This window comes from Hydrogenophaga sp. FG152 (assembly GCF_057809615.1).
Window position 1 is genome coordinate 1 of the sequence record NZ_JBMDKH010000002.1, and the last position, 57671, is coordinate 57671.

General features: G+C 68.4%; 47 protein-coding genes, 1 pseudogene and 1 riboswitch (1 of these 49 running past the window's edge). Of the genes and pseudogenes, 31 read left to right on the forward strand and 17 right to left on the reverse strand.

The annotated features are described in order from the left end of the window. From ACODTB_RS02800 to ACODTB_RS02840, 9 genes and pseudogenes are all read left to right on the forward strand, one after another. On the forward strand, positions 1–906 hold a 906-nt coding region (locus ACODTB_RS02800; RefSeq protein ID WP_488929088.1), incomplete at its 5' end, for a pseudouridine synthase. Between the two features lies 1 nt (position 907). Beyond that, the gene (locus ACODTB_RS02805) at positions 908–2317 is read left to right on the forward strand and encodes an 8-oxoguanine deaminase (RefSeq protein ID WP_291121212.1); all 1410 of its coding nucleotides are present in this window, start codon (positions 908–910) and stop codon (positions 2315–2317) included. A 70-nt stretch (positions 2318–2387) separates the two neighbouring features. After that, positions 2388–3656, forward strand: a complete 1269-nt coding sequence (locus tag ACODTB_RS02810) for an esterase/lipase family protein (protein WP_291121210.1) — start codon at positions 2388–2390, stop codon at positions 3654–3656. Positions 3657–3738: 82 nt separating this feature from the next. Continuing rightward, positions 3739–5688 (forward strand): molecular chaperone HtpG, encoded by a 1950-nt coding sequence (gene htpG, locus ACODTB_RS02815; RefSeq protein WP_291121209.1) that lies wholly within the window; start codon positions 3739–3741, stop codon positions 5686–5688. 115 nt (positions 5689–5803) lie between these two features. Further along, the gene (locus ACODTB_RS02820; RefSeq protein WP_291121207.1) at positions 5804–7234 is read left to right on the forward strand and encodes a class I SAM-dependent methyltransferase; all 1431 of its coding nucleotides are present in this window, start codon (positions 5804–5806) and stop codon (positions 7232–7234) included. After that, positions 7227–8552, forward strand: a complete 1326-nt coding sequence (locus tag ACODTB_RS02825) for a sensor histidine kinase (protein ID WP_291121205.1) — start codon at positions 7227–7229, stop codon at positions 8550–8552. Before ACODTB_RS02820 ends, ACODTB_RS02825 begins: the two co-directional genes overlap by 8 nt. Continuing rightward, complete coding sequence (locus ACODTB_RS02830) at positions 8549–9730, forward strand: ATP-binding protein (protein ID WP_488929089.1); 1182 nt, start codon at positions 8549–8551, stop codon at positions 9728–9730. The genes ACODTB_RS02825 and ACODTB_RS02830 overlap by 4 nt, the downstream gene beginning before the upstream one ends. 25 nt (positions 9731–9755) lie before the next feature. Beyond that, positions 9756–10703, forward strand: coding sequence for a response regulator (locus ACODTB_RS02835; RefSeq protein ID WP_291121201.1), 948 nt, complete (start codon positions 9756–9758; stop codon positions 10701–10703). A gap of 94 nt (positions 10704–10797) precedes the next feature. After that, positions 10798–11133, forward strand: a pseudogene (locus ACODTB_RS02840) (hypothetical protein); the annotation flags it as partial. Between the two features lie 75 nt (positions 11134–11208). On the opposite strand, the gene ACODTB_RS02845 reads toward ACODTB_RS02840, so the two are convergent. Next, complete coding sequence (locus tag ACODTB_RS02845; protein ID WP_291121199.1) at positions 11209–12165, reverse strand: LysR family transcriptional regulator; 957 nt, start codon at positions 12163–12165, stop codon at positions 11209–11211. Positions 12166–12314: 149 nt separating this feature from the next. Here ACODTB_RS02845 and ACODTB_RS02850 point away from each other — a divergent pair, with 149 nt between their 5' ends. The 3 genes from ACODTB_RS02850 to ACODTB_RS02860 all read left to right on the forward strand — a co-directional run bounded on the left by ACODTB_RS02850 (position 12315) and on the right by ACODTB_RS02860 (position 16024). Then, positions 12315–13496: a M20 aminoacylase family protein gene (locus tag ACODTB_RS02850; RefSeq protein ID WP_291121197.1), complete on the forward strand. Its 1182-nt coding sequence runs from the start codon at positions 12315–12317 to the stop codon at positions 13494–13496. A gap of 17 nt (positions 13497–13513) precedes the next feature. Next, complete coding sequence (locus ACODTB_RS02855; RefSeq protein ID WP_291121195.1) at positions 13514–14506, forward strand: Bug family tripartite tricarboxylate transporter substrate binding protein; 993 nt, start codon at positions 13514–13516, stop codon at positions 14504–14506. A gap of 7 nt (positions 14507–14513) precedes the next feature. Continuing rightward, positions 14514–14608, forward strand: a riboswitch (glycine riboswitch). Positions 14609–14773: 165 nt separating this feature from the next. Continuing rightward, positions 14774–16024: a D-amino acid dehydrogenase gene (locus tag ACODTB_RS02860; protein ID WP_291121194.1), complete on the forward strand. Its 1251-nt coding sequence runs from the start codon at positions 14774–14776 to the stop codon at positions 16022–16024. A 148-nt stretch (positions 16025–16172) separates the two neighbouring features. Here ACODTB_RS02860 and ACODTB_RS02865 read toward each other — a convergent pair whose 3' ends face one another. The 3 genes from ACODTB_RS02865 to ACODTB_RS02875 form a co-directional block, all read right to left on the reverse strand. After that, on the reverse strand, positions 16173–16601 hold the full coding sequence (locus ACODTB_RS02865) for an organic hydroperoxide resistance protein (RefSeq protein ID WP_291121192.1): 429 nt from the start codon (positions 16599–16601) through the stop codon (positions 16173–16175). Between the two features lie 61 nt (positions 16602–16662). Beyond that, a complete protein-coding gene (locus ACODTB_RS02870) occupies positions 16663–17112 on the reverse strand; it encodes a MarR family winged helix-turn-helix transcriptional regulator (RefSeq protein WP_291121190.1) in 450 nt (149 codons plus the stop codon). A 479-nt stretch (positions 17113–17591) separates the two neighbouring features. After that, on the reverse strand, positions 17592–18635 hold the full coding sequence (locus ACODTB_RS02875) for a serine/threonine protein kinase (protein ID WP_291121188.1): 1044 nt from the start codon (positions 18633–18635) through the stop codon (positions 17592–17594). A 54-nt stretch (positions 18636–18689) separates the two neighbouring features. On the opposite strand from ACODTB_RS02875, the gene ACODTB_RS02880 reads away from it, so the two are divergent. From ACODTB_RS02880 to ACODTB_RS02895, 4 genes are all read left to right on the forward strand, one after another. After that, positions 18690–19565 (forward strand): class I SAM-dependent methyltransferase, encoded by an 876-nt coding sequence (locus ACODTB_RS02880; RefSeq protein WP_291121186.1) that lies wholly within the window; start codon positions 18690–18692, stop codon positions 19563–19565. 152 nt (positions 19566–19717) lie between these two features. Further along, positions 19718–20905 carry a cation:proton antiporter gene (locus ACODTB_RS02885; RefSeq protein WP_291121184.1) on the forward strand — a complete coding sequence of 396 codons (1188 nt, stop codon included), beginning with the start codon at positions 19718–19720 and terminating at the stop codon, positions 20903–20905. 3 nt (positions 20906–20908) lie between these two features. Further along, a complete protein-coding gene (locus tag ACODTB_RS02890; protein WP_291121182.1) occupies positions 20909–22036 on the forward strand; it encodes a YbdK family carboxylate-amine ligase in 1128 nt (375 codons plus the stop codon). A gap of 163 nt (positions 22037–22199) precedes the next feature. Beyond that, positions 22200–22460, forward strand: a complete 261-nt coding sequence (locus tag ACODTB_RS02895; protein ID WP_488929090.1) for a hypothetical protein — start codon at positions 22200–22202, stop codon at positions 22458–22460. 87 nt (positions 22461–22547) lie between these two features. Here the strand turns inward: ACODTB_RS02895 and ACODTB_RS02900 are convergent, their stop codons facing one another. Then, a complete protein-coding gene (locus tag ACODTB_RS02900; protein ID WP_291111016.1) occupies positions 22548–23483 on the reverse strand; it encodes an ABC transporter permease in 936 nt (311 codons plus the stop codon). 1 nt (position 23484) lies between these two features. After that, positions 23485–24420 carry an ATP-binding cassette domain-containing protein gene (locus tag ACODTB_RS02905; RefSeq protein ID WP_291111018.1) on the reverse strand — a complete coding sequence of 312 codons (936 nt, stop codon included), beginning with the start codon at positions 24418–24420 and terminating at the stop codon, positions 23485–23487. 101 nt (positions 24421–24521) lie between these two features. Between ACODTB_RS02905 and asd the strand changes: the two genes are divergently transcribed. The 5 genes from asd (at position 24522) to ACODTB_RS02930 (ending at position 28655) form a co-directional block, all read left to right on the forward strand. Further along, complete coding sequence (asd, locus tag ACODTB_RS02910) at positions 24522–25373, forward strand: archaetidylserine decarboxylase (RefSeq protein WP_291111019.1); 852 nt, start codon at positions 24522–24524, stop codon at positions 25371–25373. A 31-nt stretch (positions 25374–25404) separates the two neighbouring features. Further along, a complete protein-coding gene (gene purT / locus ACODTB_RS02915) occupies positions 25405–26607 on the forward strand; it encodes a formate-dependent phosphoribosylglycinamide formyltransferase (protein ID WP_291111020.1) in 1203 nt (400 codons plus the stop codon). A 119-nt stretch (positions 26608–26726) separates the two neighbouring features. Beyond that, complete coding sequence (locus tag ACODTB_RS02920) at positions 26727–27275, forward strand: DUF3455 domain-containing protein (protein WP_291111022.1); 549 nt, start codon at positions 26727–26729, stop codon at positions 27273–27275. A gap of 115 nt (positions 27276–27390) precedes the next feature. Then, positions 27391–27957: a sigma-70 family RNA polymerase sigma factor gene (locus ACODTB_RS02925; RefSeq protein WP_291111024.1), complete on the forward strand. Its 567-nt coding sequence runs from the start codon at positions 27391–27393 to the stop codon at positions 27955–27957. Next, positions 27954–28655: an anti-sigma factor gene (locus ACODTB_RS02930; protein ID WP_291111026.1), complete on the forward strand. Its 702-nt coding sequence runs from the start codon at positions 27954–27956 to the stop codon at positions 28653–28655. Before ACODTB_RS02925 ends, ACODTB_RS02930 begins: the two co-directional genes overlap by 4 nt. Here ACODTB_RS02930 and ACODTB_RS02935 read toward each other — a convergent pair. Next, positions 28642–30915 (reverse strand): xanthine dehydrogenase family protein molybdopterin-binding subunit, encoded by a 2274-nt coding sequence (locus ACODTB_RS02935; protein WP_291111028.1) that lies wholly within the window; start codon positions 30913–30915, stop codon positions 28642–28644. The two genes, ACODTB_RS02930 and ACODTB_RS02935, sit on opposite strands and share 14 nt — an antisense overlap. A gap of 209 nt (positions 30916–31124) precedes the next feature. Between ACODTB_RS02935 and ACODTB_RS02940 the strand changes: the two genes are divergently transcribed. After that, positions 31125–32348, forward strand: a complete 1224-nt coding sequence (locus tag ACODTB_RS02940) for a S1C family serine protease (protein WP_488929091.1) — start codon at positions 31125–31127, stop codon at positions 32346–32348. Positions 32349–32364: 16 nt separating this feature from the next. Here ACODTB_RS02940 and ACODTB_RS02945 read toward each other — a convergent pair whose 3' ends face one another. Further along, entirely contained in the window at positions 32365–33867 is a 1503-nt protein-coding gene (locus ACODTB_RS02945) for an AMP nucleosidase (protein WP_291111032.1), read from the reverse strand. 60 nt (positions 33868–33927) lie between these two features. Here ACODTB_RS02945 and ACODTB_RS02950 point away from each other — a divergent pair, with 60 nt between their 5' ends. Then, positions 33928–35208, forward strand: coding sequence for an MgtC/SapB family protein (locus tag ACODTB_RS02950; RefSeq protein ID WP_291111034.1), 1281 nt, complete (start codon positions 33928–33930; stop codon positions 35206–35208). Between the two features lie 6 nt (positions 35209–35214). Here the strand turns inward: ACODTB_RS02950 and gorA are convergent, their stop codons facing one another. Next, positions 35215–36618 (reverse strand): glutathione-disulfide reductase, encoded by a 1404-nt coding sequence (gorA, locus tag ACODTB_RS02955; RefSeq protein WP_291111036.1) that lies wholly within the window; start codon positions 36616–36618, stop codon positions 35215–35217. After that, a complete protein-coding gene (locus ACODTB_RS02960) occupies positions 36615–37520 on the reverse strand; it encodes a LysR family transcriptional regulator (RefSeq protein ID WP_291111038.1) in 906 nt (301 codons plus the stop codon). The genes gorA and ACODTB_RS02960 overlap by 4 nt, the downstream gene beginning before the upstream one ends. Positions 37521–37623: 103 nt before the next feature. On the opposite strand from ACODTB_RS02960, the gene ACODTB_RS02965 reads away from it, so the two are divergent. Both ACODTB_RS02965 and ACODTB_RS02970 read left to right on the forward strand, forming a co-directional pair. Beyond that, positions 37624–38247, forward strand: coding sequence for a glutathione S-transferase family protein (locus ACODTB_RS02965; RefSeq protein ID WP_291111040.1), 624 nt, complete (start codon positions 37624–37626; stop codon positions 38245–38247). Beyond that, on the forward strand, positions 38244–39191 hold the full coding sequence (locus ACODTB_RS02970) for a pyridoxamine 5'-phosphate oxidase family protein (RefSeq protein ID WP_291111042.1): 948 nt from the start codon (positions 38244–38246) through the stop codon (positions 39189–39191). The genes ACODTB_RS02965 and ACODTB_RS02970 overlap by 4 nt, the downstream gene beginning before the upstream one ends. 106 nt (positions 39192–39297) lie before the next feature. Here ACODTB_RS02970 and ACODTB_RS02975 read toward each other — a convergent pair whose 3' ends face one another. Continuing rightward, positions 39298–40149, reverse strand: coding sequence for a 3-hydroxybutyryl-CoA dehydrogenase (locus ACODTB_RS02975; protein ID WP_291111044.1), 852 nt, complete (start codon positions 40147–40149; stop codon positions 39298–39300). Between the two features lie 155 nt (positions 40150–40304). Between ACODTB_RS02975 and ACODTB_RS02980 the strand changes: the two genes are divergently transcribed. Together ACODTB_RS02980 and ACODTB_RS02985 are read left to right on the forward strand one after the other, a co-directional pair. Next, positions 40305–42023 carry a GMC family oxidoreductase gene (locus tag ACODTB_RS02980; protein ID WP_291111046.1) on the forward strand — a complete coding sequence of 573 codons (1719 nt, stop codon included), beginning with the start codon at positions 40305–40307 and terminating at the stop codon, positions 42021–42023. Between the two features lie 136 nt (positions 42024–42159). Then, positions 42160–42459, forward strand: a complete 300-nt coding sequence (locus ACODTB_RS02985; RefSeq protein ID WP_291111048.1) for an antibiotic biosynthesis monooxygenase family protein — start codon at positions 42160–42162, stop codon at positions 42457–42459. 51 nt (positions 42460–42510) lie between these two features. Here ACODTB_RS02985 and rocF read toward each other — a convergent pair whose 3' ends face one another. Further along, a complete protein-coding gene (gene rocF / locus ACODTB_RS02990) occupies positions 42511–43428 on the reverse strand; it encodes an arginase (RefSeq protein ID WP_291111050.1) in 918 nt (305 codons plus the stop codon). A gap of 351 nt (positions 43429–43779) precedes the next feature. Between rocF and ACODTB_RS02995 the strand changes: the two genes are divergently transcribed. The 4 genes from ACODTB_RS02995 to ACODTB_RS03010 all read left to right on the forward strand — a co-directional run bounded on the left by ACODTB_RS02995 (position 43780) and on the right by ACODTB_RS03010 (position 49712). Further along, positions 43780–45201 carry a right-handed parallel beta-helix repeat-containing protein gene (locus ACODTB_RS02995; protein WP_488929092.1) on the forward strand — a complete coding sequence of 474 codons (1422 nt, stop codon included), beginning with the start codon at positions 43780–43782 and terminating at the stop codon, positions 45199–45201. Between the two features lie 86 nt (positions 45202–45287). Continuing rightward, positions 45288–46883 carry a right-handed parallel beta-helix repeat-containing protein gene (locus ACODTB_RS03000; RefSeq protein ID WP_291111054.1) on the forward strand — a complete coding sequence of 532 codons (1596 nt, stop codon included), beginning with the start codon at positions 45288–45290 and terminating at the stop codon, positions 46881–46883. A gap of 328 nt (positions 46884–47211) precedes the next feature. Further along, entirely contained in the window at positions 47212–48531 is a 1320-nt protein-coding gene (locus ACODTB_RS03005) for a right-handed parallel beta-helix repeat-containing protein (protein WP_291111056.1), read from the forward strand. A 95-nt stretch (positions 48532–48626) separates the two neighbouring features. Beyond that, a complete protein-coding gene (locus ACODTB_RS03010; RefSeq protein WP_291111058.1) occupies positions 48627–49712 on the forward strand; it encodes a DUF6352 family protein in 1086 nt (361 codons plus the stop codon). A gap of 60 nt (positions 49713–49772) precedes the next feature. On the opposite strand, the gene icmF is transcribed toward ACODTB_RS03010, so the two are convergent. The 5 genes from icmF to ACODTB_RS03035 all read right to left on the reverse strand — a co-directional run. Continuing rightward, positions 49773–53066: a fused isobutyryl-CoA mutase/GTPase IcmF gene (gene icmF / locus ACODTB_RS03015; RefSeq protein WP_291111060.1), complete on the reverse strand. Its 3294-nt coding sequence runs from the start codon at positions 53064–53066 to the stop codon at positions 49773–49775. 34 nt (positions 53067–53100) lie between these two features. Beyond that, complete coding sequence (locus ACODTB_RS03020; protein ID WP_291111062.1) at positions 53101–53991, reverse strand: PPK2 family polyphosphate kinase; 891 nt, start codon at positions 53989–53991, stop codon at positions 53101–53103. Between the two features lie 141 nt (positions 53992–54132). Further along, a complete protein-coding gene (locus tag ACODTB_RS03025) occupies positions 54133–56100 on the reverse strand; it encodes a TRAP transporter large permease (protein ID WP_488929093.1) in 1968 nt (655 codons plus the stop codon). Beyond that, entirely contained in the window at positions 56097–56717 is a 621-nt protein-coding gene (locus tag ACODTB_RS03030) for a TRAP transporter small permease subunit (RefSeq protein WP_291111066.1), read from the reverse strand. Before ACODTB_RS03030 ends, ACODTB_RS03025 begins: the two co-directional genes overlap by 4 nt. A gap of 86 nt (positions 56718–56803) precedes the next feature. Beyond that, positions 56804–57671 carry the 3' portion of a TRAP transporter substrate-binding protein gene (locus ACODTB_RS03035; RefSeq protein WP_291111068.1) on the reverse strand. The gene runs 242 nt beyond the window's last position, so 868 of the gene's 1110 nt are visible here — the last part of the coding sequence; its start codon lies beyond the right edge, outside the window; the stop codon is at positions 56804–56806.

A 57671-nucleotide genomic window follows, 5' to 3' on the forward strand; every position in this document is an offset into this window, starting at 1 on the left:
GCCCCGCGCCGCGCCGAGGCCCCCCGGGCCGCCGCCGAGCGCCCACCGCGCGGCCCCGTGCCCGCGCCGCGCCCGCCGGCCCACCGGCCCGACCTCGCCCGGGTAGGCAACGTGCGCGGTGAAGTGCGCCTGAACAAGCGCATGGCCGACCTCGGCCTGTGCTCGCGCCGCGAGGCCGACGAATGGATCGCGCGCGGCTGGGTCAAGGTCAATGGCCAACCGGCGGTGATGGGCCAGCCGGTGCCGCCCGATGCGCAGGTCGAGGTCGCGCCGCAGGCGCGCCATCAGCAGAGCGGGCAGGTCACCATCCTGCTGCACAAGCCGGTGGGCTATGTGAGCGGTCAGCCCGAGGACGGCCACGAGGCCGCGGCCACGCTGATCGGCGCGCCCAGCCAATGGCGCGGCGATGCGCGCATGCCAGCCGATGGCCGGCGTTTCGCGCCCGAACACACGCGCAACCTCGCGCCGGCCGGCCGGCTCGACATCGACTCCACCGGCCTGCTCGTGCTCACGCAGGACGGCCGCGTGGCGCGCACCCTGATCGGCGAGAACAGTGGCGTGGAAAAGGAGTACCTGGTGCGCGTGCACTTCGCACCCAATGGGCCCCAAGGCGCGGGCCTGGTGACGCAGGACGTGCAGTCGGTGTTTCCCGCCCGGCAACTGGCCCTGCTGCGCCACGGCCTCAGTCTGGACGGTCAGGCCCTGCGACCCGCGCAGGTGGACTGGCAGAACCCCGAGCAACTGCGCTTTGTGCTCACCGAAGGCAAGAAGCGCCAGATCCGCCGCATGTGCGAACAGGTGGGCCTGCATGTGGTGGGCTTGAAGCGCATCCGCATCGGGCGGGTGCTGCTGGGCAACCTGCCGGTGGGGCAGTGGCGCTTCCTGGGCGCCGACGAGCGCTTCTGACATGGGCGCCGCCATCCGCCCGCTGATCCTTCGCCACGCCGACGTGGTGGTCACCATGGACGCCCAGCGGCGTGAGATCGCCGACGGGGCGGTGGTGGTGAACGGGCCGGCGATCGAGTGGGTGGGGCCCACGGCCGAGCTGCCGGCGCCCTGGCGCGAGGCGATCGCCAGTGGCGGCGCCGAAGCGATCGATCTGCAGGGCCACGTGCTGATGCCCGGGCTGGTGAACACCCACCACCACATGTACCAGAGCCTCACGCGCGTGGTGCCCGAGGCGCAGGACGCCGGGCTGTTCGGCTGGCTCAACAACCTCTACCTGCTGTGGGCGCGGCTCACGCCTGAGATGGTGCGCGTGTCCACGCAGACGGCCATGGCCGAGTTGATGCTCTCGGGCTGTACCACCACCAGCGACCACCTCTACCTGTTTCCCAACGGCTCGCGGCTGGACGATTCCATCGAGGCGGCCGAGGCCATGGGCATGCGCTTTCATGCCGCGCGCGGCAGCATGAGCGTGGGCCGCAGCGCCGGCGGCCTGCCGCCCGACTCGGTGGTGGAGAGCGAGGCCGCGATCCTGGCCGACAGCGAGCGCCTGATCGGCCGCTGGCACGACGCCTCGCGCCACAGCATGCGGCGCATCGTGCTGGCGCCGTGCTCGCCGTTCTCGGTCTCGCGCGACCTGATGCGCGAATCGGCCGTGCTGGCGCGCTCGCATGGCGTGTCACTGCACACGCACCTGGCGGAGAACGACAACGACGTGGCCTACTCGCGCGAGAAATTCGGCATGACGCCGGCCGAGTACGCCGAGGACCTGGGCTGGGTCGGCCGCGACGTGTGGCACGCCCACTGCGTCAAGCTCGACCCGGCGGGCATCGCGCTGTTCGGCCGCACCGGCACCGGCGTGGCGCATTGCCCGTGCTCGAACATGCGCCTGGGCTCGGGCATCGCCCCGGTGGGCGCGATGCGCCGCGCGGGCGTGCCGGTGGGCCTGGGGGTGGACGGCAGCGCCTCCAACGACGGCGCGCACATGCTGGGCGAGGTGCGCCAGGCGATGCTGCTGCAGCGCGTGGGCTTCGGCCCCGCCGCGCTCACCGCGCGCGAGGCGCTGGAGATCGCCACCCTGGGCGGCGCGCGCGTGCTGGGCCGCGACGACATCGGCGCGCTGGTGCCCGGCCTCTCGGCCGACCTGGTGGCCTTCGACCTGCGCGGCGTGGCGCACGCCGGTGCCGGCCACGACCCGGTGGCCGCGCTGGTGTTCTGCCAGAGCGCGGACGTGGCGGTGAGCGTGATCAACGGCCGCGTGCGGGTGCGCGAGGGCCGGCTGACGGGCATGGAGCTCGACCCCCTGCTGGCGCGCCACCGCGCGCTGGCGCGCGCTCTCTTCGAATCGGCCCGGCACCCTCACACCGCCTGAGGTGGCAGGGCGCCGCCGGCGGCGCGCATCCTGTCACACACGCCGGCCCCCTCCGGGGCCACAATGGCCCATGACCACCCCGCTCAAGCCCACCCGCGAGGCGTTGCTGCGCCACGTGCGCCCGGCCGACCTGAAGGCCGCGGTGCAACTCGTCACGCAGGCCACCACCGGCGCGATCGGCGTGGCCGAAGGCGTGCACCAGGCGGTGCGCGGCCGCCTGGGCCTGTCCGCAGGCCTGGAGCCCGGCCGCACTGGCGGGCTGACCGGCCAGATCTACCAGGGCATCCGGGGCGTCACGCAGTTGGTGGGCCATGGTCTGGACAGCGCGCTGGCCACCCTGCTGCCCATGGTGGACGACCCCAGGCTCCACCCCGAGCCCTCGCCTGGCCGCGAGGCCGTGCTGGCCGCGCTCAACGGCGTGCTGGGCGACCGCCTGCAGGAGACTGGCAACCCGCTGGCCCAGGCCATGGAACTGCGCCACGCCGGCCGGCGCCTGCCGCTGGAGAACCGGCCGCTGCTGCAGCAGCGGCTGGGGCCGGCCACGCCGCACCTGATCGTGCTGCTGCACGGCTTGTGCATGAACGACACGCAATGGCAACGCAACGGCCACGACCACGGCGCCTTCCTCGCGCAGGCCCTGGGCGCCACGCCGGTCTACCTGCGCTACAACAGTGGGCTGCACACCTCCACCAACGGCCGCGAATTCGCGCGCCAGCTGGAAGTGCTGGTGGCGCAGTGGCCAGTGCCGCTGGCCTCCATCACCCTCATCGGCCACAGCATGGGCGGGCTGGTGGCGCGCGCCGCCTGCGAAGAGGGCCGGCAGGCCGACCACCGCTGGCGCCCGCTGCTCCGGCACCTGGTGTTCCTGGGCACGCCCCACCAGGGCGCGCCGCTGGAGCGAGCCGGCCATGGGGTGGACGTGCTGCTGGCCTCGACCCCGTTCACTGCGCCGTTCACGCGCCTGGGCCAGCTGCGCAGCGCCGGCATCACCGACCTGCGCCACGGCCACGTGCGCGACGCCGACTGGCAGGGCCGCGAGCGCTTCGGCTCCAGTGCCGACCACCGCGAACCCCTGCCCCTGCCCGAGGGCGTGGCCTGCTTCACCGTCGCCGCCACGTTGGCGCCGCAGCGCGGCCTGCTGGCCGATCGCCTGACCGGCGACGGCCTGGTGCCGTTGCGCAGCGCGCTGGGCCAGCACGACGACCCCCGGCACCGGCTGGTGTTCGCGCGCGAGAGCCAGCGCACCGTGTACCGCACGGGCCACCTGGAGCTGCTGTCCAGCCCGGTGGTGGCCGAGCAGTTGCGGGCCTGGCTGGCGCCCGCAGCGGCCGAGGCTTGAAATCCGGCGACCCGCCCATAATTCCGCCTCGCGTTGCGCTCTTCCGGAGCGCGTTCCTTCGTTTTCACGTCAGCCGATTCCCATGAGCAAACAAACCCTGTCCTTCCAGGCCGAAGTGGCGCAGCTGCTGCATCTGGTCACGCACTCGCTCTATTCCAACCCCGACATCTTCCTGCGCGAACTGGTCTCCAACGCCTCGGACGCCTGCGACAAGCTGCGCTTCGAGGCGCTGAACAACGCCGCCCTGTTCGAGGACGCGCCCAATCTCGAGGTGCGCGTGGCCTTCGATCGCGAGGCGCGAACCATCACCATCACAGACAACGGCATCGGCATGAGCGCGCAGGAGGCGATCGACCACCTGGGCACCATCGCCAAGAGCGGCACCAAGGACTTCATGAGCCGCCTCTCGGGCGACCAGAAGCAGGACGCCCAGCTCATCGGCCAGTTCGGCGTGGGCTTCTATTCCGGCTTCATCGTGGCCGACAAGATCACCGTGGAATCGCGCCGCGCCGGGCTGCCGGCGGCCGAGGGCGTGCGCTGGACCAGCGGGGGCACGGGCGATTTCGAGGTCGAGACGATCGAGCGCACCGCGCGCGGCACCAGCGTGATCCTGCACCTGCGCGACGACGCCAGCGACTACCTCGATCGCTGGAAGCTCAAGTCCATCATCGGCAAGTATTCCGACCACATCAGCCTGCCCATCCTGATGCAGAAGGAAGAGTGGGACGCCGAGAAGAGCGAGCAGGTGCTGAAGGACGAATGGGAGGCCGTGAACTCGGCCAATGCCCTGTGGGCGCGCAGCAAGAAGGACGTGAGCGACGAGCAGTACGCCGAGTTCTACAAGAACCTGAGCTACGACACCGAGGCGCCGCTGGCCTGGAGCCACAACCGCGTGGAGGGCAGCACCGAGTACACCCAGCTGCTCTACATCCCGGCCAAGGCCCCGCAGGACCTCTGGAACCGCGACCGCAAGGCCGGCATCAAGCTCTACGTGCGGCGCGTCTTCATCATGGACGAGGCCGAGGCGCTGATGCCTTCCTACCTGCGCTGGGTCAAGGGCGTGGTGGACTCGGCCGACCTGCCGCTCAACGTGAGCCGCGAGCTGCTGCAGGAAAGCCGCGACGTGAAGGCGATCCGCGAGGGCAACACCCGTCGCGTGCTGGCCATGCTGGAAGACCTGGCGAAGAAGGACGCGCCCGCTGCGGCAGCGGCCGAAGGCGCGGACGGCGTGACCGACGTGGTCTCGGCCGAGGACAAGGCCGCTGCCGAGAAGGACGTGGGCAAGTACACGAAGTTCTATGCGGAGTTCGGCGCCGTGCTCAAGGAAGGCCTGGGCGAGGACTTCGCCAACCGCGACAAGATCGCCAGATTGCTGCGCTTTGCCAGCACCCACGGCACCGCACTGACCGCGCTGGCCGACTACAAGGCCCGCATGAAGGAAGGCCAGGCCGCGATCTACTACATCACCGCCGACAACCGCGCGGCCGCGCAGAACAGCCCGCAGCTGGAAGTGTTCCGCAAGAAAGGCATCGAGGTGCTGCTGATGACCGACCGCGTGGACGAGTGGGCGCTGTCCTTCCTGCACGAGTTCGACGGCACGCCGCTGCAGAGCGTGGCCAAGGGCGCGGTGGACCTGGGCTCGCTGCAGGACGAGGAAGAGAAGAAGGCCGCCGAGGCCGCCGCCGAGACCTTCAAGCCGGTGCTCGAGCGGCTCAAGGAAAGCCTCAAGGACAAGGCCAAGGACGTGCGCGTCACCTCCCGCCTGGTCGATTCCCCGGCCTGTCTGGTGGTGGAGGACGGCGACTACTCCACGCAGTTGGCCCGCATGCTCAAGCAGGCCGGCCAGCCCGCGCCCGAGGTGCGCCCCATCCTGGAGGTCAACGCCGAACACGCGCTGGTGAAAAAACTCGAAGGCAGCGCCCATTTCGATGACCTGGCCCACATCCTGTTCGACCAGGCGCTGCTGGCCGAAGGCGGCCTGCCGGACGATCCGGCGGCCTACGTGAAACGCGTCAACGCCCTGCTGGTCTGAGGGCAACCCCCCATGCCATGAGCACGGCATGGGGTTGACTACACTCGGGGCCGGGGAGTCCTCAAAGGCGCAGTGCACCGCACCTGCCCCGTCCACCTGATCCACCGGCCTCAACGTGTACCTACAGCGTCCATTCGATCACGTCGTCACCTTCCGCAACAGCCAGGGAGAGAGCGCGCGCGGCACACTCACCAGCCTGCAGCGGCGCTCGCTGGTGATGGAGATCTACAACCCGTACTCCATCGTGCAGGTGAGCGAGGTGCTCAGCGAGCTGACCATTCGGTCAGGCGACCGCATCATCTACAAGGGCAAGGCGGTGGTGGTGAGCCTGCTCAACACCGGCCTGATGGCGGTGATCTCGGTGGCGCTCATCGACGAATGGTCCGACCTCAACGCGATCCGGGGCAACGTGAGCCAGGTGCGCGACGAGGCCGCCCGCTTCGTGGCCGACTGGGAGTCGCGCTTCAAGATCCGGCAGAGCTACCAGGTCACCATCAGCGAGTTCCGTGCCTTCCTGTCCGAGACCGCGCGCTGGATCGACCAGGCCGACATGGTCGATTCCCTGCCGCGCCTGCCCGACGGGCGCCTGACCGACGAGGTGTTCGGCGCGATCGCCGAGCCCCTGATGATCAAGGGCAAGGAGTTCCTGGTGCGGCTGGAGGACGAGGCCTCCCGTCTGCCGGCGGAGGACTCGCTGCTGCACCGGGCCTACGCCCAGACCGCGCTGCACCCCCTCGTGCTGCGAGCGCCCTTCGTCTACCGCACCTTCGCCAAGCCGCTGGGCTATGCGGGCGACTACGAGATGGTCAACCAGATCCTGGGCGACCCGCGCCAGGGCAGCAGCACCTACATCCAGCTTGTCAACGCCATGTTCCTGCGCGCGGCGGTGGCCGTGGCGCACCGCAACCGCATCGACATCCTGGTCGAGTTCCTCAGGAAGGCCGTGGCCAGCGCCGCCAGCAAGGGTCGGCCGGTGCGCATCCTCAACGTGGGCTGCGGACCGGGCGTGGAGATCCAGAAGCTCATCGCCACCGGCGAAGACCTCTCGCGCCTGCAGTTCACCCTGATCGACTTCAGCCTGGAGACCCTGAACTACACGCGCCAGAAGATCGAAGAGGCCGCGCAGCTGCACAAGTCGAAGGTGCGGGTCGAGTACGTGCAGGAATCGGTGCACGAGCTGCTCAAGCGCGCCACCCGCGACACCGCGCCGGCCGACGGCGAGGGTTTCGATTTCGTCTACTGCGCCGGTCTGTTCGACTACCTGTCGGACAAGGTGTGCGCGCGGCTGATCCGGTACTTCCTCTCGCGCAGCAACCCGGGCGCCCATCTGCTGGTCACCAACGTGCACGCCGACAACCCGGAGCGCTACGGCATGGAGCACCTGCTGGAGTGGCACCTGATCTACCGCGACGAGAAGCAGATGCAGTCCGTGATGGAAGAGGTGAACGCGCCTGCGATCATGTACACCGACGCCACGGGCGTCAACATCTTCGCGGAAGTGGTGGTCAACGCAAACCTGAAGGCCATGGCACTTGAAAATGGCTGACCGGCCGAGCTCGCCCTACGAGCAGCAGCTCTCGGACTTCCGCCTGACCTACAGCAAGGCGGGCAGCATCACGTCCATCGTGCTGGTGCTCGCGGGCTTCGGCCTGGACTATTTTTCGTACCCGGAGCGGCTGCTCGAATTCACCCTGCTGCGCGTGCTGGTGGTGGTGCTCACGCTGGGCATCCTGCGTGTGCTGTTCACCGAATTCGGTCGCCGCCATGTGCGCTCGCTCACCATGCTCTGGCTGCTGCTGCCGCAGATCATGATCGCCTTCATGATCTACGAGACCGACGGCGCGCAGTCGATCTACTTCGTGGGCCTGCACCTGGCGCTGTACGCGGTCGGCATCATCCTGCCGATCAGCTTCTTCGAAGGCATCGGCTTTGGCGTCGTCACGCTGGTCCTCTATGTGGTGGCCTGTGCGCTGCACCCCGACGCCGCCAGCAGCACGGCGCGCATGGTGACGAACTCGCTGTTCATCCTGTTCTCCGCCGGGGCCAGCGCGGTGTGCACCTGGTTCAACGAGAAGGCCCGCCTGCGCCTGTTCCAGTTGCAGCACGAGGTGTCCGAGAAGAACGCCTCGCTGCGCGAGATCAACCAGACGCTGGCCGAGGTCAAGGGCCAGCTGCTGCAGCGCGAGAAGATGGCGGCCATCGGCACGCTCTCGGCCGGCCTGCTGCACGAGCTCAACAACCCGGTGAACTACAGCCTGATGGCGATCAACATGGGCCTGACCTGCAAAGGCGCCCAGAGCGACGAGATGCTCAAGGAGAGCCTGGTCGATGCGCGTGAAGGCATGCAGCGCATCCAGAACATCGTCACCGACCTCAAGACCTTCGCCTACCAGAAGCCCGGTCAGGACAGCCTGCGTCCCTTCCTGCTCGAGAACGCGGTGCGCTCGGCCGTGCGGCTGGCGGGCTACGAACTCAAGGGCGTCGACGTGGTGATCGATCTGCCGCAGGACAGCCACGTGCTGGGCGACGAGCCGGCCATCATCGGCGTGCTGATCAACCTGTTGAGCAATGCGGCGCTCGCCCTGCAGGCGGCCAAGCGCGAACAGCCCCGCATTGCGGTGACAGCCACCCTGCAAGGCCACCGCCTGGGCGTTTCCGTGCGCGACAACGGCTCGGGCATTGACCCGGACAACCTGAGTCGGGTATTCGAGCCCTTCTTCACCACCCGCGATGTGGGTGCCGGTCTGGGGCTGGGCCTGAGCGTGAGCTACGGCATCGTGCACCGGCATGGCGGTACGCTGGCGGTGGAAAGCGAGCTGGGCAGCTGGACCGAATTCACCTTTGACCTGCCGAGGCCCGAATGAAACCCGACGACGCCTCTGTGATGCGCGGCCTGCTGGGCGCCCATGCCATCCTGATGGTGGACGACGAGCCGCAGGCCTGCAAGTGGTTTGCCCGCCTGTATGGCGACGAGTTCGTGGTGCTCACCGCCGGCAGCGCGGACGAGGCCCTGGCGGTGTTGGCCCAGCGCGGCCACGAGGTGGCCGTGCTGCTCACCGACTACGCCATGCCGCAGCGCGACGGCGTGACGCTGCTCAGCGAAGTGCGCCAGCAGTACCCGCACGTGGCGCGCCTGCTGGTCTCGGCCTACGCCGACAAGGACATGGCGATGTCCGCCGTCAACCAGGGGCACGTGGAAAAGATCCTGGAGAAGCCGCTGGACGAAGCGCTGACCCGGCAGTCCCTGCGCGACGCGCTGCAGGCCAGCCAGGAGCGCGCGCGCGAGCGGGCCCTGATCGAGCGGCGAGCGGCCACCTTGCGCGAGACCCTGGGCTTTCTGGCGCACGAGGTCACCACACCGCTGGCCACGGTGCAGGGTTACCTGTCGGCCATGCGCGAACGCCACGTCGACTCCATGGAAGGGGACCGTGGCGTGGCGCACATCCAGGAACAGAAGCCGGGCGACGTGCTGTTCATGATCGAGGCCGCGCAGCGCCGGGCCGAGTACGCGCAGTCGCTGGTGTCGACCTTCGTGCAGACCGCGCGCGACGCCTACCAGCCCGACAGCGCGCCCAGCCTGCGCGCCAGCGACCTGGTGCAGGCGGTGCGCGAGGAATACCCGTTCGACCACGACGAGGCGCAGTGGCTCACCAGCGACCTTGCCGACGATTTCGTGCTGCCCGGCCGCCGCGACCTGCTCTACCTCGTGCTCTGCACCCTGGTCAAGAACGCGGTGCTGGCGCTGCGCCCGAACCCGCCGGCCCAGCCCAATGTGCACGTGGTGCTGTTGCGCGAAGCCCCCGCGCCGGGCCTGCCGGTGCAGGCGGCCATCCAGGTGCGCGACAACGGCCCCGGCATTCCGGCCGAGGTGTTGGGCCGGTTGACGCTCGAACCCCTGACCACCCGCGCCAGCACCGGGGGCAGCGGCATGGGCCTGGTGTTCTGCCGCCGCGTGATGACCTCGCTGGGCGGCTCCATCGTCGTGAGGTCCGAGGCCGGCCAGGGCGCCAGCGTGTCCCTCTATTTCCCTTTCGCGCAATGACCAGTCAGGAGAATCCGTGAAGCCCGTGAAAATTTTGTACGTTGACGACGAGGCCATGGCCCTGAAGTACTTCGAGCGCCTGGTGAGTCCGTTGGCACCGGTGCTCACCGCAACCTCGGTGGAAGAGGGCCGGGCGATGCTCGCGGCGCACGGCGCCGAGATCGCCGTGCTGGTGTGCGACCAGCGCATGCCAGGTGAGTACGGCAACGAGCTGCTGCGCCATGCGCGCGAGTACTACCCCGGCGTGGTGCGCATGCTGACCACCGCGTATTCCGAACTGGGCGATGCCATCGAGGCCATCAACACCGGCGAGATCTACCGCTACATCAACAAGCCCTGGGAGCTGGAGAGCCTGCGCGCCGACCTGAAGAACGCGCTTGAACTGGCCGAACTGCGCAGCGAGCGCGACAGCCTGATGCGCGACCGGCTGATGGCCCAGCAGGGCCAATTGCTGGCCAACCGCCTGTCGGCGCTGTTGATGGTGGGCGCGGCGGTGCACAGCGAGGACGTGGAGCAGGCGCTGCACCGATTTGCCCAGGCCGCGCTGCGCGTGGGCAGCACCCAGCCGGCCATCGACTGGAACCGCTGGGACCACGCGGACCTGATGCAGGCCGAGGCCCAGCGCGGCGCGGCCATCGCGGCCCACCTGCGCCAGTGGCTGCGCGAGTTTGGCCCGCGGCGCGACGGTGCGGGCGCCCTGTCGGTGCTGGCCCAGGCCCTGGGCGGCGAACTCAAGGGGGACCATGTGCAACTGGCCGACGGCACGGTGTTGACGGCCCTGCTCTCCCTGCCGGTGGGCGAATGGCCGACGGCGCCCCAGTGCGCCTGGCTGGCCTGGCTGCTCTGGCAGGGTGGGCTGGCCGAGGCGGTGGCCGTGGACGGCGCCTGGGCGGTGCGGCCTGTGGAAGCGGCCGCGCTGCCGACGGACTGGCTCGCGGACGCGATCGAGCGCCTGGGCCAGGGGGTGGCCTGAGCGGGCTTGTGACGAAACGTTGCACAACGGAGGGCACTTTTGTGCTGAACCCGCGCTCACAATGGCATTCGTTCCGCATTCAAGGGCCCGTGCCATGACCACCTCACCTCAAAACCACTCTGTTGTCCTCCGCGGTGCCGCGGGGGTGTTGCTGGCGGGAGCCGCGTTGCTGGCGGGCTGTGGCTCGGCCGGGGTGGGCATCGGTATCGGGGTGCCCATCGGCCCCTTCTCCATCGGCGTGGGCGCTGGCACCGGCGGCGTGAGTGCGGGCGTGAGCACCGGCGTCGGGCCGGTCGGTGTGGGCGTGGGGGTGAACCAGCGCGGCCAGGTGAGTGCCGGCGCGGGGGTGGGGACGAGCACGCGCATCGGCAACAGTGGGGCCAGCGTGGGCGTGGGGGTGGGCACCAGCACGGTGATCCACGATCCGCACGACCGCAACTGACACCCGCATCCTGAAATGCGTGTGGATGTCGTGATCGATGGTGTCCAGCGTGGTGGTAAGCGATCAGCCGCGCTCAATGTCCCGGTGGTCGGGCGGAACAACGATGTGATCGCGTGCAACGCTTTCCATGTTCCCCAGCCCGCTGATCCAGCGTGGCATCTGCTCGCGCAAGATGCAGAGTGCGGGCGCCTCCTGCCGCTGGGCTGAGGTGACCAGTCCAAACCGGCCGGTGGCATCCAGGTCGGGTTGCATATCCAGGCGGATCAGGCCTGCCGCGACGGCGTTGACGGTCAGCAGGATCGCATCGCTTCGTTGTGCCACCTCCACGATGCTCAGGGTCTCGTCGCAGCGCAGCGTGACCATGTCGTCCGGGTTGGCCTGGGGGCCATAACGGGCAATCAGCAAGCGCGCCACTTCATCGCTGAGCGGGGTGGACGCGATCGGATAGGCCAACACCTCGTCCAGCCTCACCCGACGACCAAGTTGTGCCAGCGGATGGTCCCGGCGCGCCAGAAAACCCGCCCCCAGCTCGAAGGCGAGGTCCACCCGCAGGTCGGCCGAGGGGCGCATGTCGCGGATGTCGACGATGGCGGCGTCCAGGCGTTGCTCGCGCAGCGCATGCACCAGCACGCCGGTGTTGCCGCGCGAGATGTGCACCTGCAGTTTCGGGTGGTGCTCGGCCATGTGCAGCATCAACGGCATGCTGAACAGCGCCCCCGGCGCTGAACTCAGCCCCACGCGCAGCTTGCCGATCAGGCCGTCGTGCAAGGCCTTGCCGGCGTGCCTGAGCGCCTCGGCATCACTGACCAGGTGGCGCGCGCGCCTCAGCACTTCATGGCCGAAGGGCGTGAGCGCGATGCGCCGGCCCAGGCGATCAAAAAGTGCCCCGCCCATTTCGACTTCCAGCCCCTGGATGCTGCGCGTGAGCGCCGGCTGCGTGAGGAACAGGGCGGCGGATGCCTGCACGAAGGAGCCCAGGTCCGCGAGGACCACGAAATGCCGCAGTTGCACCAGAGTCATCGCAAATCCTCAGTGAAAGTCATGGATTGATGATCATCAATGCATTGGACTTTAAATCAATGCGTTCCTAACATGCAGCAAATTGCATGTAACCGGTTGCAGAACAAAGCCCACGAGGGCTCTTTGCAACCCTCACCAGGAGCCCGGCCTTGGAACGTCTCAGCGATCAGTTGGTGCAGGAATTCATCGCGCTTCGGCGCGACATCCACCAGCACCCGGAACTGGCTTTCGAAGAGCACCGCACCAGCGCCTTGGTGGCGGAAAGGCTGGCGGCCTGGGGATACGACGTGACCACAGGGCTGGGTGGCACGGGCGTGGTGGGGCAACTGCGCCGGGGCGGTTCCGCGCGCACCCTGGGCTTGCGCGCGGACATGGACGCTTTGCCCGTGGAGGAGGCGACCGGCGCCGATTGGACCAGTTGCCATCAGGGTGTGATGCATGCCTGTGGCCACGATGGCCACACCGCCATGCTGCTGGCCGCCGCGCGCCACCTGGCCGAATCCGGCCGCTTCGACGGCACGCTCAACCTGATCTTTCAGCCTGCCGAAGAGGGCGGCGGCGGTGCCCTGAAGATGATGGAAGACGGTCTGTTCGAGCGCTTTCCGTGCGACGCCATCTTCGCCATGCACAACATGCCCGGCTATGCGCAGGGCCAGCTGGTGTTCCGCAGTGGGCCGACCATGGCCTCGTCGGACTACGCGACCGTCACGCTGCACGGTGTGGGTGGCCACGGCGCCATGCCGCACCGAGCGGTCGACCCGCTGGTGGCGGCCGCATCCATCGTCATGGCGCTGCAGACCATCGTCTCCCGCAACGTCGACCCCATGCAGCCCGCGGTCGTCACCGTGGGCGCGCTGCACGCCGGCGCGGCCAACAACGTGATTCCGGCCTCGGCCCGGCTGGAGTTGAGCGTGCGTGCGCTGGACCCGCAGGTGCGCCGCGACATGGAACTGCGAATCCGCGAACTGGTGCGTCTGCAGGCCGAGAGCTATGGCGTGCGCGCCGAGCTGGATTGGCGCTCCGGCTACGCCGTGCTGGTCAACGACGCGGAGCAAACCGCCCGCGCTCTGGCGGTTGCGCAGGCGCATTTCCCACCCGAGCAAGTGGTCGCCCAGGGCGCCATGGTGCCGGGCAGCGAGGACTTCGCTTTCATGCTGGAGCGGGTCCCCGGCAGCTACCTGTTCATTGGCAACGGCGCGGGGCAGGAGCCTGGCGCCTGCATGGTGCACAACCCGGCCTACGACTTCAACGATCACAACATCGGCACCGGCGCCGCTTACTGGACAGCGCTCGTGCAGGCGTTGCTTTCCACCCCTTTTCCCCACCCCTGACTCCACTGGAGACTCTCATGAACAGCCGCTACAAGACCTTGATGGCCGGTGCCGCCATCGCATTGGCCACCCTTTCAGGCATGGCCCAGGCCCAGAGCTACCCGACCCGCCCGGTGACCCTGCTGGTGCCGTACCCGGCGGGTGGCTTGTCCGACGTGATTGCCCGCTCCGTCAACAACACACTGGGCAAGCAACTGGGCCAACCGGTGGTGATCGAGAACCTGGGTGGTGCCAGCGGATCGATCGCTGCTCAGAGGGTGCTCAACGGTGCCAGCGACGGCTATCAGTTGTTCCAGGGTTCACCCAACGAACTCATCCTGGCTCCTCTGGCGATCGCATCCATCAAATTCAAGAGTGAGGACTTTCGTCTGGTGCAGATGATCGCCACCGCACAGATCGCCTTCCTGGCCCGCAAGGACCTGCCCGTCAGCAACGTGGACGAGTTCCTGGAGCATGCGCGCAAGTCGGCGCAGCAGGGCCGCCCCCTGACCTATGCAAGTGTCGGCCCGGGCTCCTTCTACCATTTGCTCGGCGAGCACCTGTCCAAAGTCACCGGCATTCCGATGACCCATGTGCCTTACAAAGGTGCGGCACCGGCCGAGCAGGACCTGATGGCCAGCCAGGTGGATTTTTTCCTGGCGCCCTATGGCAAGAAGTACGACGAGATGCACAAGCAGGGCCGCGTCAAAGTGCTGGCCATGCTCAACAACGAGCGACTGGAGAGCGTGAAGAACTACCCGGCCATCAGCGAGAGCAAGCAACTCAAGGATTTCACTTTCAACATCTGGACCGGTTACTTCGTGAAGAAGGACACCCCGGAACCGGTGGTGATCGCGCTGCACAAGGCCATCACCGAAACGCTGGGTGATCCGGGCGTGCACCAGGCACTCGAAGCCAACAGCCAGCTGCTGGCCAAACCCCTGCCACTTGCGGCGGTGGACAAGGCCTATGCCGACGGCATCAGCCAGTTCCGCGCGATTGCCAAGTCCATTCAGCTGCAAGCGCAGTAAGCTCCAACCCTGTCGATCGGGAGAGACTGGCTTGCATGTGAAGCCGGCGCCGAAGGAGCAACCGCCCCGGAAACTCTCAGGCAAAAGGACCGGTCGACACGCATCGCACTCTGAAGAGTGGCCGGGATTCGTCCCCCGGCCCACCGCAGGAGCAAGCCGGCCCACGCGCTGGTGAATCTCTCAGGTCTCAAACAGAGGGGGTCATGGCCCGCACACGGTGTGCGGGCCATGCTTTCCCTGTCTGACGGCTTTGAACGCGAGATTCACATGGCACACCTCATCGTCATCGGCGGCGGCATCACGGGCGTCACCAGCGCCTATGCCCTGGCCCGCCAGGGTCATCAAGTCACCCTCATCGAAAAGCACCGCTACGCGGGCATGGAGACCAGTCATGCCAACGGCGGGCAACTCTCCGCTTCCAATGCCGAGGTCTGGACCCATCCCTCCACCTTGATCAAGGGCCTGAAGTGGATGTTCAAGGCCGACGCCCCCTTGCTGTTGAACCCCAGGCCCAGCTGGCACAAGCTCAGCTGGTTCGCCGAGTTTGCGGCTTCCATGTCCAGGTACCGCGACAACACCGTGGCCACCACGCGCCTGGCCATTGCCGCGCGGGAGCATTTGTTCGGCTGGGCCCAGGACGAGGGCATCGAGTTCGATTTGAAACAGCGCGGCATCCTGCACATCTATCGAAGCCGGGCCAGCTTCGAGCATGCGAGCCAGGTGTCGCGGCTGCTGGCGCAAGGTGGCCTGACCCGTCGGGCCGTCACACCCGATGAAATGCGCGCCATCGAACCCACTCTCAGAGGCGAATTCTTCGGAGGCTGGTACACCGAGAGCGACAGCACGGGCGACATCCACAAGTTCACCCATGGCCTGGGTCTGGCCTGTGCCCGCTTGGGCGTGAAATTCATGACCGCTCAGGCAGTGGCACGCGTGTGGAGCACCGGAAAAAGCGTGCGGGTCCTGCTGGCCAGCGGGGATGAGGTGGATGCGGACGGGGTGGTGATCTGCGCAGGCGTGCGCAGCCGCGCCCTGGGCGCCCAGCTTGGCGACCGGCTCAACGTCTACCCGGTCAAGGGCTACTCCATCACCGTCATGCTCGAAGACGAACAGAGTCAGGCCGCCGCGCCCCAGGTGAGCCTGCTGGACGACGCGACCAAGCTCGTCACCAGCCGCCTGGGGTTGGACCGCTTCCGAGTGGCCGGCACGGCCGAGTTCAACGGTTACAACCTCGACATCCGTGCCGATCGCATCCGGCCGCTGGTCGACTGGGTGAATCAATGCTTCCCGGGCGTCAGCACGCGGCGGGTGGAACCCTGGGCAGGCCTGCGCCCCATGCTGCCCAACATGATGCCGCGCGTAGGCCCGGGCAGGCATGCCAATGTGTTCTACAACACCGGTCACGGCCACCTGGGCTGGACGCTGTCGGCCATCACGGCGCACCAGTTGGGTGAGCAGGTGGCACAGTGGGAACGGATGCGCGCATCTCCCAGCGTGCCGGCGGCGGTCGCAGCCTGAGCCGTGATTGCCCTCTCGTTTCGATGCGAAACGGGTTTTGTGGGGGCGCCCACGGGCAGGGTGGTGAAGCTGGCTTGACGGGGCGGACACGAAAAAGGCCCGCCGGCGTGAGCCGGGGGCCTTTCGACGCAATGTCTCGGGCGCGCGTTTACTTCAGCGTGATGGTCACGTCGATGTTGCCGCGGGTGGCGTTGGAGTAGGGGCACACCTTGTGGGCGGTGTCCACCAGGTCCTGCGCCACGGCGCGGTCCATGCCGGGCAGGCTCACGGCCAGGCGCGCGGCGATGCCGAAGCCGGCGGGGATCGGGCCGATGTCCACTTCGGCGTCGATGGCGGCGTCGGCGGGCACGGCCACTTTCTTCATGCCGGCAACGTGCTTGAGCGCGCCCATGAAGCAGGCGGAGTAGCCGGCGGCGAAGAGCTGTTCGGGGTTGGTGGCGTTGCCGGCGCCGCCCATGGCCTTGGGCGGGGAGAGCTTGACGTCGAGCAGGCCGTCGTCGCTGCGCGAAGCGCCGTCGCGGCCGCCGGTGGTGTGGGCGCGGGCGGTGTAGAGGACTTTGTCGAGGGAGGTGGGCATGGTGTGGCTCCTGAGGTTGAAGGGCTTCGGGTGGAAGCTGGGGGTGGGTGAAAGGGAATGGTCAGGCGGTGAGGCGGTCGCGCAGGGTTTGCACCTGCTGCGTGAGCGCCATCACTTCGGCCACGTCGCATTGCGTGGCTTGCAGCACGCAGCCGGGGATGCGCGCGGCGCGGGCCTTGAGTTTGCGGCCGGCGGTGGTGAGGCGGATGAGCACGCGGCGTTCGTCCTGCACGTCGCGCAGGCGGGTGACGAGGTCGGCGGTTTCGAGCCGCTTGAGCAGGGGGGTGAGGGTGCCTGAGTCGAGGTAGAGGCGTTCGCCGAGTTCGGACACGGTGACGCCGTCGTTTTCCCACAGCACGAGCATGGCGAGGTATTGGGGGTAGGTGAGGCCCATCTCTTCGAGCAGGGGCTTGTAGAGCTTGGTCATCGCCAGCGAGGCGGAGTAGAGCGCGAAGCACAACTGGTGGTCGAGCTGGAGGGCCTGGTCGCTGGAGATGCTGGGCTTGTTCATGGAAATGGAATGTAGGTGTTTATTTGATTGTGTGCAATTGAATTTTGAACAACCATTTCGAGGGTGAGGTTGTTTTTCGGGCGCTGCGTGGTGCGAGGTCGGCTGGCGTGGGCGCGCGTTCTCCGGCCCTGCTCGCGGGCGGCTGCCCGGGCTTGCTCACACCGTTTCGTCAACCAGGTGACGGGCGCGCACACTCTGTGGCAACCGCGAATGGGGGCCTGCGCCCGCGCCCCCACGCCATCCGCCCCAGCGATGTGCAGGCGGACCAGGCTGGGCGCGCTCACTTGGTTTGCGGGACGGTGGCGGTGTCCGCGGGCGCAGGCCCCCATTCGCGGTTGCCGCAGAGTTGGTGTGCCCGTCCGGTGTTGATGCGAGTGTGGTGGCGAACCCGGGCGGATGTCCGCGAGCAGGGCCGGAGAACGCGGGCACCGCCACCGTCCTGGCGCGAGGTCTCCGCCCGAAACAGAACCGAGAAAAACTCAAGCCATCAAAGGCTCACCCTGCATTTCCTCGATCTGCTCCACCAGCATGTCCACCTGCCCCTGCCAATAGTCCCGGCTGCCGAACCAGGGAAAGTTGATCGGAAACGCAGGATCGTCCCACCGTCGGGCCACCCACGCGCTGTAGTGGATCAGGCGCAACGTCCGCAAAGGCTCGATCAACGCCAACTCACGGCGGTCAAAAGGGCGGAACTGCTCATAGCCGTCCACCAGCGCCCCCAGCTGCTGCATCTGCTGGCGCCGATCACCCGACAGCAGCATCCACAGATCCTGCACCGCCGGCCCCATTCGCGCATCGTCCAGGTCCACGAAATGCGGGCCCGCGCCCGGCTGGCCCTCGGGCGTCCAGAGAATGTTGCCCGGGTGGCAATCCCCGTGCAGGCGGATGCGCTGAATGCCGTCTTCGTCCACCACCGGGCCCGGCCGCAGCACCGGGTGCGCCTCGATCAAGGCCAGCGCCTCCTCCAGCGCAGCAGCCCAGGCACCACGCACCTCGGGCGCGACCGCCGCATGCTCCATCAGCCAGTCGCGCGGCTCGTGCGCGAAGGCCGCGGCATCCAGCGCCGGGCGCACCGCAAACGGCCGCTGCGCACCCACGGTGTGGATGCGCGCGAGAAAACGGCCAATCCACTCCAGCACCTCGACATTGTCCAGCTCGGGCCGGCGCCCACCCCGGCGCGGGCTCACCGCGAACGTGAAGCCACCGAAGTGGTGCAGCGTCTCGCCCTGCACACGCAGCGGCGGCACTGCGGGAATCTCGGCCGCCACCAGCTCCTCCGCGAAGGCGTGCTCCTCGGCGATCTGCGCATCGCTCCAGCGCCCGGGCCGGTAGAACTTCGCCACCACCTGATCCACCCCCTCCACCGGTGCCTCCAGATGGATCTGATACACGCGGTTCTCGAAACTGTTGAGCGCACTCAGGCGCCCGTCGCCCCACAGGCCGATGTGGGCCAGCGCGTCCTGCACCACGTCAGGTGTGAGGGTGCTGTAGGGGTGGCTGCTGCTGTCGTTGTTGGAAATCATGCGCGATTGTCGCTGCTGGCCATGAGGCCAAAGGGGCTCACCTATGATCGGCGCATGTCGAAACACAAGGCGAATGCGCGGCCCACGCCCACGCTGCAAGAGCAACTGCCCGAACTGCGGCCCGGCCAGTCCGTCGCGTTGCTCCAGGAACTGCACATCCTCACGCGCGAGGGCAAGCTCAACCAGGATACGCGGCGCAAGCTCAAGCAGGTGTATCACCTCGTGCAGTTCATCGAGCCCCTGCTGGCCGAGGTGCTGGCCGCGCGCGGCGACGTGACGCTGGCCGACCACGGCGCGGGCAAGTCCTACCTCGGCTTCATCCTGTACGACCTGTTCTTCAAGGACAAGCCGGTGGGGCGCGTGACCGGCGTGGAGACCCGCACGGAGCTGGTGGAAAAGTCGCAGGCGCTCGCCGCCCGGCTCGGTTTCGAGCGCATGGACTTTCTCGCCACCACCGTGCAAGAGGCGCTCACCCACCCGGCCCTGCCGCCCACGGTCGATGTGGTGACCGCGCTGCACGCCTGCGACACCGCGACCGACGACGCGATCCGGTTCGGCCTGACCAAGCAGGCCAGCCACATGGTGCTGGTGCCGTGCTGCCAGGCCGAGGTGGCCGGCGTGATGCGCAAGCACAAGGCGCTGAGCCTGTCGCGCACGCCGCTGGCCGAGCTGTGGCGCCACCCGCTGCACACGCGCGAATTCGGCAGCCAGATCACCAATGTGCTGCGCTGCCTGCAGCTTGAAGCCCATGGCTACAGCGTGACCGTCACCGAGCTGGTGGGGTGGGAGCATTCGCTCAAGAACGAATTGATTCTGGCCCGTAGAATGGGCCCGGACCGCCATGGCACGCAGGATCGCGCCAGGCAGCGTTTGCAGCAGGTGCTCGACGAGCTCCACCTGCAAGAACTCACGCAGCGTTTCGCGGCTTGACCGCTTCTCGCCCTCCCACCAGGCATCCCTGTTGCCGTGTTCGCGGCGCTCCGTTCAGCTTTCGTTGATGGCCGGCGTCTTGATGTTTTCAGCGCGTGTCCTACACGCCTGGCGGCATTCGTTCATCAAACTCTCGCTGAGGAGTTTTACCCATGCTTACCGATTACAGTTTTCTGCTCCAGTCCATTGCCTGGCCTCTGGTGTTGCTGCTCGCCTGGTTCATCGCCGAGCGCGCGCACGAGGTCTGGCATATCCCGCGCGTCACCAGCTACGTGGCGGTGGGGCTCGTTGGCGGGCTGGTCAACCTGCCCGGCCTGACGACCGATGTGCCGGGGCTGCCCTTCCTGGCCAACGTGGCGCTCTCGCTGGTGCTGTTCGAACTGGGTTACCGCATCAACCTGCGCTGGTTCCGCCACAACCCCTGGGTGCTGGTGCTCGGCGTGGTCGAGTCCATCGTCACCTTCGCGGTGATGTACTGGGTCACTGGCTGGTTCGACCTCGCCACGGACCTGCGCCTCATCATCGCGGCGCTGTCGATCTCGGCCTCACCGGCCGGCATCGTGCGCGTGGCCAACGAGCTGCGCAGCGCCGGACAGGTGACCGAGCGCGTGCTGCACCTGTGCGCCATCAACTGCATGGTCTCGGTGCTCGCGCTCAAGCTGGTGGTGGGTTACTGGTACCTCAGCACCTCGGGCGACCTGGTGCTTGCGGCCTTCGGCAGCATCCACCAGGTGGGCACCTCGGTGGCCGTGGGCGGCCTGCTCGGCGTGGCCGTGCCCTGGCTGCTGCGCCTGCGCAACACGCACGAGCGCGGCGTCACCGTGGTGTTCGCGCTGTCGGTGCTGCTGCTCACCACCGCGGCCTATGGCCTCAAGCTCTCGCCGCTGCTGGCCGCGCTCACTTTCGGCATCGTGGCGCGCGAGCGCCGCGTGCACCTGACCAACGCGCAGCGCGACTTCGGCACCGCCGGCGACCTGCTGTCGATCTTCCTCTTCGTCTACATCGCCTCGCTGCTCGACTGGGCCGACGTGGGCACCGGCATGCTGCTGGGCATGCTGCTCATCCTGGTCCGCACGGCCTCCAAGGTCGGCTGCAACCTGGTGGCCGCGCGGCTCTCGGGCATCACCGAGCGCAAGGGCCTGCTCACCGGCCTGGCGCTCACGCCCATGTCGGCCTTCGCCATCCTGCTGATCGAGCAGAGCCGCCTGTATGGTTTCGCGCCCGCGGTGGAGGTGCTCTCGGTCATGGCCGGCATGATGCTGCTGCAGGAATTGCTCGGCCCGGTGGTCACGCAGCGCGCGCTGCTGGCCGCGCATGAAACCCACGTCACGAAAGGTTGAGCCATGCCCTTGGAAGCCTTCAAATCCTCCGACTCGCTGACCATGGGCGTCGAGCTCGAACTGCAGCTCGTCAACACCTACGACCTCGATCTGTCCAGCAGCGCCAACGACCTGCTGGAGCTGCTGCGGCGCAAGCCGTTCCCGGGCGTGGTCACGCCCGAAATGACGCAGAGCATGATCGAGATCGCGACCGACGTGCAGCGCGAACACGGCCCCCTGCTCGCGCAGCTGCAGCAGATCCGCGACACCCTGGTGAGCGCCGGCGACCGGCTCAACATCGAGCTCTCGGGCGGGGGCACGCACCCGTTCCAGCGCTGGTTCGAGCAGCGCATTTTCTCCAAGCCGCGCTTCGAGCAGCTCTCGGGCCTGTACGGTTACCTTGCCAAGCAGTTCACCGTGTTCGGCCAGCACGTGCACATCGGCTGCGCCAGCGCCGACGAGGCGCTGTTTCTGCTGCACTCGCTCAACCGCTACGTGCCGCACTTCATCGCGCTGTCGGCCTCGTCGCCGTTCTCGCAGGGCGTGGACACGCTGTTCGATTCCGCGCGCCTGAACTCGGTGTTCGCCTTCCCGCTCAGCGGGCGCGCGCCCTTCGTGCTGAGCTGGGAGGAGTTCACCAACGTCTACTTCACCAAGATGGAGAGCACGGGCGTGGTCAAGTCCATGAAGGACTTCTACTGGGACATCCGGCCCAAGCCCGAGTACGGCACCATCGAACTGCGGGTGTGCGACACGCCGCTGACGGTGGAGCGCGCGGCGGGGCTGGCGTGTTACCTGCAGGCGCTGTGCCGCCACCTGCTGGAGCGGCGCGAACTGCCGCCGGAAGAAGACGATTACCTGGTCTACACCTACAACCGTTTCCAGGCCTGCCGCTTCGGCCTGGACGGCATGATGGTCAACCCCAAGACGCGCGAGCAGATCAGCATCCGCGAGGACATCCTCGCCACGCTGCGCCACCTCACGCCCCATGGGGTGGCGCTGAATTCGCTCGCGGCGCTGGACGAGATCGAGCGCACGGCCGGCCGCGTGGGCAACCACGCGACCTACCTGCGCAACCAGTTCAAGGAAAGCGGCAGCGTGCAGTCGGTGGTGCGCGCCAGCGTGGAGGCGCTGCGCGGCCCCCGTTCGTGATGCAGTTCACGAACCGCCTGTAGGGACAACGCACGCCCTGTCAGCGAAGTTCCTACAGCGCGAATGGCGGGGCGCCGACTTAACGTTCCAGGGGGGCGCCGGTACAGTTTGTTTCATCGACAGCCCATTTGTCACCGTTCAAACCGACCCCAGGGAGCCCCCCATGTCCACCACCGCCACCCGCCTCAACCCCTTCGTCCTGATGCTCGATCCGGAAGCCGTGATCAGCGCCATGGAGACCAGTGCCAACCTGCGCGGCATCCGCAGCCGCATCTGCCGCCCGCTGGACAAGCCCCTGATTCCCAAGATCTTCGACACCGCCGCCCGCGAGTTCGACGCCGTGATCGAGGCCGAAGACTTCATCGACACCGGCAGCGAGCTGTACTGCGAAGCCCAGCCCGCGCTGCAGGCTGCTGTTCACTGAAGCGGCCGCTGCGCCGGGCCGCCCCAAGCAAGGCCAGTCCCCCTGGGGGGCAGCGACCCGCGAAGCGGCGGAGCGTGGGGGCCGGATTTACTTGGCAAACCTTTTGCGCGTGAGCGCAAGGGCCAGCCAGAAGGCGCCTACCGTGTAGGCGAGCAGCACCCCGCCGTGCAGCCAGGCCTGCGTGGGCCATTCGTCCATGAACAGAGGCCGCACCAGCTCCACCGCATTGGTCAGTGGCAGCCAGTCCGAGATCTGCCGCACCACCCCGGGCAACTGCTCGCGCGGAAAGAACACCCCCGAGAGAAACATCATGGGGGTCAGGAACAGGGTGAAGTAGTAGGTGAAGAAGTCATAGCCCTTGGCCAGGGCGTTGAACACCAGGGCGATGCACGAGAACGTGATGCCCACCCCCAGCAGCACCGGCCAGGCCAGCAGCAGCTTGGGGGAATGGCTGATGCCCAGCGCGAGCATCACGCCCAGGATGGCCGTCACCGTGAACAGGGCCTTGAAGCCCGCCCACAGCATTTCCGCCAGCACCACATCGTCCAGGCTCACCGGCGCGTTCATGATGCCGTCCCAGGTCTTCTGCACGTGCATGCGCGAGAAGGCCGAGTACAGCGCCTCGAAGCTGGCCGCGTTCATCGCGCTCATGCAGATGCTGCCGCTGGCCAGGAACAGGATGTAGGGCACGGCCACGCTGCCGCCTTGCGGCGTGCCCAGGTTCACCTCGCCCACCAGCGCGCCCATGCCGTAGCCGAAGGCGACCAGCCACATCAGCGGCTCGGCGATGTTGCCCACCAGGCTGGGGATGGCGAGCTTGCGCCAGACCAGCAGGTTGCGCAGAAAGACCGGCCACCAGCGCCGCGACAGGCGTGGCGGGGCAAAGTGAGAACCCCCCGCCGCGCTGCGCGCGTCCCCCCTGGAGGGGGGCGCACCCTGCGGCCCGGCAAAGCCGGTTCCGTGGGTGCCCTGGACGGGCGCTTCTCCTTCTTCGGCCGGTTTTGGGGTAGGGGTGGTGGTCATGTCATCCATCCTCGCGGATCTGGCGACCCGTGAGCTTGAGAAAGAGGTCTTCCAGGTTGGCGGGCCGGTGCAGCGTGCGCAGGTGGTGGTGCTCGCCCAGCGCGGCCAGCAGCGGCAGGGCCTGGGCGGTGTAGAAGAACACGGTCTCGCCGCTGACCTCCACACGCGCGGCGAGCGCGCGCAGCGCGGCATGCGCCTCGCCGTGGGCCAGCGCCAGCGCACCGTTGCCGTAGACCTCCACCACGTCGGGCTCCAGGTGCTGCGCGATCAGCTCGCGCGGCCGGCCTTCGGCGATCTTGCGGCCGTGGTCCAGCACCAGCAGGCGCGAGCACAGGCGCTCGGCCTCGTCCATGAAGTGCGTGGTCAGCAGGATGCTCTTGCCTTGCTGCAGCAGCATCTGCAGGCGCTCCCACATCAGGTGGCGGGCCTGCGGGTCCAGGCCGGTGGTGGGTTCGTCGAGCATCAGCAGGCGCGGGTCGTTCACCAGCGCGCGCGCCAGCGACAGGCGCCGTTTCATGCCGCCCGAGAGTTCACCGGGCTTGGCGTTGGCCTTGTGCGAGAGCGCGGCGAACTCCAGCAGCTTGGGGATGCGTTCGCGCACGGTGGCCGCCGGCAGGCCGAAGTAGCGGCCGTACACCAGCAGGTTCTCGGCGCAGTCGAAGTCCGGGTCCAGCGTGTCCATCTGGCTCACCACGCCGAGCTGGGCCTTGATGGCCAGCGCGTCGCGCGGCATGTCCTGGCCGAAGGCGGTGATGGTGCCGGCGTCGGGCGCGGTCAGGCCCAGGCACATGCGGATGGTGGTGGTCTTGCCGGCGCCGTTGGGCCCGATCACGCCCAGGCATTCGCCGGCACCGATGGCAAAACACAGGTCGTTCACCACGGTGCTGTCGCCATAGCGTTTGACCAGGTGCCGGCATTCGAACAAGGCGTCTTTCATGTGCCGGCATTGTGCCCGCTCGCACCGTCGCGCCTGAGGCCGGCCCCTACAATGCGGGGCTGCCCGCCAGGGTCTTGTCCCCGCCACCGTCCTGCCCACCCATGTCATTCGCCGTTGCCCTGCAATACGTTTTCCCGAAGCGCGCACTCACTGTGTTTGGGGGCTGGGTGGCCAACAGCCGCTGGGGTGGCATCACGCAGTGGATCATCCGCCGCTTCATCCGCAAGTACGGCGTGAACATGGCGGAGGCCGCGAACCCCGACCCACAGGCCTACGCCAGCTTCAACGAGTTCTTCACCCGCGCGCTGCGCGCCGACGCCCGCCCGCTGGCCGATGCGGCCTTTGTCTGTCCGGTGGATGGCGCCATCAGCCAGTTCGGCGCGATCGCGCGCGACCAGATCTACCAGGCCAAGGGCCACACCTACAGCACGCGCGCGCTGGTGGGCGGTGACGCCGCCCTGGCCGCGCAGTTCGACGACGGCGCCTTCGCCACCATCTACCTCAGCCCACGAGACTACCACCGCATCCACATGCCGGCGGCGGCCACGCTGCGCCGCATGATCCACGTGCCGGGCGACCTGTTCTCGGTGAACCCGGCCACGGCGCAGGGCGTGCCCGGCCTGTTCGCGCGCAACGAGCGCGTGGTGTGCGTGTTCGACCTGCAGGTGGGCGAGACCACCGTGCCCTTCGTGCAGGTGCTGGTGGGCGCGACCATCGTGGGCAGCATGGCCACCACCTGGCACGGCGTGGTGAACCCGCCGCGCCCGGGCACGGTGCGCGAGTGGTCCTACAACGACCAGCCGCTGCACTTGCAACGCGGCGAGGAAATGGGCCGCTTCCTGCTCGGCTCCACCGTGGTGCTGCTGTGGCCGCGCGACACCATCGCCTTCAACCCCGACTGGGCACCCGGCAACGCCGTGCGCCTGGGCGAGGCCATGGGCCAGTCCCTCTGAACATTTCCCTTTCTTTCTTCCGGAGCTTCACATGACCACGCTGGGCACCCCTTTGTCTCCTTCGGCCACCCGGGTCATGCTGCTGGGCTCGGGCGAGCTCGGCAAGGAGGTGCTGATCGCGCTGCAGCGCCTGGGCGTGGAGACCATCGCGGTGGACCGCTACGAGAACGCCCCGGGCCAGCAGGTGGCGCACCACGCGCGCACCATCACCATGAGCGACCCGGCGCAGCTCAAGGCGCTGATCGAGGCCGAGCGCCCGCACCTGGTGGTGCCCGAGATCGAGGCCATTGCCACGCCCATGCTGCAGGAGCTCGAAGCCGCTGGCGTGGTGCGCGTGATTCCCACCGCCCGTGCCGCCCGCCTGACCATGGACCGCGAAGGCATTCGCCGCCTCGCCGCCGAGACCCTGGGCCTGCCCACCAGCCCCTACAAGTTCTGCGATTCGCTCGACGAGCTGCAGGCCGCCATCGATGGCGGCATTGGCTACCCCTGCATCGTCAAGCCGGTGATGAGCAGCAGTGGCAAGGGCCAGAGCAAGATCGATGGTCCCGCCGATGTGAAGACCGCATGGGACTACGCGATGTCGGGCGGGCGCGTCGGCCCGGGCCGCATCATCGTGGAAGGCTTCATCGATTTCGACTACGAGATCACCCAGCTCACCGTGCGCGCCCGGGGCGCCGACGGCGGCATCGAGACGCACTTCTGCGACCCGATCGGCCATGTGCAGGTGAGCGGCGACTATGTGGAGAGCTGGCAGCCGCACCCCATGACGCCCAAGGCGCTGGCCGAGTCGCGCCGCATCGCCCAGGCCGTGACCGACGACCTCGGCGGCCAGGGCCTGTTCGGCGTGGAGCTGTTCGTCAAGGGCGACCAGGTGTGGTTCAGCGAGGTCAGCCCGCGCCCGCACGACACCGGCATGGTGACCATGATCACCCAGTGGCAGAACGAGTTCGAGCTGCACGCGCGCGCCATCCTGGGCCTGCCGGTCTCCACCACGCTCAAGAGCCCCGGCGCCAGCGCCGTCATCTACGGCGGCGTGGACGCCACGGGCATCGCCTTCGACGGCGTGGACGAGGCCCTGCAGGTGCCGCAGACCGAGCTGCGCCTGTTCGGCAAGCCCGAGAGCTTCACCAAGCGCCGCATGGGCGTGGCGCTGGCGTTCGACGCCGACGTGGAGCGCGCCCGCACCCAGGCCAAGCTGGCGGCCTCGAAGGTCCGGCCGCGCAAGGCCTGAACCCCGGCCCGACGTTTTTTTTGCATCCGGCTGCATCCAAAACGCCGGTTGGCGAGTAGTGGAAGCAGTGGCGCCGTTTTGCGCTGCTGCCCACAACCCCAACCCCGAGGAGTTTTGCCATGCTGTTCAAATCCACCCTGGCCGCCGCAGCGGTGCTTGCCATGACCGCCTGCGCTTCCCACATGGGCTCGCCCGCCATGACGTATTCGCAGGCCAGCCTGCCCGATGCCGTGAAGGTGCCGGCCGGCCACAAGGTCGCGATGGAAACCGTGGGCGTCGGCCAGATCACCTACGAATGCAAGGCCAAGGCCAACATGGCCGGCCAGTTCGAATGGGTCTTCGGCGGTCCTGACGCCAAGCTGCTGGACCGCAGTGGCAAGCAGGTCGGCAAGTACTACGGCCCGCCCGCCACCTGGGAAGCCATGGACGGCTCCAAGTTCACCGCCACCCAGGTCGCCGTGGCGCCCAACGGCGACGCGAACATCCCCCTGCAGCTCGTGAAGGCCAACCCTGCCATGGGCATGGGCGCCCTGAGCGGTGTGACCTACACCCAGCGCGTGGCCACCAAGGGCGGCATCGCACCGAGCTCCGCCTGCGGTGCCGGCAACGTGGGCGCCAAGCAGGTGGTGCAGTACCAGGCCGACTACATCTTCTACAAGGCCTCGTGATGGTGGGTGGCCGGGGGGCGCCAAGTCCCACCGGCCGCCCCGATCGGCTAGGATGCCGGCAGCCCACCGGCGCCCTGCGTGCCGTGGCTCTTCCGCCTTCCGAGCCCGACTGCCCTTGCCACCGTCCGACCCCGACGCTTTCGACCACGATGCCGCCCTGGCCGCCTGTGCGCGGGGCGATCGTGCGGCCTTGCGCCGCCTGTACGAGCACGAAGGCCGTTACCTGCTGGGGGTGGCGCTGCGCATCGTGCGCGACCGCGCCACCGCTGAAGACGTGTTGCACGACGCTTTCATGAACATCTGGACCCGCGCCGCCACCTTCGACGCCCGCCGTGGCGCGGGCCGGGGGTGGATGTACGGCATCGTGCGGCACCGCGCCCTCGATGCCGTGCGCTCGGGTGCGCGCACCGTGTCGGCCGACGAGGCGCAGATGGACGCGCTGCAGGCCGAGGACCCGCCCGCCGCGCCCGACATGGCCGAGGCCTTCGCGCTGCGCGCCGACCTCGGCCGGCTCGACGACTGCCTGGCGCGCCTGGACACGCCCAAGCGCAACTGCGTGCTCTACGCCTACCTGGATGGGTGCAGCCACAGCGAGATCGCCGAGCGCCTGGGCGCGCCGCTGGGCTCGGTGAAGGCCTGGATCCGCCGCGGGCTGGCTTCGTTGCGGGAGTGCCTGGCATGACGGCGCACGATCCGATCGACGAACTGGCCGCGGCCTACGTGCTGGGCACGCTCTCGGCCGGGCAGCGGCGCGAGGTGCAGGCGCGCCTGCCCACCGATGCCGCCTTGCGCGACGCGGTCGACGGCTGGGAAGGCCGGCTGCTGCCGCTGACCGCCTTGGTCGAGGCGGTGGAGCCCTCACCCGCGCTGTGGACGCGCATCGAACGCGCCATCGCCCCCCCACGCGCACCGGCCAAGGCCAGCGCCTGGCAGACCTGGTGGAGCAGCCTGGGCTTCTGGCGCGCGGTGGCCGCCACCGGTTTCGTGGCCGCGTCGGTGGTCGCGCTGCTGCCGTCCACCGGCCTGTTCGCGCCGGCCGCGCCGCAATACATGGTGGTGCTGGTCGCGCCCAATGGCACGGCCCCGGGCTGGGTGGTGCAGACCAGCGGTGCCAATACCTTGCGCCTGGTGCCGCTGGGCACCACGGCCGTGCCCGAGCAGCGCTCGCTGCAGTTCTGGACCAAGGCCGACGACTGGAACGCGCCGGTCTCGCTGGGCCTGGTGCAGCCGGGCCAGCCGCTGGAGGTCAAGCTCGACCAGCTGCCGCCGCTGGTGCCCAACCAGCTGTTCGAGATCACGCTGGAGCCCTACAACGGCTCGCCCACGGGCCGCCCGACCGGGCCGATCCTCTACATCGGGCGCGCGGTCAAGCTGACCTGAGCGGCAGCTTGCGGTGGCGCTGGCCGGTCAGCGCGAACAGCGCGTTGGCCACCGCCGGGGCGATCGGCGGCAGGCCTGGCTCGCCCACGCCCTCGGGCGGCGCGCTGCTCGGGACAATCAGCACCTCGACCGCCGGCATCTCGTGGAAACGCAGCACCGGCTGGTCGTGGAAGTTGCTGGCCTGCACCTGGCCGTTGACGATGTCCACCTGGCCGTGCAGGGCCGCCGAGAGGCCATAGACGATGGCGCTCTCCATCTGCTGCGCGATGCCCGTCGGGTTGACCGCCGTGCCGCAATCGATGGCGCACCACACGCGGTGCACGCGGATGGTTTTGTCGGCCGCCAGCGAGACCTCGGCCACCTGCGCGACGATGGAGCCGAAGGACTCATGCAAGGCGATGCCGCGCGCGGTCCTGGCGCCGTCGGGCGCGGGCGGTGAGGCCGTGCCCCAGCCGCCGCCCTTCGCCGCCGCCTGCAGCACCGCGAGGTGCCGGGGATGGCGCTGCAGCAGCCGTTCGCGAAAGACCAGCGGGTCGGTACCGACAGCGTGCGCGGCCTCGTCGACGAAGCTTTCCTTGAAGAAGGCCTGGTGCGAATGGCCCACCGAGCGCCAGAAGCCGACCTGCAAGGGCAGGGCGACGGCGGCGTGCGCGATGCGCGCGGCCGGCCATTCGTAGGGCTGGTCGAACGCGCCTTCCGAGGTGGTCTTGTCCAGCCCGCCGCCGGGCAGGCCGAACAGGCGGCCCAGCACCTGCGGCACGATGGCCTGGCCCGCGCTGGTGTTCTGCCAGGCCACGAGCTGCCCCTGGGCATCGAAGCCGGCCTTGAAGCGCGAGACGCAGGCCGGGCGGTAGATGTCGTGGCGCAGGTCCTGCTCGCGCGACCACAGCGTCTGCACCGGCGCACCGGGCACGGCCTTGGCGATGGCGGCGGCCTGGGCGATGAAGTCCACCTCCAGCCGCCGGCCGAAGCCACCGCCGAGCAGCATCACGTGCACCGTCACCGCTTCGGCGGGCAGGCCCAGCGCGTCGGCGGCGGCCTTGCGCGCCAGGCCGGGCACCTGGGTCGAGACCCAGACCGTGGCGCGGTCGCCGTCGAAGCGCACGGTGCAGTTCATCGGCTCCATGGTGGCGTGGGCGAGGTAGGGCGCGCGGTACTCCGCCTCGATGGCGCGCACCGCGCCGGCCATGGCCGCGTCCACGTCGCCTTCGGTGAAGAAGGCGAAACCTTTGTCGGTGTCCAGCGTGCGCGCGAGCTGCTCCAGGGCTTCGGCACTCTGGAAGTTCGCGAGTTCGCCCGCGTCCCATTCGATCTTCAGCGCCTCGGCCGCCTGTTTGGCGCGCCAGGGGTGGTCGGCGATCACGGCCACGCCGCCGGTGCCGCCGTTCAGCGGCTCGAACTGCACCACCGTGCGCACGCCCGGCATGGCCTGGGCGGCGGCCGCGTCGAAGCGGGTGGCGCGGCCGCGCAGGGTGCGGCACATCTGCACGCTCGCGTGCAGCAGGCCTTCGGGCCGCGCGTCGATGCCGAAGCGCGCGCTGCCATCGGTCTTGCTCGCGGCCTCGATGCGGTTCGTGGGCCGGCCGATCAGCCTGAACTGCGCGGGCGTCTTGAGCGTGGGCGAGCGCGGCAGGCGCTGCTGCGCGGCCGCGCCGGCCAGGCTGCCGTAGCTCGCGCGCTGCCCGGCGGGCCCGAGCACCTCGCCGTTCTCAGTGCGGCAGTGGACGGGGTCGGTGTTCCATTGCCGGGCCGCTGCGGTCACCAGCATCTCGCGCGCCGAAGCCCCCGCCTCGCGCATCGGCAGCCAGAGGTCTTTCACGCTCGACGAGCCACCGGTCATCATCACGCCGATCTCGCGCATGGCCTTGGCCGCCATCCAGCGTGCCGCGTCCAGCACCCGGCTCTCGGTGTCAGGGTGCACGGGCAGGCCATCGACCACGGTGGCGATGTTGTTGTAGATCTTGTCGATGGGCGAGGCCTGGAAGCGCACGCGAGACCAGTCGGCGTCCAGTTCGTCGGCCAGCAGCATGCACAGCGAGGTGGCCACGCCCTGGCCCATCTCGCTCTTGGCCAGCATCACGGTGACGCTGCCGTCCGCGTCGATCTTCACCCAGCCATTGAGGGCCGCCTCGTTCGCTGTCGTGGGAAGCGGCTGCGCCGTGGTGAGCCGCTGGCGCGGCGGCAACACCGACCAGCCCAGCACCAGCGCGCCGCTGGCGGCGAGGGTGCCGAGGAGGAATTTGCGTCGGGTGGTGGCCATGGGTCGGTCTCCGTGGGGGTCGGGGCAGCTTAATCCCGAAACGAGGCCTGCGGCGAGCGCCACATGAACCCCCTGGGCAGGTGAAAGCCCGAAGAATCGTCTTGTTACAAGCGGTTAGCATCGGACCCATTCCTGCAACGGAAGGGGTGACGATGGATGGAGTTCGTGGATGGGCAGCCCGGAGCCGCGCTGTGGGTTGGTGCGCCTGGATGCCGATGGCGGCCGCCGCCGTCAGCGCGCCCGCGTGGGCGCTGGAGCCTGATGCCTTGTTCGCCAAGGTGGCGCCCAGCGTCTGGACGGTGGTGGCCACCGACGCCCAGGCGCGAAGCCCGTCGCACGGCAATGCGGTGGTGATCGGGCCCGGGCGCCTGATCACGAGTTGCCATGTGCTGGCGCGCATGACCCGCTTGCAGGTGGTGAAGGGCAACGTGAGCTATGGCGGCCGGCTGGAGTTTCCGGACCCGGAGAACGACCTCTGCCAGATCCAGGTCGACAACTTCCAGGCCCCGGCGGTGGAGCTGGCGCCCGGAGACACATTGCGGGTGGGTGCGCGGGTCTTTGCGATCGGGGCGCCGCAGGGGCAGGAGGCCACGCTGAGCGATGGCCTGCTCTCGGGCCTGCGGCGCGACGAGCAAGGGAAGCTTCTCTTTGTGCAGACCACCGCGCCGTTGGTGGCCGGCTCCAGTGGCGGAGGCCTGTTCGATGCCGAGGGCCGGTTGATCGGCATCACCACGCTGCTGCGGCGCGAAGCACCGAACATCAACCTCGCCGTGCCCGCCTACCGCATTACCGAGTTGCCTCAGCGAGGCCGTGAGCTGCTGGAGCGGCGCGCCGCCACCCGGGTGACGGCCGCACCGGTGGCGGCGCCTTCCGGAGGGCGGCAGCCCACGGCGCAGCGGCGGCCGGGGGACTGGTTCGAGTACGTGGTGACGGATTCGCAGACCAAGCTCAAGAGCACGGTCAGCCTGAAGGTGGATCGCGTGGACGGTGGCCGCATCGTTTTCAACGGCGGCGGCCGGGTGGAGGATGAAACCGGCCGCGTGCAGGATTCGTCGTCGGCCGCGCTGCTCGAACTGGATCTGGTGACACCGCCCGGTGGCTGGGCACCGGGCGGCCAGGTGATGAGCGGGTTTCAGCCGCTGAAATTTTCCACCAGCCAGGGTGGCGACACCACGGGCTTTGATGTCACGGCGGTGGCCTCCGGCCCTCAAGCGATTCGCGTGGGTGAGAGTGAGTACAACGCGGTGCGCATCGACATCCGGGGATGGACTTCCCGCCTGCCCGTGCACCGTGTTGCGGTGTCGAACCTTCGCTACCAGGCCACGGTGTGGTATTCGCCGGACTTGATGCGGGTCGTGCGCTTCACGCTGGAGCGGCTGGGCAGCACGGACCACAAGGAAGTCCTGGAGCTGGTGCGCGCCGGCCGGGGCTGAGGCCCGGCGCCTCGGCTCACTGGAACGCCACTTCCGCGAAGCTGCGCAGCTTGCGGCTGTGCAGCTGGTCGGTGCCGCCGGCGCGCAGGATGTCGATGGCGCGGATGCCGATGCGCAGGTGCTGGTCCACGCGCTCGCGGTAGAAGTGGTTGGCCATGCCGGGCAGCTTGATCTCGCCGTGCAGGGGCTTGTCGCTCACGCACAGCAGGGTGCCGTAGGGAACGCGGAAGCGAAAGCCGTTGGCCGCGATGGTGGCGGATTCCATGTCCAGCGCCACCGCGCGCGACTGCGAGAAGCGGCGCTGCGGCATGTTGTCGGGCAGCAGTTCCCAGTTGCGGTTGTCGGTGCTGGCCACGGTGCCGGTGCGCATGATGCGCTTGAGCTCGGCCGGCGGCACGCCGGTCACGTCGGCCACGGCGGCTTCGAGCGCGAGCTGGATCTCCGCCAGCGCGGGGATCGGCACCCACAGCGGGAGTTCTTCGTCCAGCACGTGGTCTTCGCGCACGTAGGCGTGGGCCAGCACGTAGTCGCCCAGCTGCTGGCTGGTGCGCAGGCCGGCGCAGTGGCCCAGCATCAGCCAGGCGTGCGGGCGCAGCACGGCGATGTGGTCGGTGATGGTCTTGGCGTTGGCCGGGCCCACGCCGATGTTGACCATGGTGATGCCGCTGCGGTCTTCGCGCAGCAGGTGGTAGCCCGGCATCTGCGGCAGGCGCGGCGGTGCGCTGCCGAGTTCGTCGCCGTTCTCGGCGGCCAGGCCGGTGCGGCGCATCACCACGTTGCCCGGTTCGACGAAGGCCACGTACTCGCTGTCGGGGTCGGCCATCTCGGCGCGGCCGAGCTTGATGAATTCGTCGATGTAGAACTGGTAGTTGGTGAACATCACGAAGTTCTGGAACCACTCGGGCGCCGTGCCGGTGTAGTGGCGCAGGCGCTGCAGCGAATAGTCCACCCGGGGCGCGGTGAACAGCGAGAGCGGGTGCGCCTCGCCCGCGCGGGGCTCGTGCGTGCCGTTGGCGATGCCGTCGTCCATGGCGGTGAGGTCGGGCAGGTCGAACACGTCGCGCATGAGCGCGCGGCGCATCAGGTCCATGCTGCCTTCCACGTGGTCGTGTTCGGCGAACGAGAAGTGGATGGGGATGGGCTGCGTGCTGGTGCCCACCTCCAGTTCGCCGCCGTGGTTGGCCAGCAGCAGGCGGAACTGTTCCAGGTAGTAGTCGCTGTACAGGTCGGGGCGGGTGAGCGTGGTCTCGTAGCGCCCGGCGCCTGCCACGAAGCCGTAGCTCAGGCGGCTCGGCGGCTGGTTGACCACGTCCTGGCGCAGCACGCTGTGGGTGTGCAGCCGCACGTAGGGGTAGCACGCCCGCACGTGGGTCAACGTGAAATCGCCGCCGGCGACGAAATCGCGCATGGCCTGGCGCAGGAATTCCACGTTGTCCTGGTAGATGCGCTGCACCTGGGCCAGCGCCTCGGCCGGGTCCTTGAAAACGAGCGGTGCGGTGTAGGCGGGTGATTTTTGCATGCGTTATTGTGGCGCGCCGTTGCTTGGCACCGCAGGAATGCGGAAACTGGAAGGAAAACCATGTTGCCCCTCGCCCCGCCCGACTGGACCCACGCCGCCGCTGCCCTGGCCGCCGCGCTGGGCTGTGGGCTGCTGATCGGTGTCGAGCGCGAGCGCCGCAAGGGCCAAGGCCCCGCGAGGGCTTTCGCCGGCTTGCGCACCTTCGCGCTGGTGTGCGTGAGCGGGGCGGTGGCCGCGCTGCTGCCGCAGACCGGGCTGGTGCCGATTGGCGCGGCGTTCGTGGCGGCGCTGGGGGTGGTGGCGTACGCGCGCGACCGCTCCGATGACCCCGGCGTGACCACCGAAGTGGCACTGTTGCTGACCTACGCGATCGGCGTGGTGTGCGTCTGGCAGCTGCCGCTGGCGGCCGCCCTGGCTGCAGGGTTGACGGCGCTGCTGGCCGCGCGCGAGCGCCTGCACCATGTCGTGAATGAGTGGCTGCGCCCGGCGGAGATCCGCGATGGCATTGCGCTGGCCGCGCTGGTGCTGGTGGCGCTGCCGCTGATGCCGGACCGGCCTTTGTGGGGGCCGGTGCTCAACCCGGCCACGCTCGTGCAATTGCTGGCGCTGCTGCTGGCGGTGCAGTCGCTGGCCCATCTGTGCCGGCGGCTTTTGCAGGCGCAGCATGCGGTGGCGTTTTCGGCTTTCGCCTCGGGCTTTGTGTCGAGCACGGCGACCATCGCCACGCTGGGCATGAGCGCGCGGCGCGCGGGTGAGGAGGCCCGCCTGATGGCGGGGGGCGGTTTGCTGTCGTGTGTGGCGACCTTGCTGCAGATGCTGATGGTGGCCGCTGCGGTCCGCCCGGCCTGGCTCTCCATCTTGTGGTTGCCGGCCCTGGCCGGGGGGCTGCTGGCCGTTTTGTGGGGTGCGTGGCTGGTGCGCGGGGCGCCCGTGGCACTGGGCCGCACGCTGGGCTCGTCGCCCCACACCGAGGGGCCGGGGGCGGCGCAAGGCGACCGGATGTTCAGCCTGTGGGGTGCCACCGCCATTGCCGCCTTGCTGGCGGGCATCCAGGTCCTGGTGCATGCGCTGGACCTCTGGCTGGGCGAGGCCGGCGTGTTGGCGGGGACCTTGCTCGCGTCGCTGGTGGACCTGCACTCGGCGCTGGCGGCGGTTTTCGCGTCCGGCGGGCCGCCTTCGGACGGCGTGCCGTGGGCGGTGATGCTGGCGCTGGGAATGCACGCCCTGAGCAAGAGCGTCACCGCCGCCTTGAGCGGCGGGGTTCGCTATGCGGCGTGGCTGGTGCCCGGGTTGCTGGCGCACACCGCCCTTTGCATGGCGCTGCTGGTCGCGCTGCGCTGAGCCCGGTCAGGCTTTCTTCACGGGTTCGCGCATGGTGACGAACTCCTCGGCCGCCGTCGGGTGGATGCCGATGGTGCTGTCGAAGACCGCCTTGGTGGCGCCAGCCTTGAGCGCCACCGCAAACCCCTGCACGATCTCGCCCGCTTCGGCGCCCACCATGTGCAGGCCCACCACGCGGTCGCTCTTCGTGTCCACCACCAGCTTCATCAGCGTGCGCTCGCCGCTGCCCGAGAGCGTGTGCTTGAGCGCCTTGAACTCGCTGCGGAAGATGGTCACCTCGCCATGCTGCTTGCGCGCATCGGCCTCGCTCAGGCCCACGGTGCCGATGCTGGGGTGGGTGAAGACGGCGGTGGGAATGAAGTCGTAGGCCATGCTGCGCGGCGGCTTGCCCGCAGCGGGGCCGAAGAGCTGGTCCACCACCACCATGGCCTCGCCCAGAGCCACCGGGGTGAGCTGGATGCGGCTGGTGACGTCGCCCACGGCGAAGATGGAGGGCACATTGGTCTGGTAGTGCTCGTTGACGATCACCTCGCCAGCCCTGCCCTGGGCCACGCCCACCGCGTCCAGGCCCAGGCCCCCTACCGTGGGCACGCGGCCGGTGGCGTACAGCACGGCGTCGGCCATCACCTCGCCGCCGCCCTGGAGCTTCACCTGCAGGCCGTCGCGGGTCTTCACGATGGCGGCCACGTCCGCGCCCAGCCGCAGGTCCACGCCCGACTTGATCATCTCGTTGGCCACGAAGTGGCGGATCTCGTCGTCGAAGCCGCGCAGGATCTGCTCGCCCCGATAGAGCTGGGTCACCTTCGCGCCCAGGCCGTTGAAGATGGACGCGAACTCGCTGGCGATGTAGCCACCGCCCACGATCAGCAGGCGCTGGGGAAAGGGCTCCAGATCGAAGATGGCGTTGGAGTCGATGACGTGCTCGCGGCCTTCGATGTCGGGCACGCTGGGCCTGCCGCCCGTGGCGATGAGGATGTGCTTCGCCGTCACGCGTTTTTCGCCGGCCTCGCCGTTGGGCTTGAGCACCACGGCCTGCGGGCCGTCGATGCGCGCGAAGGCATCGAACACGGTCACGCCTGAGCCGGTCAGCAGGTTGCCGTAGATGCCGTTGAGGCGGCTGATCTCTTTCGCGCGGTTGGCCTTGAGCGTGGCCCAGTTGAAACGGGGCTTGTCCAGCTCCCAGCCGAAGCCGTGCGATTCCTCGAAGGCTTCGGCATAGTGCGCCGCGTAGCTGTAGAGCTTCTTGGGGATGCAGCCCACGTTCACGCAGGTGCCGCCCAGGCCGTCGGTGCCCAGCATTTCGGCCAGCGCCACGCGCGCGCCGCGCTGCGCGGCCATGCGGGCGGCGCGCACGCCGCCGCTGCCGCCGCCGATCACGAAGAGGTCAAAGTCGAAAGAGGAAGTGCTCATGGTGAGGGGTGTCCGGGCTCGAAGCCTTTGAGTTCCTGTCGGATGAAATCGATGAAGGCCCGCGTGCGCGTGGGCAGCAGGCGGGCGTGGGGGTACACGACGTGGATCGGGCGCGGCGCGTCCGCGAAGTCGTCCAGCACGGTTTCCAGCGCGCCGGATTGCAGCAAGGGCGCCACCTGGTAGGAGAGGAACTGGCCGAAACCCGCGCCGTCCGCGCAGGCCTGCACCGCCGGGGCAATGTGATTGAACTCCAGGTTGCCATCGACGGTGAGTTTGAAGGTCTTGCTGCCTTCCTGGAAACGCCCCCAATGGGGTGCGTAGCCCACGAGGCGCACGCAGTTGGCCTTGAGCAGGTCGTTGGGGTGCTGCGGGCGGCCGTGTTCGCGCAGGAAGGCGGGGCTGGCCACGATCACGCGGCGGATCTCGCCCAGCGGCAGGGCGACCAGGCTGGAGTCTTCCAGGTGCGCGATGCGGATGCCGACGTCGAGCCCTTCTTCCAGCAGGTTGACCACCCGGTCCATCAGCATCACGCGGCAGTGCACCTGGGGGTGGCGCTGCACGAAACGCGTGACGACGGGGGCCACGTGCATCTGGCCGAACAGCACCGGGGCGGTGATGGTGAGCTGGCCGGTGGGTTCGGTGGCATCGTCCTTCAACGCGGCCTCGGCATCGTCCACCGCTGCCAGCAGCTGGCGGCAGCTCTCAAGGTGACGTCGGCCTTCTTCGGTGAGCGAGATGCGGCGCGTGGTGCGGTTGAACAGGCGCACCCCCAGCTCGGCCTCGTAGGCGGCGAGCGAGCGCACCACGGCCGGCAGCGAGGCGCCCAGCGCCCAGGCCGCCGCGGTGAGGCTGCCGGCGTCGGCGATCTGCACGAAGGTGGCCATGGCGCGGAGCTTGTCCATGCGCCATTAAACCGATTTGTGGAGCAGTCTTGTGCGTGCAGGGGTATTTGTGATTGTGCTTGCAAGAAAGAAGATGGCGCCTTTCCTCTTTCAGGAGCGATCCATGGGACCTTCCATCCAGCTGCACCGAAGCGCCATCTCCGGCCACTGCCACCGCGTCGAGTTGTTTCTCTCGCTGCTCGGCCTGCCGTTCGAGACGGTCGAGATCGACCTGCCGCGCAAGCAGCAGAAGTCCGCCGCCTTCCTGGCGCTGAACCCCCTGGGTCAGGTGCCGGTGCTGCGCGACGGCGACCTCATCCTGAGCGACTCGAACGCCATCCTGGTGTACCTCGAAGCCCGCTACGCGCCGGGCCAGTGGCTGCCGCGCGATCCGGTGGGCGCGGCACGCGTGCAGCGCTGGCTCTCGTTGGCCGCTGGCCCGCTCGCGTCCGGACCGGCCGCCGCGCGCGTGGTGCAGCTCTTCGGGCTGCCCACTGACCCGGCGGAGGCGATCGCTCGCGCGCAAGCCCTGTTCGAGTTCATGGAAGGCGCACTGGAGCGCACGCCGTTTCTGGTCGGCGAGCGCGCCACGCTGGCCGACCTGGCGCACTACGCCTACGTGGCCCGGGCGCCCGAAGGCCTGGTGTCGCTGCAGCCGTATCCGGCCATCCGCGCCTGGCTGGCGCGCATCGAGGCCCTGCCGGGCTTTGTGCCGATGGTGACGTCGCCAGTGGGGTTGGCGGCATGAGCGCCGCCTTTCACGCCGGTGAACAGGCGATGCAGGCGCGCGCCGGCGTGCAGGCGCAGATGGCGCAGATCGGCCCGCGCGTGTTGCGCGATCACATGCCCGACCAGCACCGCGAGTTCTTCGGACTGCTGCCTTTCGTGGCAGTGGGCAGCGTGGACGCGCAGGGCCAGCCCTGGGCCAGTGTGCTCGCGGGCGCATCGGGCTTCATGACCTCACCCGATCCGACGCACCTGCGGATCCGCGCCCGGCCCTTGCCGCACGACCCGCTCCATGACACGCTGCACGACGGCGCGCCACTGGGTCTGCTCGGCATCCAGCCGCACACGCGCCGGCGCAACCGCATGAACGGCACGGCGCGGCTGGAAGACGGTGGGTTCACGGTCGAGGTCGGTCAGAGCTTCGGCAACTGCCCGAAGTACATCCAGGCGCGCGAGCCGGTGTGGACGCCCGAGGCGCCTGCCGGGCACCTGGCCTGCGAAGGGACAAGCCTCGACGAGGCATCGCGCCAGATGATCCGGGCGGCCGACACCTTCTTCATCGCCACCGCGCACCCCCAAGCCATGGTCGCGGGCGGTGAAGCCCGCCATGGGGTGGACGTATCGCACCGCGGCGGCCCGCCGGGTTTCGTGAAGCTGGAGGGCGATCTGTTGACCGTGCCCGACTTCATGGGCAACCACTTCTTCAACACGCTGGGCAACATCGCCGTGCACCCCGCGGCGGGTCTGCTGTTCGTGGATTTCGAGCGCGGCGACCTGTTGTATGTCGCGGTGCAGGCCAGGGTGCTGTGGGACGGCGCCGAACTCGCGTCCTACGACGGCGCGCTGCGCCTGCTGCGCATGCGGGTGACGCATGTGCGCCGCATGCAGGGTGGGTTGCCCTTGCGCTGGGGGCCGGTCGAACCCTCGCCGCAGCTCGCCGGCCTGGGGAACTGGTCATCTCGCTAGGGCCAGCAGTTCCGGAGCGCGTGCCTCGACCCAGAGATGCCGTGGAACCGGCTTTGCCGGGCCACAGGGCATCGCCCCCTTCAGGGGCCGCGAAGCGGCGCGGGGGTCAATACGAATACACGCCGCGCCCGGTCTTGCGGCCGAGGTAGCCGGCGGCCACCATTTCCTTGAGCAGCGGGGCAGGGCGGTACTTGCTGTCGTTGTACTCGGCCATGTAGACGTTCATCACGGCCAGGCACACGTCCAGGCCGATCATGTCGGCCAGCGCCAGCGGGCCGATGGGCTGGTTGGTGCCCAGCTTCATGCCGGCGTCGATGTCCTCCGCCGTGGCGATGCCTTCGGCCAGCACGAAGAAGGCCTCGTTGATCATGGGAACGAGGATGCGGTTGACCACGAAGCCGGGCGCATTCTTCACCGTGATGGGCGACTTGCCCAGGGCCTCGGCCAGCGCCTTCACCGCGTCGTGCGTGGCGTCGCTGGTCTGCAGGCCGCGGATGATCTCCACCAGCGCCATCATGGGCACCGGGTTGAAGAAGTGCATGCCGATGAAGCGGTCGGGCCGCTGGGTGGCGGCGGCCAGCTTGGTGATGCTGATCGAGCTGGTGTTGGTGGCCACGATCACCTCGGGCGCGAGCAGGCCATCGAGCTGCTGCAGGATCTTGATCTTCAGGCCTTCGTTCTCGGTGGCGGCCTCGATCACGAGCTGCGCGCCCTTGAGGTCTTCGTAGTTCGTCGAACCCTGGATCAGGGCGAGCGCCTGGTCCTTGTCGGCGGCGGTGATCTTCTCTTTCTTGATCAGCCGGTCCAGGCTGCCAGCCACCGTGGCCAGGCCCTTGTCGACCGCGGCCTGCGCGATGTCGACCATGACGACGCGGATGCCGCGCGTGGCGCAGGCTTGTGCGATGCCGTTGCCCATGGTGCCCGAGCCGATGATGCCGACCGTGTTGATGCTGTTCATGAAGACGCTGCTCCTGTTCAAAAATCCGTGAAAACCCGGCGTCGCCGGCGTGTCTTTCCTAGGCGGTGCTGCCTAACCGGGCGCGAGGCCCTGTGCTACCTTGGCCTTTGATTGTCGCGCACGCCTTGCACGGCGCTGACCACCACGGAGACACCATGTTCGACTACATCATCGTTGGCGGCGGATCGGCCGGCTGCGTGCTGGCCTCCCGCCTCAGCGAAGACCCCGGCACCCGGGTGGCCCTGCTGGAGGCCGGCCCGCCCGACCGCAGCGTGCTCATCCACTGCCCGGCGGGCCTGGCGCTGCTGGCGAAGAACGGCCAGGCCAACTGGGGCCTGCAGACCGTGCCCCAGCCTGGCCTGAACGGCCGGCGTGGTTACCAGCCGCGCGGCAAGGTGCTGGGCGGTTCGAGCTCGGTCAACGCCATGATCTACGCGCGCGGCCACGCCAGCGACTACGACGGCTGGGCCGCGCTGGGCAACCCGGGCTGGTCGTTCCAGGAGGTCCTGCCGTACTTCAAGCGCGCCGAGCACAACGAGCGCGGCGCCGACGCGTGGCATGGCCAGGGCGGGCCGCTCAATGTGATGGATCTGCGCAGCCCCAATGCCTTCCTGCCCGCCTTCGTCGAAGCCGGCGCGCAGGCGGGCCATCCGCTCAACTCCGACTTCAACGGCCCCGAGCAGGAAGGCATCGGCGCCTACCAGGTCACGCACAAGAACGGCGAGCGCCACAGCGCGGCCAAGGCCTACCTCACGCCGCACCTGGCGCGGCCCAACCTGCAGGTGATCACGAACGCGCTCACCACCCGTGTGGTGACCGACATCGAAGACGGCGGCACGGTGCGCGCGGCGGGCGTGGAGTACCGGGGCAACGGCGGGCGCGGTCCGCTGCAGATCCTGCGGCTCAAGGACGACGGCGAGGTGGTGCTGAGCGCGGGCGCCTTCGGCTCGCCGCAGTTGCTCATGCTCTCGGGCATCGGCCCGGCCGCGCATTTGCGCGAGCACGGCATCACCCCGGTGCACGACCTGCCCGGCGTGGGCCAGAACCTGCACGACCACGTGGACGTGGTGATGGTGGTCAACGCGCCGAAGGTCAAGGACCTGTTCGGCCTTTCGATCACGGGCGTGGCGCGGGTGGTGCGCGGCATCTTCGAATGGCGTCGCCAGCGCAGCGGGATGCTGACCACCAACTTCGCGGAAGCGGGGGGCTTCATCAAGAGTTCGCCCGACGAGCCCATTCCCGACCTGCAACTGCACTTCGTGGTCGGCAAGCTGGTGAACCACGGCCGCAAGACGGTGTTCGGCCACGGTTACTCGTGCCACGTGTGCCTGCTGCGCCCCCGCAGCCGGGGCAGCCTGCGCCTGGCCAGTGCCGACCCGCAGGCCGCGCCGCTGATCGACCCTGCCTTCCTGCAGGACAGCGACGACACCGCGCGCCTGGTGCGGGGCTTCAAGCGCATGCGCGAGCTGCTGCGGCAACCGGCGCTCACGCGCCACGGTGGCACCGAGTCGGCTTCGTCGGCCCAGGCGCAAAGCGACGCGCAGATCGAACAATTCATCCGCGATCACGCCGACACCATCTACCACCCCGTGGGCACCTGCCGCATGGGCCCGGATGGCGCGCCGGGCGGCCTGGACGTGGTGGACGCGCGCCTGCGCGTGCACGGTGTGGCCGGCCTGCGCGTGGTGGACGCGTCGGTGATGCCCAGCGTGGTGGGGGGCAACACCAATGCCCCGGTGATCATGATGGCGGAGAAGGCGGTCGACATGATGAGAACGGATCGCTCCCCCCGCGCCGCGCCTGACGGCGCGTCACCCCCCGAGGGGGCAACCGCAGTGGCCCGGCAAAGCCGGTTCCACGCGGTTACCGGTTAATCTCTCCCCTCCGATCCACCACCATGCCTCCGGCGCGCAAGCACGTCGTTCCAGGATGCCGCGGAACTGGCTCTGCCAGGCCGCAGGCATCGCCCCCCCGGGGGTGACGCGAGGCGGCGCAGGGGGGCCAAACACCATGATTCTTGAGCACGCCGACATCCGCATCGACCCCCTGAAAAGCTCAGCGTTTGAGGAAGCCATTCTTCGCGGCGTGAGCACGGTCATCGCCCAGGCCAAGGGCCTGAAGGGCTATCAGGTGCAGCGCTGCATCGAAACCCCGGGGCGCTACGTGCTGCTCATCCAGTGGGAAACGCTTGAAGACCACACGGTGGGCTTCCGGGGCTCCGACGCTTTCACGCAGTGGCGCGCCATCGTCGGCCCATTCTTCGTGCAACCGCCGGTGGTGGAGCACTTTGAACTCGTGGGCCAGGGCTGAACGCAGGGCCCCGGCCGCGAGACACCCTTTGGTTGTAATCGAGTTACAACTTTAGTTTTTTCGCATCAGCGTCGACTTGCCAAAAAGGCTTTCGATCAGATCCACCGCCAGCTCGGCGGTGCGGTTGCGCACATCGAGGGCGGGGTTGAGCTCCATCACGTCGAGCGAGCTCAGCCGGCCGGTGTCCGCGATCATTTCCATGCACAGCTGCGCCTCGCGGTAGGTCGGGCCGCCGAGCACGGTGGTGCCCACGCCGGGCGCGATTTCCGGATCCAGGAAGTCCACGTCGAAGCTCACGTGCAGGTGGGTCTGCTCGTCCACGCCCATCAGCGCCTGCTCCATGGTGTGGCGCATGCCCATCTCGTCGATGTAGCGCATGTCAAACACCTCCAGGCCGGCCTGGTGCACCAGGCGCTTCTCGCCCGCGTCCACGCTGCGGATGCCGATCTGCCGCACCACGCCGGCGTCGATGGCCGGTGTGGTGCCGCCGATGCCGGTGAGTTCGGGCGGGCCCATGCCGCAGAGCAGCGCCACCGGCATGCCGTGGATGTTGCCGCTGGGCGTGAGCGCGGCGGTGTTGAAGTCGGCGTGGGCGTCGAGCCAGAGCACGCGCAGCTTCTTGCGCGCCTCGCGGCAGTGGCGCGCCACCGCGCTGATCGAGCCCAGGCCCAGGCAGTGGTCACCGCCGAGCACGATGGGCAGGCGGCCCAGCGCGAGTTCGGCGTGCACGGCCTCATGAAGGGTCTGGTTCCAGGCCACCACTTCACCCAGGTGGCGGTAGCCGTCGGTGGGCGGCAACCAGGGATTGGCCGGACCGCCGAGGTTGCCGCGGTCGGCGACGCTCAGGCCCTGGCCTTCGAGCACCGAGGCCAGGCCCGCGACGCGCAAGGCCTCGGGGCCCATGGAGGCACCGCGTGCACCGGCACCGATATCGGTTGGCACCCCAATGAGGCTGACGTCTTTTTGCATGGCGGTATTGTGAGTCGGTGAATCCCGAGTGTGACGGCCTTCGGGCTGGTTTCAAAACGTATGGCGTGTTACCAGCCACCGGTCGGTGGGCGGACATTGCACACACACCCTCCACCGGGCACTTCTTTTCGGGCGGGGAATTTTGTTACCAACCCACACCTTTCGTGCCGGACTCCAAGCCGTTGGGAAGCTGATACTCCGTTCGCGCTGAGCGGGTCTCCGCCCATCGTGGTGATTTATCTCACGTTCCTGGCCTGTCCGACACTGCAGCGCAGTGTGACCTGGAACCCTTTCCCGATCGCCCCTGCCGCCGCCCTCGTGTGAGCGTCAAGGTGTTTTTGTGCCGCCGATATGAACCCGACTCCGATTCCGACCCCGACGCCCTGGCTGGAGGGCCCTTCGACCCGCAAGTCGCTGCCCTTGCTGGCCGTGCTGTTCGCGGCCACGCTCACCGCCTGCGGTGGTGGGGGCGGCGGAGGGACGGCCACGGGTGGTGGCACGGTCAACGAACCGGTGGCCGGGGCGCCAGCGCCGAGCCCGGCTCCTTCGCCAGCACCGCGCCCTTCGCCAGCGCCAAGCCCTGCACCGGCACCGGCACCGGCACCGGCACCGGCACCTGCACCTGCACCTGCACCTGCACCGGCACCTGCTCCAGCCCCCTCGACCACCGCTTGCGATGCCGCCACCGGCCGCGTGCTGCAGGTCGGCCCGGGCAAGACCTACGCCCTGCCCAGTGCCGCGGCGGCCGTGGCGCAGTCGGGTGACGTGATCAAGATCACCGCTGGCGACTACCGGGGCGACGTCGCTTCCTGGACCGTCAACAACCTGACCATCTGCGGCGTGGGTGGCAAGGCCCGCCTGTTCGCCAACGGCAACAACGCCCGCGGCAAGGGCTTGTGGGTGGTCACCGGCTCGAACATCACCATCGACAGCGTCGAGTTCCGCGACACCACGGTGCCCGACCAGAACGGTGCCGGCATCCGCGCCGAACATGGCGGCGACCTGCGCATCCTCAACAGCGGCTTCTACGACAACCAGAACGGGATCCTGGCCAACGCTGGTTCGTCGACCATCACCATCGAAGGCTCCGAGTTCGCGCGCAACGGCCTGGGCGATGGCTACACGCACAACATCTACGTCAACCAGATCAACCGCCTGACGGTGAGCCGCAGCTACTTCCATGAAGCCAAGGTGGGCCACAACCTCAAGAGCCGGGCCCGGGAGACGGTGATCGAGAACAGCTACTTCATGGACGGCCCCACGGGCACGTCGAGCTACCTGGCCGACTTCCCGAACGGCGGCCGCGTCTACCTGCGCGGCAACCTGTTCCACAAGGGGCCGCAGGCGAGCAACCCGAATGCCATTTCCTACGGTGCGGAGGGCCTGTCGAACCCGACCAACACCTTCGAGGCCGTGCACAACACGGTGGCCATCACCCGCTCGGGCGGCGCCTTCCTGGCCATCGCCAGCGGCACCTCGTCGGTCACGCTCGCGGCCAACCTGTTTGCCGGCACGGGCAGCCCGTCGCTGATCACGGGCGGCTACGCCGCCGGCAATGCGGCGCAGTCGAACAACGTGACCTCGGTGGCCAGCAACATCCCGGGCGCCAGCAGCATCGCCAGCCCGAACTTCTGGCCCAACGCGACGCTGCAGGCCCTGATCGGCCTGTCGGTGGTGCCGGACTCGAATTACACGCGCGATGCGCCCACGCCCTATGCCTCGCGGGCGATCTCAGGCAGCCGCAAGGCGGGCGCACTGCAGTCATCCCCATAAACCGCCGGACCGCCAGGCAGGAGGGCACGGAAGACCCGTGTTCAGGAGGCGGCCGTTCTTTCATCAGCTCTCAGGTGATTCTTCCCATGTCCCAACTCGATTCCCTCTCCCGTCCGGCTTCGCACGCCGGTGTGCTGGCCGCCTGCGCGGTCATGTTCTCGATGGTGGCCGCCGCTCCGGCCCAGGCACAGACCGCTTCCACGAGCTGGACCAAGATCGCCAACGAAGGCCAGATCTTCCGCGTCTCCGGCACGAAGAACGTGCGCTATGGCACCGGCACCCGCTGGGCCTACAAGACGGTCCGCACCGGTGGCCTGTGCACCAGCTATTACTTCGGCTCCGACCCGGCCAAGGGCTCGGCCAAGACCTGTCAGGTGATGGCCGCTGCCGCCCCGGCGCCCGCGCCAGCCCCTGCACCCGCGCCGGCTCCAGCCCCGGCGCCTTCACCTGCACCAGCCCCCGCTCCTGCGCCGGCCCCTGCTCCCGCACCGGCACCCGCGCCAGCCCCTGCACCCGCCCCGGCGCCAGCCCCTGCTCCCGCACCCGCACCCGCGCCGGCACCCGCTCCCTCGGGCACGGCCTGCGACACGGCCACCGGCCGCGTGCTGCAGGTGGGCCCGGGCAAGACCTACAGCGTGCCGAGCGCCGCCGCCGCCGTGGCGCAGGCCGGTGACGTGATCAAGATCACCGCCGGCGACTACCGCGGTGACGCGGCGACCTGGAAGGCCAGCAACCTCACCATCTGCGGCGTGGGCGGCAAGGCCCGGCTGTTCGCCGATGGGAAAAACGTGCAGGGCAAGGGCCTGTGGGTGGTCTCCAGCCCCAACATCACGATCGACAACATCGAGTTCCGCAACGCCACCGTGCCCGACCAGAACGGCGCCGGCATTCGCGTGGAACCCGGCGTCAACCTGACGGTGCGCAACAGCGGCTTCTTCGACAACGAGAACGGCATCCTGGCCGCGGCCGGCGCGACCACGATCACGATCGACCGCTCCGAGTTCGGCCGCAACGGCCGGGGCGATGGCTACACGCACAACATCTACGTGAACCAGATCAACCGCATCGCGGTGACCTCCAGCCACTTCCACGAGGCCAAGATCGGCCACAACTTCAAGAGCCGGGCGAAGGAGTCGGTGATCGAGAACAGCTACTTCATGGACGGCGCCACCGGCACGTCGAGCTACCTGGCCGACTTCCCCAATGGCGGCAAGGTGGTGCTGAAGGGCAACATGTTCCACAAGGGCCCGAACGCGGACAACCCCAATGCCATCTCCTACGGCGCCGAAGGCCTGTCCAACCCGAGCAACACCTTCGAGGCCGTGCACAACACGGTGGTGATCACGCGCTCAGGCGGTGCCTTCCTGGCCATTGCCAACGGCACCAGCTCGGTCAAGCTCACGGCCAACCTGTTCGCCGGCACGGGCAGCCCGGCGCTGATCACCGGCGGGTACGCCGCTGGCAGCGCGGTGCAGTCGAACAACGTGACCTCGGTGGCCAGCAACATTCCGGGCGCGTCCAACGTCGCCACCCCGAACTTCTGGCCCAACGCGACGCTGCAATCCCTGATTGCCTTGTCCGTTGTGCCCGATGCCAGCTACACCCGCGATGCGCCGGCGCCCTACACGCTGCGCGCGATCTCGGGCAGCCGCAAGGTCGGCGCGCTGCAGTCCGCGCCCTGAGCCCGGTCCCGCGCACCGTTTCCAAGGCCCGCCTCGCGCGGGCCTTTTTCATGCATCAAAGCGTATGAGCTGTTACGTCCGAAGCCGTTGGCCTGCGGGGCTGCCGAGACAGGGCGGCGAATCTCGGTTACATAAAAACACGTTCTGTGGCAGGCGATCCGGCGCCAGCGGCCACACTGGCGACCATTTCCCGGTCCTGGCGCGGGGCAGAGCGCTGAGCGGCGATACTCCACCCCGTACCCTTGTCTTTGATGGATCCGGACCCCTTCTTCAGAACGCGGACGATTGGCCTGCCTGGCCCGTGTCTGTTTTTCTTGCGTTGCCTATCTTGAACATCCAACCCACTCCGCACCTGAGCGCCCCTGCTCGCCGCCTGTCCTCTTCCCTTGTTGTTCCCGGCTTCGCGCTGTTGCTGGCCGCTGCCTTGAGCGCCTGTGGGGGCGGTGGCGGCGGAGGGGGCGGCGGCGGCAGTGGCGACAGCCCGTCGGGCGGTGGTGGCGCAGGGGGCGGCAGCGCCACGCCATCGCCCGCACCTCCCTTGTCGGCCGGCGCGGCGTGCGACACCGCACCGGGCCGCGTGCTTCAGGTGGGCCCTGGCAAGACCTATGCCACGCCCAGCGCGGCGGCCGCGGTGGCGCAGGCCGGCGATGTGATCAAGATCGCGGGCGGCGACTACCAGGGCGACGTCGCCTCCTGGACCGTCAACAACCTCACCATCTGCGGCGTGGGCAGCCGCGCGCGCCTGTTCGCCAACGGCAACAACGCCCGGGGCAAGGGCCTGTGGGTGGTGTCGGGCGCGAACATCACCATCGACAACATCGAGTTCCGCGACACCACGGTGCCCGACCAGAACGGTGCCGGCATCCGCGCCGAGCACACGGGCGACCTGCGCATCCTCAACAGCGGCTTCTACGACAACCAGAACGGCATCCTGGCCAACGCCGGCTCGGCCACCATCACCATTGAAAGTTCGGAGTTCGCGCGCAACGGCCTGGGTGATGGCTACACGCACAACATCTACGTCAACCAGATCGACCGGCTGACGGTGAACTCCAGCTATTTCCACGAGGCCAAGGTCGGCCACAACCTCAAGAGCCGGGCGCGCGAGTCCATCATCCAGAACAGCTACTTCATGGACGGGCCCAGCGGCAATTCCAGCTACCTGGCCGATTTCCCCAACGGCGGCCGCGTGGTCCTGAAGGGCAACTTCTTCCAGAAGGGCCCGAACGCGCAGAACAACAACGCGATCGCCTATGGCATGGAAGGCCTGTCGAACGCCAATACCTCGCTGGAGATGGTGCACAACACCGTCGCCATCACCCGTTCGGGCGGCGCCTACCTGTCCGTGGCCGGCGGCGCCTCGGTCGCGCTCACGGCCAACCTGTTCGTGGGGACCGGCAACCAGTCCTTGTTCGCCAGCAGCTTCTCCAACTTGACGCAGTCGAACAACGTGAACTCGGTGGCCACCAACATCCCGGGCGCCAGCAACATCAGCAGCCCCAACTTCTGGCCGAATGCCACGCTGCAGGCCCTGATCGGCCTGGCGGGCGTGCCGGATGCGACCTACACGCGCGATGCGCCCGCGCCCTACGCCTCACGGGCGATCACGGGCAGCCGCAAAGCCGGCGCCTTGCAGGCCGCGCCCTGAGTCCGCGGCGCCCCGGCGCCGCCGCAGGTGAACGACAATGCGTTCACCCCTCGACTCCCAACCCGCCACGCGCCCGCGCGCAGCGGGTTTTCTTCATGTCCGACGCCTCTTCCCTTCCCATCTGGTCGTCCTGCGGCCACGAACTGCTCATCCGCGATGCGCGCGGCTGGCTGAGCCCCACCGACGGCTACTGGCGGCTCTGGCTCCAGCGCCCGGAACTCGCGCTGGTCGAGGAATCCTGTGCCGCCGAGCGCGCGCTGCACGCTGCCTTGATGGCCGCGCCCACGCGCGCCGTGGCGGCGGCCGAGCTGGACGCCTTCGAGGACGACGACGCGCGCGCCAACCACCGCCTGTTCCTGGGCTTCCGGGACGCGGTGATCGCGGCCGGCTCGCTCGAAGCCGCCTACGCCGGCTTCTTCCAGGCCGGCGCGATCCAGATCCCGCCGCTGTTCCTGGACCTGATGGTGCAGGCCCTGGTGTGCCGCCTGCTGGAGGACGAGCCCGACGCCTGGGCCTGGCGCGCGGCCGAGATGCTGTTTCGTCGCCAGCGCGTGAGCGTGCAGGACGGCCGCGTGCTCAGCGGCGACAGCGAGGTGCTGGACCTGCTCAATGAAACCGGTGGCCTGGGCGAACTGGGGCGCCTGCTGGTGCAGGGCGGTGCGGCGCTGCCGGCCACGCAGATCGAGGTGCTGGGCGACGACAACGCGCCGCGTTACCTGCAAAGCCGCGTGGGGCCCGGTCGCTTCAACTTCGTGCTCGACCTCACGCACGAGATCCAGAACGAACTGCCGCACGGCCTCACGCTCACCATGGCACGCTCCCGCTCGGGCCTGAAGGCGCTGGCCTCGGTGCTGGAGAAGTGGGTGCGCCATTTCCACGGTGTGGCCGTGAAGATCCAGCCCGAGTCACGGGTGGAAGACCCGTCCTGGCGCTGGCATGTGGGGCTGGACGTGGCCTCGACCGCGCTGCTCAACGACCTCTACTTGGGCAATGAGGTGGACCCCGAGCGCCAGCGCCACCTGATCAGCCTGTTCCGGCTGAGCTTCCCCGACCCCATGGACATGCGTGCCGACGTGCGCGGCAAGCCGGTCTACCTGGGCCTGGCCATGGCGGCGGACGGTCTGCTCAAGCTCAAGCCGCAGAACCTGCTGCTCAACCTGCCGCTGGAGAAACCGATGTGAACCTGGGGCCGGCGCAGCCGGACCCTCGGTGCCCCTGACGGGCACTGCTTAGCGCTCGCCTTACATGTTGCGGCGGTACTGCCCGCCCACCTCGAACAGCGCGCTGGTGATCTGGCCGAGCGAGCACACGCGAACCGCGTCCATCAGCACCTCGAACACGTTGCCGTTCTCGATCACCGCCTGGCGCAGGCGCTGCAGCATGGCGGGCGACTCATGGGCATGGCGGGCGTGGAAGTCGGCCAGGCGCTTGAGCTGGTTCTGCTTCTCGTCGTCGGTCGAGCGCGCGAGCTCCAACGTCTCGGGCGTGGGGTCGCCATGCGGGTTGCGGAAGGTGTTCACGCCCACGATCGGGTACTCGCCCGTGTGCTTGAGCATCTCGTAGTGCATGGACTCGTCCTGGATCTTGCCGCGCTGGTAGCCGGTTTCCATCGCACCCAGCACGCCGCCGCGCTCGGCGATCTTCTCGAACTCCTGCAGCACGGCCTCTTCCACCAGCTCGGTGAGCTCGTCGATGATGAAGGCGCCCTGGTTGGGGTTCTCGTTCTTGGCCAGGCCCCATTCGCGGTTGATGATGAGCTGGATCGCCATGGCGCGGCGCACCGAGTCTTCGGTGGGCGTGGTGATGGCCTCGTCGAAGGCGTTGGTGTGCAGGCTGTTGCAGTTGTCGTAGATCGCGATCAGCGCCTGCAGCGTGGTGCGGATGTCGTTGAACTGGATCTCCTGCGCGTGCAGGGAGCGGCCGCTGGTCTGCACGTGGTACTTCAGCTTCTGGCTGCGCTCGTTCGCGCCGTAGCGGTCGCGCATCGAGGTGGCCCAGATGCGGCGCGCCACGCGGCCGAGCACGGTGTACTCCGGGTCCATGCCGTTGCTGAAGAAAAAGCTCAGGTTGGGCGCGAAGTCGTCGATGTGCATGCCGCGCGCCAGGTAGGCCTCCACAAAGGTGAAGCCGTTGGAGAGCGTGAAGGCGAGCTGGCTGATCGGGTTGGCGCCGGCCTCGGCGATGTGGTACCCGCTGATGGACACCGAGTAGAAGTTGCGCACGTCGTGGTGCACGAAGTACTCGGCGATGTCGCCCATCACCTTGAGCGAGAACTCGGTCGAGAAGATGCAGGTGTTCTGGCCCTGGTCTTCCTTCAGGATGTCGGCCTGCACCGTGCCGCGCACATTGGCGAGCACCCATTCGCGGATCTTGGCGGCCTCGGTGTCGGTGGGCTCGCGGCCGTTCTCGGTCTTGAACTTGTCCAGGTTCTGGTCGATCGCGGTGTTCATGAACATCGCGAGGATGCTGGGCGCCGGGCCGTTGATGGTCATGGAGACCGAGGTGGCCGGGTGGCAGAGGTCGAAGCCGCCGTAGAGCACCTTCATGTCCTCGAGCGTGGCGATGCTCACGCCCGAGTTGCCCACCTTGCCGTAGATGTCGGGGCGCGGGTCGGGGTCGTTCCCGTAGAGCGTGACCGAGTCGAAGGCGGTGGACAGGCGCTTGGCCGCCATGCCCTCGGAGAGCAGCTTGAAGCGGCGATTGGTGCGGAAGGCGTCGCCTTCGCCCGCGAACATGCGCGTGGGGTCCTCGCCCTCGCGCTTGAAGGCGAAGGTGCCGGCGGTGTAGGGGAAGCTGCCGGGCACGTTGTCCAGCATCAGCCACTTCAGAATCTCGCCGTGGTCTTCGTACTTCGGCAGCGCGACCTTGCGAATGACGGTGCCCGAGAGGCTCTTCGTCGTCAGCGCGGTGCGGATCTCCTTGTCGCGGATCTTCACCACGTACTCGTCGCCCGCGTAGGCCTTCTGCATGTCCGGCCACTGGGCGAGCAGCTTGCGGGCGGCCGGGTCCTGGTCGAGCTCGCGCAGCTGGGCCAGGTCGATCACCGCTTCGGCGGCACGCGCGCGCTCGGGCTTGTCCTTGCGCAGCATGGCCGCGCTGGCGTGGAGCTGCTGGATCTCGCGCGCCAGGCGCGACTGCTCGATCGCCTTCTTCTTGTAGCCGCGCACGGTGTCGCTGATCTCGGCCAGGTAACGCGTGCGCGCGGGCGGCACGATGGGCGTCTGGTTGGTGCTGTGGCGCACCTTCACCGCGGGCAGCCGGCCTTCCTGCAGCGGCAGACCGAGGTCGCCCAGGCGGACTTTCAGCGCCTGGTACAGCGCGGTCACGCCGTCGTCGTTGAAGCGTGCGGCCATGGTGCCGAACACCGGCATCTGGTCGGGTGGCGTGCTCCAGGCCTCCTGGTTGCGCTGCACCTGCTTGGCCACGTCGCGCAGGGCGTCGAGCGCGCCCTTGCGGTCGAATTTGTTGATGGCGACGAAGGCGGCGAAGTCCAGCATGTCGATCTTCTCGAGCTGGCTGGCCGCGCCGAACTCGGGCGTCATGACGTACATGGGCAGGTCGACGTGCGGCACGATGGCCGCGTCGCCCTGGCCGATGCCCGAGGTCTCGACCACGATGAGGTCGAAGCCGGCGCATTTGCAGGCCGCGATCACGTCGGGCAGGGCGGCGCTGATCTCGCTGCCGAAGTCGCGCGTGGCCAGCGAACGCATGAAGACGCGCGGGCCCTGGCTCCAGGGGTTGATGGCGTTCATGCGGATGCGGTCGCCCAGCAGGGCGCCGCCGCTCTTGCGGCGTGAAGGGTCGATCGAGATCACGGCCACGCGCAGGCGGTCGTCCTGGTCCAGGCGCAGGCGGCGGATGAGCTCGTCGGTGAGCGAGGACTTGCCCGCGCCGCCGGTGCCGGTGATGCCCAGCACCGGGACCTTCTTGGTCTGGGCCTGCTCGCGCAGGGCGGAGACGATGGCCGCGTCCGCGCTGCCGTTCTCCAGCGCCGTGATGAGCTGGGCCAGCGCGCGCCAGTTCATCTCACCGCCGCCTTCGATGGCCGCCAAGGCCTTGGGCGCGTAGGGGCTGAGGTCGCGGTCGCAGCGCATCACCATCTCGCCGATCATCCCGGCCAGGCCCATCTTCTGGCCGTCCTCGGGACTGTAGATGCGCGTCACGCCGTAGTCCTGCAGCTCGCGGATCTCGGCCGGCACGATCACGCCGCCGCCGCCGCCGAAGACCTGGATGTGCTCACCGCCCCGGCTCTTGAGCAGGTCGACCATGTACTTGAAGTACTCCACGTGGCCGCCCTGGTAGGAGCTGATGGCGATGCCCTGCGCGTCTTCCTGCAGCGCGGCGGTGACCACCTCGTCCACCGAGCGGTTGTGGCCCAGGTGGATCACCTCGGCGCCCATGCCCTGCAGGATGCGCCGCATGATGTTGATGGCGGCGTCGTGCCCGTCGAACAGGCTGGCGGCGGTGACGAAACGCACCTTGTGGGTGGGGCGGTAGTTGGCCAGTGCCTGGTGCTCGGCGGCGAGGTTGCTCATGGTGTCTCTCTCAGGGGGCGGATGGCGGAGGGTCTCACTCGATGCGCAGGCCGGCCAGCGCGGGCTTGGGTGGCGGGTAACGCAGATCGAGAGCCTTGAGGGTGTCGCGCACGATGGTCGCGATCATCAGGTTGCGGTGGGTCTTGGAGTTGGCGGGGACCACGTTCCAGGGGGCCCAGGGGGTGCTGGTGCGGGCCAGCAGCGCCTCGTACGCGCGCTGGTAGTCGGCCCACTGCTTGCGCACGTCGAGATCGCCTTCGCTGAACTTCCAGTGCTTAGTCGGGTCGTCCACGCGCTCCTGCAGGCGCTGGCGCTGTTCGTCGCTGCCGATGTGCAGCATGAACTTCAGGATCACGGTACCGGTCTCGGCGAGCAGGCGCTCGAAGTCGTTGATGTGCGCGAAGCGCTGGGCGGTCTGGGCGGGCGTGATCCATCGGTTGACCACGGGCACCAGCACGTCTTCGTAGTGGCTTCGGTTGAAGACCATGGTTTCGCCGGCACCGGGCATCTGCTGGTGGATGCGCCAGAGGTAGTCATGGTCGCGCTCGGCCTCGGTCGGGGCCTTCCAGCCCACGGTGTGCACGCCCAGTGGGCTGGTGCGCGCGAACACGCCGCGCACGGTGCCGTCCTTGCCCGCGGTGTCGGTGCCCTGCAGCACCACGAGCAGCTTGTAGCGGCGGTCGGCGTAGAACAGGTCCTGCAGGCCATCGAGTTCTTCGGCGAGGGCCTGCACGCTGGCCTGGTCGGCCGCCTTGTCACCGCTGGAAAAGGGCTTGGCGTCCGGCTTGAGCTTCTTGAGCGAGACCTTGGCGGCCGGCGCGCCCTCGGCCACCGGCTCGACCTGCCAGTCGCGCCACGCGCTGCCTTTGCCCGCACGCAGGGCCGCTCGCGGAAAGGGCAGGGAAGCGTCGTTGGGGCGGGGCATGCGGTCTCCAGCTAGGGGGGCTCGGACACGATTCTTCGCGCATCCGGTCAATTGACGTTTACGTAAACGTAATATAACCCGTTTCCCCAAAAAAAGAAGGGGCGCCAAAGCGCCCCCCTGGGGTGGATCGGACCCGTCAGATCACTTGTAAAGCAGCTGTGGCAGCCACAGGCCGATGCCCGGGAACATGTACAGCAGCACGATGGCCAGGATCTGGATGCCCATGAAGGGCAGCATGCCCAGGAAGATCTGGTTCAGCGTGACGTGCGGGGGGGCCACACCCTTCAGGTAGAAGGCGGCCATGGCCACCGGCGGGCTGAGGAAGGCGGTCTGCAGGTTCAGCGCCACCAGCAGGCCGAAGAAGAGCGGGTCCACGTCGAAGTGAGCCAGCAGCGGGATGAAGATGGGCATGAAGATCACGATGATCTCGGTCCACTCCAGTGGCCAGCCCAGCAGGAAGATGATGACCTGGGTCATGATCAGGAACTCGATCTTGGTGAGCTCCATGCTGAGCACCCACTGCTCCACCAGCGCCTGCCCGCCCAGCAGCGCGAATGCCGCGGAGAAGATCGCAGAGCCGACGAACAGCCAGCACACCATGGCCGAGGTCTTGGCCGTCAGGTAGACCGACTCCTTAAGCACGGCCATGTTGAGCCGCCGGTACGCGGCCGCCAGCAGCATGCCGCCCAGCGCCCCCATGGCCGCGGCTTCGGTGGGCGTGGCCAGGCCCAGCACGATCGACCCCAGCACGCTCAGGATCAGCAGCACCAGCGGGAAGAACGAGGCCAGCAGCATCTTGAAGATTTCAAGGCGGGCGAAGCTGAGGAACAGGTAGAACAGGGTGACGAGCGCGCCCGTGACCGCGAAGACCACCCACCACCAGGTAGGGGCGGGTTGCGTCGTGGCGGCGTCGTCCACCGCGCCGGCCTCCGTGGCTGCTTCGCTTGCAGCGGCGGGTGCGTCCGCCGGTTTGTCGGCTTCGGCACCGGGTGGCGGCTGCAGACCGCCCGCGGCCTCGGGCACATCGGGGTCCGCCGGGGGCTCGGCCAGGCCGCCCGATTCGGACGGGGGCTCGGCCAGACCTCCTTCGGTTGGGGGTTCAGCCAGGCCGCCGCCTTCGGATGTGCTGGAGCGGCTGGCGCCGATTTCCTCGATTTCGTACACGGCCTCCGCCCTCACCGTGGTCACTGCCTCGTAGCTCGGGATCATGACGGCGGCGAAGATCAGCGCGGGCAGCGCGGCCAGGCCGATCTGCCTGAGCAGGTGCGACATCGGCACATCCGCGTTGCGCCGGCCCTTGAGCAGGCCCAGCACCGCGTGGGCGGTCGGGTCGGTCGTCAGGCGCTGGGTCAGGGTGGGCAGGTGGACCCGGCGCTCTTCGGCGCTCAGCGGCGGCGCCCATTGCGGCTTGAGCTTGGCCACGATGATCACGTACACGATGTACAGCGACGCCAGCATCAGGCCGGGGAAGAATGCGCCGGCATAGAGCTGGACCACCGACACGCCGGCCGTGGCGCCATAGACGATCAGCAGCACCGACGGCGGGATCAGGATGCCCAGGCAGCCCCCCGCCGTGATGGCGCCAGCCGCCAGCGGCACGCTGTAGCCGGCGCGCAGCATGGCCGGCAGGGCCAGCAGGCCCATCAGCGTCACCACCGCGCCGACGATGCCGGTGGCCGTGGCGAAGATGGTGCAGGTCACCAGCGTGGCCACCGCCAGAGCGCCGGGCAGCCGGGCCATGGCCAGGTGCATGCTCTTGAAGAGCGACTCGATCAGGTTGGCGCGTTCGACCAGGTAGCCCATGAAGACGAACAGCGGGATGGCGATGAGCACGTCGTTGGCCATGGTCTTGTAGGCCGACTGCACCATCAGGTCCAGCGTGCGCGTGACATCCCGCTCATAGGCCAGCCAGGTGAACAGCATGCCCATGCCCATGAGCGTGAACGCGGTGGGAAAGCCCAGCATGATCGCCACCACCACCAGCGAGAGCATCAGCAGGCCGAGGTGGCCTTGCGTGATTGTGTCGGCGCTCAGCAGCACACCGGCCGCGAGCACCACGATGAGGGCCATGAAGCTGAGACCGAACCAGAGTTCCTTGCGCAGCTTCATTGTTTTTTCTCCTGGGCGACGACCACGGCGTCGAGGGCGGCGATGTCTTCGTCTTTCACGTTGACCATTTCCTTGAGTTTTTCGACGTCGACTTCCTGCACGTCGTCTTCCCGCGCCGGCCAGGCGCCGGTCTGGATGCACTGGACGCAGCGCACGATCTCCACCAGGCCCTGCAGCAGCAGCGTGACGCCCGCCAGCGGGATCACATACTTGAAGGGGTACAGCGGCAAGGGATCGGCCGAGAAGGTCTGTTCGCGGATCGCGAGCGATTCACCCGCGTAGATCCAGCCGGCCCAGGTCAGCGCGACGATGCCGGGCAGGAAAAAAAGTATGTAGAGCACCAGGTCCACGGTGGCCTGGGTTCGCGGCTGGAAGAAGCCATAGAGCACGTCACCCCGGACGTGCCCGTTCTTGGACAGGGTGTAGGCGCCGGCCGTCATGAACATGGTGCCGTACAACATGATCTGGGCGTCCAGCACCCAGGCGTGGGGGTTGTTCAGGGCGTAGCGCGAGAACACCTCCCAGCTGATCAGCAGCGTCAGCAGGAGGGCGCACCAGGCAAAGACCTTGCCGATCAGCGTGGACAGCCGATCGATGGTCCACAAGATGGATTGCATCGTCATTCCTCAGCCGGCGCGGTGAAACGGGCAAAAAAAGAGGGGCATCGCGCCGGCGCCATGCCCCTCGTTCCCCTGTGCCGGGATCAGCTCTTCTTGGCGAAGTAGTGGTTGAAGGCCATCTTGAAGTCGACCGTGTAGTCGTTGTGCCACTGGCCGGCCCGCTGCGCGAAGGCCTTCTGCGAGTCGAGCACCTTCTGGAACAAGGGGTTCTCGGCCGCCTTCTTGGCGATGGTCTTGTCCCACGAGGCCAGTTGTGCGCGCAGGATCGGATCGGGCGTCTTGTAAAACTTCACGCCGCCCTTTTTCAGCGCTTCATAGTCCTGCGAGTTGCGGTCGATGGCCTTCCAGCTCATGTCGGCACTGGAGGCTTCGGCCGCGTACTCGATGATGGCCTTGAGTTCGGCCGGCAGGGCGTTGAGCTTGCTCTTGTTGAACAGGATCTCGAACTGCTCGCCGGACTGGTGGAAGCTCTGCAGCATGCAGTTCTTGGCCACGTCGGGGAAGCCCAGCACGCGGTCACTGGAGGCGTTGTTGAACTCGGCCGCGTCGATCAGGCCACGGTCCAGCGCCGGCACGATCTCGCCGCCGGGCAGCGGGTTCACGGCGGTGCCCATGTCGGTGAACACGTCCACGGCCAGGCCCACGGTGCGGAATTTCAGGCCCTTCATGTCCGTGACCTTGGACACCGGCTTCTTGAACCAGCCCAGCGGCTGGGTGGGCATGGGGCCGGACAGGTAGGAGACCACGTCGAGGTTCAGGCTCTTGTAGATCTCTTCCATCAGGGCCTTGCCACCGCCGTACTTGTGCCAGGCCAGCACCATGTTGGCGTCCATGCCGTAGCCGGGGCCGGAGCCCCACAGGGCCAGGGCGGAGTTCTTGCCGTACCAGTAGGCCACCACGCCGTGGCCGCCGTCCAGCGTGCCCTTGGCGACCGCGTCCAGCAACTGGAAG

Excerpts from the sequence above, each read along its gene's own strand:
- ACODTB_RS02865 (WP_291121192.1), bottom strand. The coding sequence starts at position 16,601 with ATGCCCACCTCCCTCGACAAAGTCCTCTACACCGCCCGCGCCCACACC.
- ACODTB_RS02890 (WP_291121182.1), top strand. The coding sequence starts at position 20,909 with ATGCCCTTGGAAGCCTTCAAATCCTCCGACTCGCTGACCATGGGCGTC.
- ACODTB_RS02810 (WP_291121210.1), top strand. The coding sequence starts at position 2,388 with ATGACCACCCCGCTCAAGCCCACCCGCGAGGCGTTGCTGCGCCACGTG.
- ACODTB_RS02950 (WP_291111034.1), top strand. The coding sequence starts at position 33,928 with ATGTTGCCCCTCGCCCCGCCCGACTGGACCCACGCCGCCGCTGCCCTG.
- ACODTB_RS02875 (WP_291121188.1), bottom strand. The coding sequence starts at position 18,635 with ATGATTTCCAACAACGACAGCAGCAGCCACCCCTACAGCACCCTCACA.
- ACODTB_RS02900 (WP_291111016.1), bottom strand. The coding sequence starts at position 23,483 with ATGACCACCACCCCTACCCCAAAACCGGCCGAAGAAGGAGAAGCGCCC.
- ACODTB_RS02935 (WP_291111028.1), bottom strand. The coding sequence starts at position 30,915 with ATGGCCACCACCCGACGCAAATTCCTCCTCGGCACCCTCGCCGCCAGC.
- ACODTB_RS02855 (WP_291121195.1), top strand. The coding sequence starts at position 13,514 with ATGAACAGCCGCTACAAGACCTTGATGGCCGGTGCCGCCATCGCATTG.
- ACODTB_RS03020 (WP_291111062.1), bottom strand. The coding sequence starts at position 53,991 with ATGCCCCGCCCCAACGACGCTTCCCTGCCCTTTCCGCGAGCGGCCCTG.
- ACODTB_RS02905 (WP_291111018.1), bottom strand. The coding sequence starts at position 24,420 with ATGAAAGACGCCTTGTTCGAATGCCGGCACCTGGTCAAACGCTATGGC.
- ACODTB_RS03010 (WP_291111058.1), top strand. The coding sequence starts at position 48,627 with ATGTCCGACGCCTCTTCCCTTCCCATCTGGTCGTCCTGCGGCCACGAA.
- htpG (WP_291121209.1), top strand. The coding sequence starts at position 3,739 with ATGAGCAAACAAACCCTGTCCTTCCAGGCCGAAGTGGCGCAGCTGCTG.
- ACODTB_RS03000 (WP_291111054.1), top strand. The coding sequence starts at position 45,288 with ATGTCCCAACTCGATTCCCTCTCCCGTCCGGCTTCGCACGCCGGTGTG.
- ACODTB_RS02985 (WP_291111048.1), top strand. The coding sequence starts at position 42,160 with ATGATTCTTGAGCACGCCGACATCCGCATCGACCCCCTGAAAAGCTCA.
- icmF (WP_291111060.1), bottom strand. The coding sequence starts at position 53,066 with ATGAGCAACCTCGCCGCCGAGCACCAGGCACTGGCCAACTACCGCCCC.
- ACODTB_RS03030 (WP_291111066.1), bottom strand. The coding sequence starts at position 56,717 with ATGCAATCCATCTTGTGGACCATCGATCGGCTGTCCACGCTGATCGGC.
- ACODTB_RS02860 (WP_291121194.1), top strand. The coding sequence starts at position 14,774 with ATGGCACACCTCATCGTCATCGGCGGCGGCATCACGGGCGTCACCAGC.
- ACODTB_RS02945 (WP_291111032.1), bottom strand. The coding sequence starts at position 33,867 with ATGCAAAAATCACCCGCCTACACCGCACCGCTCGTTTTCAAGGACCCG.
- ACODTB_RS02885 (WP_291121184.1), top strand. The coding sequence starts at position 19,718 with ATGCTTACCGATTACAGTTTTCTGCTCCAGTCCATTGCCTGGCCTCTG.
- ACODTB_RS02830 (WP_488929089.1), top strand. The coding sequence starts at position 8,549 with ATGAAACCCGACGACGCCTCTGTGATGCGCGGCCTGCTGGGCGCCCAT.
- ACODTB_RS02870 (WP_291121190.1), bottom strand. The coding sequence starts at position 17,112 with ATGAACAAGCCCAGCATCTCCAGCGACCAGGCCCTCCAGCTCGACCAC.
- ACODTB_RS02920 (WP_291111022.1), top strand. The coding sequence starts at position 26,727 with ATGCTGTTCAAATCCACCCTGGCCGCCGCAGCGGTGCTTGCCATGACC.
- gorA (WP_291111036.1), bottom strand. The coding sequence starts at position 36,618 with ATGAGCACTTCCTCTTTCGACTTTGACCTCTTCGTGATCGGCGGCGGC.
- ACODTB_RS02995 (WP_488929092.1), top strand. The coding sequence starts at position 43,780 with ATGAACCCGACTCCGATTCCGACCCCGACGCCCTGGCTGGAGGGCCCT.
- purT (WP_291111020.1), top strand. The coding sequence starts at position 25,405 with ATGACCACGCTGGGCACCCCTTTGTCTCCTTCGGCCACCCGGGTCATG.
- rocF (WP_291111050.1), bottom strand. The coding sequence starts at position 43,428 with ATGCAAAAAGACGTCAGCCTCATTGGGGTGCCAACCGATATCGGTGCC.
- ACODTB_RS02825 (WP_291121205.1), top strand. The coding sequence starts at position 7,227 with ATGGCTGACCGGCCGAGCTCGCCCTACGAGCAGCAGCTCTCGGACTTC.
- ACODTB_RS02880 (WP_291121186.1), top strand. The coding sequence starts at position 18,690 with ATGTCGAAACACAAGGCGAATGCGCGGCCCACGCCCACGCTGCAAGAG.
- ACODTB_RS02930 (WP_291111026.1), top strand. The coding sequence starts at position 27,954 with ATGACGGCGCACGATCCGATCGACGAACTGGCCGCGGCCTACGTGCTG.
- ACODTB_RS02960 (WP_291111038.1), bottom strand. The coding sequence starts at position 37,520 with ATGGACAAGCTCCGCGCCATGGCCACCTTCGTGCAGATCGCCGACGCC.
- ACODTB_RS02940 (WP_488929091.1), top strand. The coding sequence starts at position 31,125 with ATGCCGATGGCGGCCGCCGCCGTCAGCGCGCCCGCGTGGGCGCTGGAG.
- ACODTB_RS02965 (WP_291111040.1), top strand. The coding sequence starts at position 37,624 with ATGGGACCTTCCATCCAGCTGCACCGAAGCGCCATCTCCGGCCACTGC.
- asd (WP_291111019.1), top strand. The coding sequence starts at position 24,522 with ATGTCATTCGCCGTTGCCCTGCAATACGTTTTCCCGAAGCGCGCACTC.
- ACODTB_RS02975 (WP_291111044.1), bottom strand. The coding sequence starts at position 40,149 with ATGAACAGCATCAACACGGTCGGCATCATCGGCTCGGGCACCATGGGC.
- ACODTB_RS02805 (WP_291121212.1), top strand. The coding sequence starts at position 908 with ATGGGCGCCGCCATCCGCCCGCTGATCCTTCGCCACGCCGACGTGGTG.
- ACODTB_RS02845 (WP_291121199.1), bottom strand. The coding sequence starts at position 12,165 with ATGACTCTGGTGCAACTGCGGCATTTCGTGGTCCTCGCGGACCTGGGC.
- ACODTB_RS03025 (WP_488929093.1), bottom strand. The coding sequence starts at position 56,100 with ATGAAGCTGCGCAAGGAACTCTGGTTCGGTCTCAGCTTCATGGCCCTC.
- ACODTB_RS02895 (WP_488929090.1), top strand. The coding sequence starts at position 22,200 with ATGTCCACCACCGCCACCCGCCTCAACCCCTTCGTCCTGATGCTCGAT.
- ACODTB_RS02980 (WP_291111046.1), top strand. The coding sequence starts at position 40,305 with ATGTTCGACTACATCATCGTTGGCGGCGGATCGGCCGGCTGCGTGCTG.
- ACODTB_RS02970 (WP_291111042.1), top strand. The coding sequence starts at position 38,244 with ATGAGCGCCGCCTTTCACGCCGGTGAACAGGCGATGCAGGCGCGCGCC.